The organism is Mesorhizobium sp. B4-1-3, assembly GCF_006439355.1.
Lineage (GTDB): Bacteria > Pseudomonadota > Alphaproteobacteria > Rhizobiales > Rhizobiaceae > Mesorhizobium.
On sequence record NZ_VFTG01000016.1, the window covers coordinates 1 to 57226 of the forward strand.

Sequence of the window (57226 nt, forward strand, 5' to 3'; positions counted from 1 at the left end):
GGATCGAGGAGGGGCCGGAGACAAGCCGTCCATGAGCGCGATCAGTACAGCGCGGTAGTCGTCGGCGGGCGCGCCGGCCTCGATGGCCAAAGCCGCCCGGTCGAAGGCGGCCGCCAGCAGGGCGGTCAGCGCCTCGGACGGCAATCTGGTTATCGCTTGCGCCCGCATCGCGGCGACCAGACCCTCGCGCAGCGAGCGGCTGCCATGGCGGTTGTCGATCTCGTCCATGGCGGCGCGGCCGAGCACGGCCGGCCCGTCGAGCAGCAGAAGCCGCGTGCGGCCGGGCGCCCGCATTGCCTTGAGATAGGCATCCGATCCGGCGATCAGCGCGTCGCGCGCGGACAGCGACGGCGGCGAGGCATGGTCGATCTCCGCCGCCACGGCCGCTGCTTCCTGTTCGACGACCGCCGCGAACAGCGCCTGCTTGTCGGCGAAATGATGGTAGAGCGCGCCACGCGTCACGCCGGCCTCGGCAACGATCTCCGGCGTACCGGTCTCGGCATAGGATTTTTCCGTGAACAGTTTTCGCGCCGCGCGGATCAGATCGGCGCGCGTCGCCTCGGTGCGGTCGCGATTGGAGCGGCGTCCGGACTCTTGTTGCATACATGCAGCCTGTATGTTATTTCCATTTACATACAGACTGTATGTTGGATGCGAGGAGAAGGAAAGATGAAGACGACAAGCTATTATCCGGTGCTGATGACGGACGATGTCGAAGGCACCGCGGCCTTTTACGTCGAGCATTTCCGCTTCAGCCCGCTCTTCGAGAGCGACTGGTATGTGCATCTCCAGTCAGCAGAGGACCGCCGCGTCAATCTAGGCATCGTCCAGGGCGACCATGAGACGATCCCGGAGGAGGGGCGCGGACGCACGTCCGGCCTGCTGATCAATTTCGAGGTCCGCGATCCAGACGCCGTCTATGAGCGTCTCGTCGCCGCCGGCCTGCCGATCCTGCGCAGCTTGCGCGATGAACCGTTCGGCCAGCGCCATTTCATCACCAGGGACCCCAATGGCGTACTGATCGACGTGATCAAGCCGATCCCGCCGAGCGAAGAGTTCTTGGCGCAATATGCCGACGGAGCGGCCGGAAGCTAGACTAGCCAGCAAGGCTTAGCTCGTCCGCGCCACCGGCGTCACCGTCACCTGGCTGACGCCGGTGCGGCGGACGACCGTGCACAGCGTCTCGCGGCCGATGCGCTCGGCATCGAGCATGCGCACGAGGTCGTCGACGCCGGTCACCGGACGGCCGTCTATGGCCGCGATGATGTCGCCTTCCTTCAGGCCGGCCTTGGCGGCGGGACCGTTCTTTTCGACGCTGCGCAGGCGCACCGCCGTGTTCGTGGTCACCTGCGACAGCAGCGCCGCGCGACGCGGCAGGTTGGTCGTGTCGGCGGAGACGCCGATGAAGGCGCGGCGCACGCGGCCGAACCGGATGATCTCGGAGATGACGAAATTGGCGGTGTTGGACGCGACCGCGAAGGCAATTCCTTGAGCACCGTGGATCATGGCGGTGTTGACGCCGATCACCTCGCCCGCCGACGACACCAGCGGTCCGCCCGAGTTGCCGGGATTGAGCGCGGCATCGGTCTGGATGACGTCGTCGATCAGCCGGCCGGTCGAGGCGCGCATCGAACGGCCGAGCGCGGAGACGACGCCGGCGGTGACGGTCCATTCGAAACCGAGCGGATTGCCGATCGCGATCGCGATCTGGCCGCGGCGCAGGCGCTTGGAATCGCCGAGCGGCGCGACATCGGCGAAACTGCCGTCGGCGCGCACCAGCGCGATGTCGGTATCCGGATCGCGGCCAAGCACGTGGCCTTCGCGCGAGGCGCCGTCGGGCATGGTCACACGCATGGCGCGGGCATCGCCGACGACATGGTAATTGGTGACGACCAACCCGTCCTGCGCGATCACGAAGCCCGAACCGTGACCGCCCGCGCCGATGCGCTCGATGCGGCACACGGCCGGACCGATGCGGTCGACGGCATCGGCAACGGATACCGAGTAAGCGTCGAGCAAAGTGTCGTCAGATGGAAGTTTTTCGGCTGCGAAGGCCATGGGCGTGTTCCCTCGTACATTGATGACTATATGTGCGGAGCGGCCGCAATTGCCGCGACCTGACCAGATGGCCAGTCGGGCCGGTGACTAGCCGTCAGGCGAGTATCCGCGGCTGCGCTGCCGAGCGATATCTGGGTCACCGAACCCAGGAGATCATTGATATGAGCGACTTTAACCTCAGTGCCTTTTCCGACGCGATCGCCGATGTTGCGGCCACCGCCGCCCCCGCGCTGGCGAGCTTCGTCACGCACCATCACCGCACCGCGAGCGCCTTCCACTGGCGCGATGGCTACTTCGTCACCGCCGAGGAAGCGGTCGAAGCCGGCGAGGAGATCGAACTGACGCTGGCCTCCGGCGAAAGCATGAAGGCAGAGCTTGTCGGCCGCGATCCGTCGACGGGCGTTGCCCTGCTGAAACCGGCTTCCGCCGCTGCCGGTTTGCCACAACTCGCCCAGGCCGGCGCCGTGCGGCCCGGCAATCTGGCGATCGCTGCCGGCAACAGCGATGGCGCCGCGCTCGCCGTGTTCGGCACGGTCGGCGAGGTCGGACCGGCCTGGCGCTCGATGCGCGGCGGCACGATCGACCGGCGCATCAACCTCGCCATCAACACCGGCGGCCGCTTCGAGGGCGGGCCGGTGCTCGACGCCAAGGGCGAGCTGATCGGCATGCTGTTGTTCGGGCCTCGCCGGCGGGCGCTGGTCATGCCTTACGAGACGATCGAGCGGGCGGTGGCGACGCTGCGCGAAAAGGGTCATGTCGCGCGCGGCTATCTCGGCGCCGGGCTGCACCCGATCCGCAATGGCGGCACCAAAGGCGCCATGGTGATGAGCCTCGACGACAACGGTCCGGCCAAGGCCGCCGGCCTGCATATCGGCGACATCGTCGTCGCCTGGAACGGCGAGGCCGTGCACGGGCCGCGCGAGCTGATCCGCAAGCTTGGGCCGGACAGTGCGGGTACCACCGTGACGCTCGGCATCTTGAGCGGCGGCGCTGAGCGCGACGTGTCGATCACCATCGGCGAGAAGCCGCTGAGCTGAGAGGATCGATGGCCAGCAGCGCGGCACAAACGATTGTGAGACCGGAGCCGGCAACTCACCGGCTCACGGTGCTGATCGCGCTCGGCGACGCTGGGCGCGCCGAGCAGTTGGCCGATGCGCTTGGCGCCAGCGACGATTTGTTGCCGTCGCTGGCCGGGAGCGGCACGGATCAAGTAGCCGATGTCGCGGTGACCGACGACACTGCCTTGGAGAGCCGAGTCATCGGCTCGACGATGCCCGTCGTCCTGCTTTCCCGACATGTCGGCCGCGAGAGGTTTCAAGGTAACGTGGTCGCCGTGCTGCCGCCGTCGGCCGATGGCTTGTTGATCGCCGCCGCGGCGCGGCTCGCGGCTTCCGGCTATCGCATCGACAGGGCAGGGCCGTCGGCGATCGCGCATGGCGATTTCCATGACGGCCTCGCCGAAGAGGATGTGCCGGATGACAACCAGGTCCGCCCTTCCTTGTCGCCGCGCGAGGCGGAGGTGCTGGCGCTGCTCGCCGAAGGTGCGCCGAACAAGGTGATCGCCCGGCGGCTCAACATTTCCGTGCACACCGCGAAGTTTCATGTCGCCGCCATCCTGGTCAAGCTCGGCGCCGCCAACCGCACCGATGCCATTGCGATTGCCATGCGGCAGGGGTTGGTCCTCGTCTAGAGGGGCAGATCTCAATGGCTCTTGTCCAGCGCCGCGGAGGTCCCGCACCCTACGCAGCGTAACCGTTTCGGCTACTTTGGGCCCTTGCACCGGGGCTGTCGGCCGCGCAAGTTGCCTCCACATCGAAGAGGGAGGCAAAGATGTCGCTCAAGGGAAAGACGCTGTTCATCTCGGGCGGATCGCGTGGCATCGGGCTGGCGATCGCGCTCAGGGCTGCGCGCGACGGCGCCAATGTGACCATCGCGGCCAAGACCGCCGAGCCGCATCCGAAGCTGCCGGGCACCATCTACACCGCGGCGCAAGACATCGAACGGGCCGGCGGCAAGGCGCTGCCGGTGCTCTGCGACATCCGCGACGAGGCCCAGGTTGCCGACGCGGTGGCAAAGACCGTCGAGACGTTCGGCGGCATCGACATCTGTGTCAACAATGCCAGCGCCATCCAGCTTACCGGCACGCTGGAGACCGACATGAAGCGCTACGACCTGATGCATCAGATCAACACGCGCGGCACATTCCTGGTCTCCAAAATGTGCATTCCACACTTGAAGTTGGCCAAGAACCCTCACATCCTGAATCTGGCGCCGCCGCTCGACATGAAGGCCAAATGGTTCAAGAACCACGTCGCCTACACGATGACGAAGTTCGGCATGTCGATGTGCACGCTGGGCATGAGCGCCGAGTTCGCCGGAGCCGGCATCGCCGTCAACTCGCTATGGCCGATCTCGACCATCGACACGGCCGCGGTGCGCAATCTTCTCGGCGGTGCCGCGGTGGCGGCGATGAGCCGCTCGCCCGACATCATGGCCGACGCCGCGCATGCGATCTTCCGGCGACCGTCGCGCGAGGCGACCGGCAATTTCTACATCGACGAAGAGGTGCTACGCGCCGAAGGCGTGACGGACTTTTCGGCCTACGCTCCGGGCGCAGCCGATCAGCTCGCGGGCGACTTCTTCGTTCCCGATGAAGTGTTTGCGAACTCGCAAACGAAGGTCAGAAGAATCTACTGAAGGGTGCAGGCACGTTAGAGCGTTTCACCGTTTCACGGAAACAGCGAAACGCTCTATCTCTTTGTTTTTACGCAATTCCGGACGGAAAACCGCTCACACTTTTCCTGGAATTGCTCTAGTCCGCCGCGGCCTTCTTGCCTTTCGCCAGCGCCATGACGCGGTCGATATAGGCCAGCATCAGCGCCGAAATCACGAACGCCAGATGCATGATGGTCAGCCACATCAGCTGCTCCGTCGTATAGGAAGCGTGATTGAGGAAGACCTGCAGGAGGTGGATCGAGGAGATCGCGACAATGGTCGAGGCGACCTTGACCTTCAGCGAGCCGACATCGATCGTTCCCAGCCAGTGGACCTCGCCGTCCTGCTCGTCGAAGCGGCTGACGAAGTTCTCGTAGCCCGAGATGATCACCATTACCACCAGCGAGGCGACAAGCGCCGCGTCGATCAGACCGAGCATCTTCAGGATCGTGTCGGTGTCGCCAAGCGTGAAGGCGCTGACCACAAACTCGTAAAGCTTCTTGCCGAAGGACAGGGCATATGTCGCGAGCGCCACGCCGAGCCCGAGATAGAAGGCGACCAGCAGCCAGCGCGAGGCGAGGATAACGGATTCGATGGCGAGTTCGAGACGCTTCATGAAGGCTTCCGGTCAAACTGCGATTGAGGGTATTTCGGCCAGACAGGGCCGGTTTTCAAGACAAAAAGCCCCGCCGGGGAGGGGACCCGGCGGGGCTCAGTCGTGTCCCGCTGGAGTCGGGACAGGGCAGGGAACGCCCTGCATAGAAACTGGGTGCCGCAATGTGGCAATTCAATGAGTTAGCCCCGATCGACAGGACAAATCTTCTCGAGCCAGGAAAGCAAAGGCCCGTCCGCCGCGGACGGGCCTTCACCTCAAGCGCTGATTCCAGAAATCCGATCAGGATCTTGAAATCCAACGCTCATTGCTGGTCACTGTTGCTCGCCACCGGCGCCACCAGCGAGGTGATGCGACGGATGGCGACACGCCGGTTCTCGCGGTTCGGACCGGGCGTGTTCACCTTGAGATACTCCTCGCCATAGCCCTGCGTGGTTAGGTTCTCGGCCGGGATGCCGAAGGCGTTGGTCAACGCCTCGGCGACCGCTTCGGCGCGGCGGTCCGACAGAGCTAGGTTCGCATCCGGCGTGCCGACGGCGTCGGTGTGGCCTTCGATCAGGAAGGTCTCGGCTGGGTTCTTCTTGAGCAATTTCTCCATGGCGCTGGCGACGCCATTGAGCTTCTGCACCTCGGTGTCGGAAATCGTGGCCGAGCCGAAGTCGAAGTTCAGCGTGTCGAGATCGATGCGCCGGGCGATATCGCGCACGCGGGCCGAGCGCTTGACCTCGTCGATCGAGTAGAGACGCTGCACCCTCTCCACAGGCGGCTGCTCGAGGAAGGTGTAGTAGTCGTCGTCGCTCTGGACATCCTCGGAATCGAGGATGTAGTCGCGCTGCGGTATGGTGAGCCGCATCGGCGGCAGATCGTCACCGGGATCGCGCCAATTCTCGTCGTCCTGGTACTGCCGCTCGTCGACATAGCTCAGCACATATTCGCGGCCGTCCGGCATGACGCGCGAACGCTGGATGACATCGCCGTAGCGGTTGCGGATGGTGACGACGCGGATGCCATTGCCGCGTTCGACCGTCTCGCGCGTGCGGCCGCCCGACAGATCCTCGTAGTAGACGTCCTTGGCGCCGCGGGTGATGCGGGGAGCCTCGTTGCTTTCGACGAAGGTCTGGTTGTTGAACTGGAGGATCACGCGGTCACCGAACTGTTTCACAACATCCGCGCCCTGGGGCCGGCGGCGTTCGCGCACCACCTGATCGGGCGTAAGCTCGATCCGCTTGCCCTTCTCCTGGTCCACCGGAACGATCTTCTCGGGCTTGATCGCCTGCTGTGCCGACCTGTCGTCGGCGGGCGGCGGACCCTGGTCGATCGGAGCCGGCCTCTGCGCCTGCTTGCCGCTTTGCTGCTGTCCGGCCTGATTGGCGTTCTGACCATTGCCGGCCTGGCCATTGTCAGTCTGAGCGCCACCGGTCTGGGCACCGCCGTTCTGGCCGTTGTCGTTGCGGCCCCGGTGCTTGCGCACGGCATCTTTCTGGCTGTCCAGGACTGGCGCCTCATTCGGATTGGCGGTTTGGCCCTGCGCGGTGTTGCCGCCATTGGCCGGCTGGTTGTTGTTCGCCGGCTGATTGCCATTGGCCGGCTGTTCGCCGGTTGCTGGTCGCTGCTCGCCGGTGGCGGGCTGGCGGCCGGTCTTGGTCTGCTCGCCGGTGGCAGGTTGCTCGCCGGTGGCGGGCTGTTCGCCATTCGCCGGCTGCTCGGCAGTCGGTTTCTTGCCGCGCTTCTTCTTGTCCTGGGTCTGTCCGCCCTGGGCCGGCTGCTCGCCATTCTGCAGCGGCTCGGCTTGCTGTGGTGCGGGTTCACCTGCCGGCGCGGTCTCGTTCTGCTGGTTCTGCCGCGGCTTCTTGCCTTGACTGCCGCCTTGCTGGTTGTCGTTGGCGGGAGCGGTCTGTTCGGTCGGGGCGACCTGCTCGCCCGCCTGGCCAGCGGGTTCTCTCTGCTGCTGGTCGTGCTTGCGCTTCTTGCGGCTCTGGTTTCCTTGCTGGTCGCCCTGCTGCTGGCCGCCCTGCTGCTCAGGCGCGACCTGCTGTCCAGCAGGCTGCTGATCGGACGGCGCCGTTTCGGTCTGCTGGTTGCGCTTTTTCTTGCGCGACTGCTGTTCGTCAGTTGTGGACTGAGCGCCCTGATTAGCGGGCGCCTCAGTCTGCTGTTGTTGGTCGCGCTTCTTGCGTGGCTTCACCGACTGTTCATCGGTTGCCGGCTGGCCACCCTGATCGGCGGGCGCTTCTGTTTGCTGCTGCTGGTCGCGCTTCTTGCGCGGCTTAAGCTGCTGCTTGGCGGGCGCGACTTCCCCGGACTGACCATTGTCCATCTGCTGCTGGTCTTGCCGCTTCTTGCGCGGCTTCTGCTCGGTCTCGGCGGGCGCGGCTTGTTCGGCCGCCGGCGCCGATTCGCTTTGCTGCTGCTGTTCGTGCTTCTTTTTCCGGGGCTGTTCGCCACCCTGTTGGCCCCCACCTTTTTGGCCTTGGGCGCATTCCTCAGCGGACTGGCCTTCAGCGCAGGCGGCCTGCGCAAGGATGAACGGTGTGCCGTGCAGGCTGCCGGAAGCGACACCCCCCTGCAGCGGGTACGCGCCCAACGGCGCGGATGCCATAAGCAGGCCGATTGCCGTGCCCGCCAGAATCCGTGGTTGGCGTTTCATATTAATTTTCTCCTACTGGGGTCCCATCCCTGCCCAAACTTTCGTCAACCGCAATTGGTTCCGCCAGGCATTGACGCCAACCAAGGATGCCTGGCCGGCCTTTTGAAGGCAATTTCGTGTTTTTCTAATGTTGATACTGGGCCACCCGTCACCGCGGCGCTTGACCGAAACGCCGCGGAGGGCCAAATCCAGCAAAATGACCGCGCCATTCTGGAAAACGAAGACGCTTGAGGCGATGACCCCGGCCGAATGGGAATCGCTATGCGACGGCTGTGGCAAATGCTGCCTGTCGAAGCTCGAGGACGAGGATACGGGCGAGATCTTCTGGACAAGCGTCGGCTGCAGGCTGTTCGATGCGCAGAACTGCCGTTGCTCCGACTATGCCAACCGCCTGGCGCGGGTGCCTGATTGCGTCGGCCTGACGCCGCAAAATGTGCGCACCATCACCTGGCTGCCAAAGACCTGCGCCTACCGGCTCATCGCCGAGGGCCATGATCTCTACTGGTGGCACAGGCTTGTTTCGGGAAGTGCCGAGACCGTGCACGAAGCCGGCATTTCGATCAAGGGCCGGGTGAAGGCCAAGGAAACCGATCTGGCCGAGCCGGACGACTACTTTGATTATATACTGGACGACGAACCGTAACCCGGTTCGCAACGGATATTGATGGCGAACGCTGAGGATCCGCGTTTAAGGACGACCATGATGGGGGCATTCACGTTCAGGCACCGCGAGAGACGAACCCCGGCGGGTTCGCGCTTGAGGGCGGACCTATCAGGTTCGCGTTTGCACCAAGGGTGACGAACCCGACGGGTTCCCGTTTATATGAACCGGACATGAATGGCCGGTTCGCGGAAAGTTCAGACACAAAAAGGCATTTTCCAATCATCGATTCTAAGGGCGAGAGCCCACAACAAGGAGAGAAGACGATGTTCAGCACGATCAAGACCGCAGCCCTTTCGGCTCTTGTCGGACTTGGCACTTTGGCCGCCATTCCGGCGCATGCGGATAGCCTCTATCTCGGTTTCGGGGACAGGCATGACCCGCGGTTCGGCATCTACGCCGGCGACGACGACGGCTATCGCCGCGACTGGCGCCGCGACCGCGACCGCGACCGCGACTGGCGTGGCTGCTCGCCGGACCGCGCCCTCGACAAGGCCGAGCACATGGGCCTGCATCGCGCCCGCATCGTCGACATCAGCCGCCGCACGGTGAAGGTGGCCGGCCGCCAGTATGGTGACCGCGTGGTGGTGGTGTTCGCCAACGAACGCGGCTGCCCGATCATCTATCGCTGAGATTAAAAGGACGATCCGCAGGATCGCCTGTGCGCCTGTGCGGACGATCCTCTTCGGGCATCGCCTATGAGATATGATCTTCTGCAAAGATCAATCTTGACTAGCGGAGCCCCTCAAGGTGAGGCGTGGCTCGAAAAAAGCCCCGGAGGACCGTTCCTCCGGGGCTTTTTGCGTACGGTGGCGCGCTCGCGGTGCGTCTGCGGCGCCGGCCGATCGTCACTTCAGCTCGAAGGTGACCGTGACCTGGACGTTGTAGGAATTCTCGCCGGCCTGGACCGGCACGGCCGAGCGGGCGGCGTCGAACGACTTGGCCGCCATCGGCATCGGCGCCGGCGCGATATTCTGGTCGGTGATCTCGATCACCTTGCCCAGGCTGACCCCGGCCGCTTCCGCAAGCGTCTTTGCCTTGGCCATGGCATCGGCGACGGCCTTCTTGCGCGCCTCGGTGATTGTCGCCTTCGGATCGTCATTGGTGAAGGCGATGCCGCCACCCTGATTGACGCCGAGCGACACCGCCTTGTCGAGAATCTCGCCCGTCTTGTCGACATTGCGCACGCGCACCGACAGCGTGTTGGTCACCTGATAGGCGACGAGCTGCGCCTCCTGGCTCCCGTCGGCCTTGTTGGTGTAGTTGTAGCGCGGGTTGATCTGGATGCCGGCGGTCTGCAGGTCGCGTTCGGCAACACCCGCGGATTTCATAGCTGCGATCACCGCCGCCATGGCGTCGTTGTTGGCATCGAGCGCTTCGCGCGCACTCTTGGCTTCGCGCATGACGCTGAGCGAAAGGATCGCCATGTCCGGCGCCACCGTCGCTTCGCCTCCGCCGGATACGATGATGCGGGGCGGTGGCTGAGTGTCTGCGGCGCTTGCCAGCGCCGGGAACGCGACCGCGGCAGCGAGCGCGATGGGCAAAAGATGTCTGGTCATGAAAACTCCTCGAAGTCTGCGATCCGACGCTCCGCGCCGCATCTGCCTCGACCCGCAAAGGCATCGATTCCCGCAGTGCGGCGCAAGGGCCGGACCTGTTTCGCGCCACATGGGCGCAGGCCGCTCTACGGCGCGAATATGGGCTGATTTTGGCGTTTTGCGCCAGCGCTTTCGAAAGCCTTGTGCGGCGACAAGAAAAACACTAAGCCAGCCCGCGTGGGGCCTGTAGCTCAATGGTTAGAGCCGGCGGCTCATAACCGCTTGGTTGGGGGTTCGAGTCCCTCCGGGCCCACCATTATCGTTATTTATCAATGGTTTATAGGCCGGTTCGCCACGAGGTTCGCCAATAGGTTCGCCAAGCATCGGCTTGCGCGTCACCAGACGCACGACTCGATCCATCCCCTGGACCGCCAGCCGAACCTGCGATGCCTCGCGCGAATAGAGCTCGGCATGATCGATGTCGTCGTGACCGAGCACATCCATGAGCTGCCTGGTCGAGGCTTCTGCTTCGGCCAGATAAACGCCAAGCGACTTTCTCAGCCCGTGCAGCGTCAGCCCTTTCGGAAGCCCGGCAAGCTTGCACCAGCGAGCCATGGTGCCGGTTAGGGATTTGGCGGAGAAGGGCTGGCCATAAGCCGTGACCAAGACGGTTTCGCCTCGCTTGTCAGTGGCATCGAGGATTTCGGCAAGCATCGGTGTAATCGGAACGAAAAGCCGCTTGCCCCCGGTCCTGGTCTTGTTCTTGGCCTGGGTGATGTCGAAGCCGTCGAACTGACGTTCCTCGCCATCGATCATGACCCTGCGTGTGACCCTCTGGTCCCATCGCAATTCGGCGACATCGCCGCGACGATTGCCCAGCCAAAGCGCGAGTCCATAGCAGGTGCGCGCAGCCGTCCCGAGCGGCCAGCGCTGTTCAAACTTCTGCATTGCTTCGCTTGGCCAAGCCTTCCAGCCTGTGTAGGCGGGACGCCATTCCACAGCTGCGGTGGGATCGATTTCGATCCAATCCAGGCGTATCGCGACATTGACGAGTTTGCGTATCCCGACCAGCAGGTGCTTAGCCTTGTGTGGTGTCGCGATGAAGCGTCCCAGAAGCTCCTCGACGTGCATTCGCCGCAGGTTCTTAACAGGCACATCGCGCCATGTAAGGGGATGGTCATCGACAACCCGCAGACCCAGAAATTCCTCGATCAGACGGCTGTTCTTGAATTTCGTACTCTCGTCATGGGCGAGCCACTTGACAGAAATCTTCAACCGTTGAAAGGCCGCTCCAAACGTGCCGGGCAGGGCAGATCCAGGCATTTGGACGACGGGGGCCTTGGGGACTTTCCGACCTTCGACCGCTGCTTGGTAGGCATTCTTGAAACCGGGCTGGTTTGGCGCCGGCAGACTAACAACACGCTCCTTCGTCCGATAGCGCCAGCGAACTTTGCCATGGCGATCGGTGTAGGAGGAGAGGCCGGGATATTTGTCGGTCATGGCAGAATGAATCTATTCCCTGCGATGATTCCCTTGCAACAGGAAGTCGACGATATTTTCTTCATCGTCTCCAGGTAGTTCGGTAAAGGCGGCTTCGAGTTTCAAGCGATCCCAAATCACGCGGCCGTCAACCTTCTTCGGCTTTGGCATGCGGTGGTCCGCGACCATTTGATCGAATTTGGTTACGCCAACGCCGACGTACCGGGCGGCTTCTTCCCGCGAGAGACCCCGAGGGGGATAGGAGAGGGCGTCGCTTTTCATGATCTCTCCGGCATATGTCCGCTCATTCCGTTCAGAGATAGGATCTAGATTGCATCGACCTCCGCCGGAAGGGCGCCGATCAAGCACTGCGGCAAATTGCGGTCTCTGCGTATAAATAGGATGGTTGCGGGAGTTCAGGGGGTCCGAGTCGGGGGAGCGCTACCGCCTTTCCCCCACTCCGAGAGCGCACGATAGTTTCTACAGTGTCGGGCATGATAACCTGCCTCGGTGCTGCAAAGACCAGTAGCGAGCGGTAGAGGCTGACATGAAAACTATCCACGACGCGAGCGGCAGTTCTGCACCCACATAGCGGTCGCTGCGGTAGGCTCTCCTAAAAGCGGTCATTGCTCGTGGCCTGGACCGCTAATCGCAAATCGATTTGCTCCGTCAGACTGCGCCGGCGAAGCGATTGATCCTGAAATCGTCGATTGGCGTTTCGCAGCGGCCTGCTGTCATTAGCTCGGCCATGGCCTCGCCCACGCCCGGGCCGAGCTGGAAGCCATGCCCGCAGAAACCGAAGGCATGGAACAGGCCCGGCGTGGTGGCCGACTGTCCCATGACCGGCAGCATGTCGGCCACATAGCCCTCGCATCCGGACCATGTGCGGATGACCGTGACTTTTCCGATTGCCGGCAGCAGCCGCGCGACGGCGCGCAACTGTAACGGCAGGCGCATGGGGTCGGCTTTTGCGTGACCGTGTTCGAGATCCACCGGCACCCTCTCGGCCGCGCCGCCGAAGACGATGTTGCCCCGCTCGACCTGCCGCAGATAGGCGCCATAGTCCTTGTCGCGTGTCCATATGCCGACCACCGGGAGGATCCGGTGCGGCAACGGCTCTGTCACACCCATCTGCGGGCCGCGCGCTTCCAGTGGAACTTCTTCTCCGAATTGCGCAGCGATGCGGGCGCCCCAGGCGCCGGTGGTGTTGAGCAGGCACTCGGCGGCGAACGCGCCTTTTGAGCTGACGATACGGAATCCGGCGTCGGTGTGGCTGATCGTATCGACCTTGGCATCGTCGACGATCTCTACCCCCAGCTTGTGGGCAGCCTGGGCAAAGGCCGTTGCGATGAGTCGCGGATTGCCGCTGCCGTCATGCGGCGAGAATGACGCAGAGATCGCCTCGGGGCCGAGGCCGCGAAACCGGGAGCGGATTTCGCGCGGTCCAAGTTCCTCCAGCTCGAGCCCCCAGCGTTGTGCCGCCCCGGCATAGGCCCGCATATCGGCAAGACTTGCCTCATCGAAGATCAGTCGGATGTGGCCGGTGGCGCGGAATTCGACGTCGCGGCCAAGCATCTTTTCGGCCTCGCCCCAGAGCTTGAGCGAGCGATGGGCAAGCGGCAACTGAGACAAATGGCGGCCCGTGCGCCGGATGTTGCCGAACGAAGCGACGGTCGCCCCGGTGCCGATCCGGTGGCGCTCTATCAGCCTCACGCGCGCGCCGCGCCTTGCGAGGAAATAGGCCGAAGCCGTCCCCATCAGGCCGCCGCCCAGCACGATCACATCCATGGCGGCTCCATGCAGGCAGGTTTCGATCCTCAAGCGATCTTGTCGGCGCCGATCCATTGCGTCAAAGATGGTTTTGGACGGACGTCATAAGCTCGACCTATGGAGTTGGAATTTGCGGGCCCGGCAGCTCGAAGTATTCATCGCCGTCATGCGCGCCGGCACGGTGACTGCGGCGGCGCGGATGCTGAACATCTCCCAGCCTGCGCTCAGCCAGATACTGCTCCACACCGAGGACGAGCTCGGCTTCGCGCTGTTCGAGCGGGTCAAGGGCCGGCTGCGGCCAATGCCTGAGGCGCTTGAGATCTTCGCCGATGCCGAGAAGCTGTCGGCGGGGCTGGACGGCTTGCGCCGTAAGACGACCGACCTGCGTCTCGGCCGAACCGGCCTGGTGCGGGTCGCCGCCTCGCCGCCGCCGGCCATGGCGATCTTGCCGCGCGCCTTCACCGCATTCCGGGCGCAGCATCCCGACATCTTGCTGCGTTCCAATAGCGCGCCGATCGCTGCGATCGTCGACATGCTTCGTGCCGGAGATGCAAGCCTGGGCGTCGCCATGGACGACCGGCTGCCCCCCGACATCGAGGCGGAGGTGATCGGCAGCGTCGGTTTCGCCTGCCTGCTGCCCGCCGGGCATCCGCTGCAGAGGAAAACCGAGCTGACGCTGGCTGACCTCGTCGGGGAGGAGCTGATATCCTACCGCGGAAACACCCGCCCCGCCGACGAACTGGCCCAAGCTGCCCGCACGCAAGGTGTGCCGCTATCGCCCTCGCTCGAGATCGATATTTCCATTTCCGCGGTCGGTTTCGTTCAGGCTGGTCTCGGCATCGGCCTGGTCGACGCACTGCTGCCGTGGCGTCAGTTCGCCGATCTTGCCGTCAGGCCGCTCGCGCACGGGCCGGAATTTCCGATCGCCCTGCTCACCTCGCGTACGCGGGCGCTTTCACGTGCCGACGAGATGATGCGCGAGCAGATCCGCGCGGCCTGTTCCGCCGTGCTGGGGGACGCCAAGAGGAGTGCATAAGCAAGACTTATAGTCTTGCTCCTCATCCATCTTGGACCCGGACCGTCCGGTCGTGCCAACTTTTGCAGGCAGAAGGAAGGGACGCATCATGGATGGAGCTATCGCGGCGGGTGAGGCGCAAAACGGAGCCGACTGGAAGGTCGGCGTCGACATCGGCGGGACGTTCATCGATTTCTGCGCGCTCGAGGCAAACTCCGGGCGCGTCGCGTCGCTGAAGGTGCTGACGACGCCGGATGATCCGGGCGCCGAGCTGATGATGGGCCTCACACTCCTGGCTGAGCGCGAGGGGTTCGATCCGTCCCGTATGACGCGCTTCGTGCACGGCACTACCGTCGGCATCAACACCATAATCCAGCGCAAGGGCGCGCGGCTGGCGCTGTTCACCAATGCCGGCTTCGAGGATGTCATTGAACTGGCGCGGCTTCGCATGCCGGAGATGTATTCGCTGTTCTGCTCGCGGCCGGACCCGCTGATCTCGCGCGACATGGTCTTTGGCATCCCTGCGCGCCTGCGCGCCGATGGAAGTGAGTGTCAGGCGCCGGACATGACAGCGGTGGAAAGCGCCGTGGCGATGGCGAAGGCCAATGGGGCGCAGGGGATCATCGTCTCCTTCCTGCATGCATGGCGAAACAGCGCGCAGGAGGCTTCCGTGAAGGCGGCGATCGCGCGTCTCGCGCCCGAGCTCTTCGTCTTCACCTCGGCCGAGGTCTGGCCGGTGATCCGAGAATATGAACGCAGCTCGACCGCCATTCTCAATGGCTATGTCCATCCGCGCGTCTCGGGCTATTTGACGGCACTGGAAGAGGGCCTGAGAAGCTGCGGTGTGCCGGCGCGCCCGATGCTGACGAAATCGAATGGCGGGTTGATGAACGCCGCCGAAGGCAAGCGCGCCTGTGTCAACATGCTCTTGTCTGGAACCGCCTCCGGCGTCATCGGCGCCTCTTGGCTGGCGCGCCAGGCCGGGCAAGACAAGGTGCTGACCCTCGACATCGGCGGGACCTCGGCCGATTTCGCCCTCATCATCGGCGGCGAGCCCCAGTTCGGCACCGGCGAAGTGATCGGCGAGTTCCCGCTCCACATCCCTTCCGTGGCGGTGAGTTCTATCGGCGTCGGCGGCGGCTCGATCGCCAGCGTCGACGCGCAAGGGGTGCTGCGGGTCGGGCCGGAGTCGGCCGGTTCGACACCTGGACCTGCATGCTATGGCCGGGGCGGCGAGCGGGCGACGGTGACGGACGCGATGGTGGTATGCGGTTGGCTTGGCCATACCGAGATGGCCTATGGCCAGCTCAGGATCCATAGGGAGCTGGCGCAGCGTGCGATCGGCGAGCTGGCCGCGCAGCTCGGCCGGACTGTCGAGCAGGCAGCGCAGGCGATCTTCGATATCGCGGTGTCGGAGATGTTCGTCGAAGTCGAGAAGCTCGCCTCGCGCGCCGGCGTCGACCTGCGCGATTTCACGCTGATGCCTTTCGGCGGCGGCGGCCCGATGCTCGGCGCCTTCCTTGCGCGCGAGCTCGGCATGAATCGGGTGATGGCGCCGCGGCGACCCGGCGTGGTGTCGGCGCTGGGCGGGTTGGTCGCTGACCTGCGCGGTGATTTCATCCGCACGATCTTCAGCTCGCTGTCGGCAGCGTCGCTCCCCGTCATCCGCGAGGCTTTTGAGGCGCTTGCGCAGGAGGGACGTGACTGGCTTGCGGCGCAGGGGCACGATGCGGCCGCCGAGCTCAATCTTTCCTGCGATATGCGCTATGTCGGGCAGAGCTACGAGATCGAAGTCGCGCTGTCGCCGCAATGGCTGGTCGATGGCGATGCGGCGACAATTGCGCAAGCCTTCCACCTCACCCATCAGCAGCTTTACGACTTCCACGATCCCGACGGCGCGATCGAGCTGGTGAACGTCCGGTTGTCGGCGATCGGCGCGGGGCCGAGCCTCTCCTTGCCGGAGATCGACGAGATCGATGTTCCAGCCAATCCAGCGCGCCGGCTCCCCGTCTATACGGGCCTCAGCATCGAGAGCGTCGACCTCCACGACCGGCGGACGCTGGTGCCCGGCAATACGTTCCACGGACCTGCCGTGGTCGTCCAGGAAGACACCACCTTTGCCATCCCTGCGGGAGCGAAGGCACGGGTCGACCGCCATCTCAATCTTTTGCTGACCTTTATGGAGTGAGCCATGTTCGACCGAACAAACCTGCAGGTTCTGGCGAACCACGCCCGCGCGGCCGCCGAGAATATGGCTCACACGCTGCACCGCACCGCGCACTCCGCCTTCGTCAAGGAGACGCAGGATTTCACCGTGATGCTGATGGACCGGTCGGGTGCGACCTTCGCTGTGCCGATGGAACTCGGCGCGACCTGGTATCCGGGGCTTTCCTATCACCGTGCCATTACAATGGTCGGCGACTACCGGCCGGGCGACGTTGCCTTTACCAACGATCCCTATTCCGGCCACGTCGCCACGCACGCGCCCGACACGCATCTGTGGAAGCCGGTCTTCATCGACGGCGAGATCGTCGCCTGGACTGGCGGCCACATCCACAACACCGACATGGGTGGCGCGGTGCCGGCCTCGCTCAGCCGGGCGCTGACCGAAATCCATCAGGAGGGCATCCGCTTTCCTCCGATGAAGCTGGTCCGGGAGGGCGTCTTCGATGAGATGATCCTGCGCATCATGAGCACCAATGTGCGCAAGCCTGAGCTCAACATCGGCGACATCAAGGCGCTGGTCGGAGCGCTCAACACCGGCGAGCGCAAGATCCAGGCGATGGTGAGGAAGTTCGGCAAGGCCGGTTTCATCGAAGGCGTTGCCGCTCTTCTCGACCAGGCGGAGGCGCAGGCGCGCGACGTGCTGCGCGCCATGCCCGACGGCACATGGGAATTCGTCGACTATGCCGACGAGGATTCGGTCGAAGCCAATCCCTGCCGGCTGAAGCTGACGCTGACGATCAAAGGCGACGAGGCGGTGCTCGACTTCACCGGCTCCGACCCGCAGCTCGGCTCGTCGCTCAATGTACCCTCGGGCGGCGACCCGCGTCACACCATGCTGCTGGTGGGCGTCTACTACGTGCTCTATACGCTCAACCCGAAGCTCCTGCTCAACACGGGGCTCACGCGGCCCTTCACTTGCATCACGCCGCAGGGTTCGGTGCTGAACCCGGTCCACCCCGCGGCCGTTGGCATGCGCTCGCTCACCTGCGCCCGGCTGCGCTCGGTCATTTTTGGCGCCTTCTCGCAGGCCGTGCCGGAGCGCCTGCCTGCGGCGCCGGCCGGCAACAACTGCATCGTCAACGTCATGACGGTCGATGAGCGCACCAGCCGCAGCGTGATCGCGGCGGTGAACCCCGTGGTGGGCGGCGGCGGGGCGATGCCGCATCGCGACGGCACCAACGGCTCTGGCGCGGATGCCGCCTATCTCAAGAACACGCCGATCGAGATCACCGAGACCGAGACGCCGGTCGAGTTCGTGAAATACGGGCTCGCCAAGGACAGCGGCGGCGCCGGCCGCTGGCGCGGCGGGCTCGCGACAGAGATGGCCTTCCGTGTCTTCGCCCCTGACTCCCGCATCACGGCGCGCAACCGCGACCGCAGCTTCTTCCGACCGTGGGGTGTGCTGGGCGGCAAGGCGGCTGGCCTGTCGGACATGGTCGTCAATCCGGGAACCGCGCACGAAAAGTGGCTGGGCAATATCGATACCGCGGTCCTGCATCCGGGCGACGTGCTGGAGATCCGCTCCGCCGGCGGCGGCGGGCGCGGCGATCCGCATCAGCGCGAACCCTGGCGGGTGGCACAGGATGTGCGGCGCGGCTATGTCTCGTCGGCCGCGGCCGAGCGCGACTATGGCGTGATCATTCATGACGGCGCGGTCGATGAACTGGCGACAGGGCAATTGCGGGCGCGGCATAGACCAGCCGCCAGTCATTTCCATTTCGGTCCCGAGCGCGACGGCTATGAAGCGCATTGGACGCCGGCGGCCTATGACCGGCTCCATGCCATATTGGACGCCCTGCCGATCCATTGGCGGTTTTTTGCCAAGACGGAGATCTTTCGGCGCATGGAGGGGCGCTCCGGGCCCGATGGCGTCCAGGCGGCCTTCGACGCGGCCTGCGAGCGGTTTCCCGAGTTGCCGCGTCCTCAACCAGTGCCACAGGCCGCGGAATGACCGCGAGCGGCCGCATCGTCCGGCTGGCCGAGCAACAGCGGGCAGAGGTGCATTTCTTTCTCGACGCTGAGATGCGCGGCGCGCTCGCCGGCGACACCGTGCTGACCGCCATGCTGGCGTCAGGACACGCCTTGCGGAACTCCGAGTTCGGATCGGAGGCGCGTGCCGGCTTCTGCCTGATGGGTGCCTGCCAGGATTGCTGGGTTTGGCAGGAGGAGGGACCGCGCCTGCGTGCGTGCACGACCCTGATCGCCGAAGGCATGCGTCTGCGCACTCAGCCACCGGAGAACTGGCCGTGAGCGCTGTTGCCTCGCCGCAGATCGTGATCGTGGGCGCAGGCCCTGCCGGTATCAGGGCTGCGGCGACGCTGGTCGATGCTGGCTTGCATCCGATCGTGATCGACGAGGGGCAGCGCGCAGGCGGCCAGATCTATCGCCGCCCGCCGCCCGGATTTACCCGCACGCCCGAGCAGCTCTATGGATCGGAGGCGGCCAAGGCCCGCGCGTTGCATTCGCTCTTCGACCGGCTGGTCGAAGGGCGGCGGCTCACCCATCGCGCAAGCAGCTCGGTCATCGCCGCGCATCAGGGAAGGCTGCACGTCATGGCAGAGCGCGGCGTGCAGGTGATCGGCTACGACCGCCTGATCCTGGCCACCGGCGCGTCCGACCGTGTCGCTCCCGTTCCAGGCTGGCAGAACGCCGGCGTCTACAGCCTGGGTGCTGCGCAGATCGCACTCAAGGCCCAGGGCGTGGCGCTCGGGCGACGGATCGTCCTCATCGGATCGGGGCCATTGCTGACACTGGTCGGCGCGCAACTCGTCACGGCCGGAGCGGACGTGGCGGCTGTGCTGGACACCTCTTCCTGGCGCCGGCAGATGCAAGGGTTCTGGGGACTAACAGCCCGGCCGGTCGTGGCGTCGCGAGGTTTGGTCATGCGGGCGCGACTTGGTCGCTGCTACCATGCGGGCGCGTCGCTCGAACATATCGAGGCCAACGGGTCGGGAGTGGTGGCGGTGCGCTGGCGCGACGCTGGCGGAAGGGAACGCCTCACGTCATGCGACATGGTGGGCATGGGCTGGCATTTACGGGCCGAGACGCATCTCGCCGACCTGGCCGGATGCACCTTCGCCTATGACGAACAGTGGCGGCAATGGCTGCCGAGGGCCGACCAGATGGGGCGCGCCGGAAAGGGAGTTTACCTCGCGGGCGACGGGGTTCGTCTTCTGGGGGCGGACGGGGCAGAAATTGCCGGGCGTCTCGCCGCGGCGGCGTGCCTGTCAGATCTCGGAATTTCCACGGCGTCCATCAACGCCGACCTGCGCAAGCTCAAGCGTCTCGAGCGGTTTGCGCGCGGTCTGGCGACCGCCTTTCCTTGGCCGAAGGAGATGGCACGCGCACTTCCCGACGAGGCGGTCGTGTGCCGTTGCGAGAACGTGACAGCAGGAAGCATTCGCGACAGCATCGAGCATGGCGGCGTTGAGGCCAACCGGGTGAAATCGCTGTCGCGCGTCGGAATGGGTCGCTGCCAGGGACGCTACTGCCTGCTGGCTGCCGTCGAACTCGTCGCGGCGAGCGCCGGTTGCGCGCCAAAGGACGTTGGCCGGTTTCGCGGCCAGGCGCCTGTGCGGCCGGCGCCGGTCGGCGCCTTTGTCGGGGAGGGCTGATGCGAGCGCGACAAGCGTGGCGAGCCTTAGAAGTCGGCGACCTTGCCCCAGGACGAAGCATCGAAGCGCCGCGGGTCGCAGGGTTTCGGATCCACGATCGGTTCCGAGCCGGTGACCAGATCGGCCAGCAGATGCCCCGCGCCGGGTCCAATGCCGAAGCCGTGTCCCGAAAATCCGGCGGCCAGGAAGAAGCCCGGAACGGTATCAATCTCGCCGATGGCGGGCACGCCGTCAGGTGTGCTGTCGATATAGCCGGCCCACGCTGCGCTGATCGTTGTCTGGCGCAGCGCCGGCAACAAGTCCAGCGCGCGGGCATGCGTCAGGCGGATGGTCGCCTGGTCCGGGACCGGATCGAGAATGCGCATGCGCTCCATCGGCGTCGGTTGGTCGAGCCGCCAAACCTTGAGCGTTTCGTGCCCAGAACGCACACCCTGCAGGCGGCCCGGCGCAAGGCTGCGCCACCGCTTCAGGAACATCGGTACGAAGTGGGACGAGAAGCGCAGCTGCTGGGGCGTGACATCAACGCGTCCGCGGCCGCTTATGGCGAGCGTATGGCCGCCGTCGCCACGGCGCGTGACCGAAATGCTAGCCGTGTGCAGCGCGTCCGGCAGGCCCTCCGCCCCGGGCGAGACGGAGAGGATCGAGGAGCGAATCGAGGCCTGCGGGAAGCGGAAGCCGAACTGACGGCAAAAGGAGGAGGCCCAGGCGCCGCCGGCCAGGACCGCCACCTTCGTGCGGATCGCCCCGCTTTCCGTGACGATCCCGCTCAATCGCCCGCCTTCGGTTTCGATGCCGCGCGCTGCGCAATTCTGGTGCACCGTGCTTCCGAGCTTCAGGATGGCGCGGGCGACCGCCGGCGCGCCGCGCGACGGATCGGCGGTGCCGTCGGTCGGCGAGAAGACGCCGCCCTTCCACCTCCGGCCAGTGGCATGGCCTCGCACGCTGGCCTCCGCGCTGTCGAGCATATGCGTCGTGACGCCTGCCGTCGTGGCGAAATCGCGCCAGCGCGCCCACCTGGCCAGTTCCGCCTCCTCATTGCTGAGGTAGAGCAGGCCACAGCGGCGAAAGCCGGTATCCTCCCCGGTGTCTGCCGCGAAACGCTCCCACAGATCGAGGCTGCGTGTCGCCATCGGCAGTTCACGGGCGTCGCGGTTCTGCTGGCGGCACCAGCCCCAGTTGCGGGAGGACTGCTCGGCGCCGATGCGCCCCTTTTCGACCAGCACGACCTTCATGCCGCGCCGCGCCAGGTAATAGGCCGCAAAGACGCCGACGATGCCGCCGCCAATGACCACCGCGTCCGCGGATTGCGGCAGTTCGCTCGAAGTCTGAATTTGCTGCAGCGGCGCGCGCATGATCCTCTCCGCCATGGGGCTTCAATCTACCGCGCTGCGCAGGCAGGGGCTGCTGCAGTTGCGGGCGAGGCAGAATTTTATTCCGGTAGTCCGGTGGAAATCGGGAGCCGATGCGTTGCAAAGCGGTGTCCAATCCGATGGACAGGTAGTGGGGCTGTGCTAGTGTCGCTGGGTATTGGCAGCGCGGCATTTTGTGCTGTGGCGTGCGTTCCGCGGAGACGGCCATGAAGCTGGATCGGATCGACATCAAGATCCTGCACGAACTGCAAAAGAACGGGCGCATAACCAATGTCGAACTGGCCGAGTTGGTGCATCTGTCGCCGAGCCCATGCCTTATGCGGGTGAAAAAGCTCCAGTCGGAAGGCTACATCGAGGGCTATTCCGCACAGGTCAATATCGGCAAGCTTGGTCAGACGCTGACGGTGTTCACCGAGATCACCCTCAAGAACCATCGCCAGGTCGACTTCGCCCGCTTTCTCGCCGTGGTGGAGAAGATCGATCAGGTCATAGAATGCCACCTTGTCTCGGGCGGCTACGATTACCTGATGAAATTCATGACCGCCGGCATCAGCGAGTATCAGACGATCATGGAACGGCTGACCGACATGGACATCGGCATCGACAAGTATTTCAGCTTCGTGGTGCTGAAGTCGCCGATCGTCAAGGCGCATATGCCGCTGCCCAGCCTGTTTCCGATGTAGTCGGCGATGGCCGCGCACTGGCTGCACACAGGCCCGCTACAGTATGCCCGGCCGCAATATAGGATGCAGCGCCTTCAATTCGGCTTGCATCTCAGCAATCATCCAGGCGAGGATGTCGGACACGATCGGTCGTAGCGGCCGTGAGCGTGGCGCAATCAACTGATGGGTCCGGCCGGTCTTGATCTGCCTCTCCGATGCCGGAACAAGCGTTCCCTGAAGCAATGCCCTTGAAACGTTGCTGAGCCAGCCGAGCGCCACGCCTTCGCCGTTCATTGCCGCCTGAAGGACGACCGCGTAGTCCGAGAACTCCAGCCACTTTGCCCGGCTGGTCTTGCGGTCCGCCACGCTGCCCCAGGCATCCTGCCACTGCTCCTTAGCATCGGTCAGATGAAGCAGGACATGACCTTCCCCGTTTCCGGCATGCACTAACTGGCCGTGGGTCGACAGATAGGATGGGCTGCACACCGGCACGAGGATTTCCGGACAGAATGGCCAGTGGTGATAATGCGTATCGTCGTCGGCCAGGATTCGCGTGGCAAGATCGACGTTCTCGGCCGGGCCTCGCAAGACGCCCGCGATCAGTTCGAACCTCAGGTCGACCTTGGGGAACCTCGTGTTGAACGCCCCCAACCTCGGAACGAACCAATAGGTTGCGAGAGAGCTCGAAAGCGAAAGTGTGACGACCGGCTTTGCGTCGCTGTTCTTCCTGATCGTGCCGATCACTCGCTCGATGCCATCAAATGCCTCGCTTACGGCCACATAGAGGGCGCGCGCCTCCGCGGTCGGGGCCAAACCCGCTGGACCTCGCGCGAAAAGGCCGACGCCAAGATGGGCCTCCAGCTGGGCGATGCTGCGGCTGATCGACGGCTGCGTGACGTTGAACTCGCGGGCGGCCGCCGTGAAACTGCCCGTCCGGACGGCAGCTTCGAAGACAAGCAGTCCGCGTGCGGAGGGAACAAGTTTTGCAAAACCGGCCATACGTGCAGCGTATAGATGCCCAAAGAATTTTCAAGCTTACTGCCGCGCTGCAAATGGCGAACTATAACCCTCGCGAATGGGCGGGAGCAGACATGAGCTTAGCGGGACCTCAAGCAGGCACGGCATCCAGCGATCCCTTGCTTCAGCCCTTTCGGCTGAAGGGCCTGATGCTGCGCAACCGCATCGTCAGCACCAGCCATGCCTCGATGCTCGACGAAGGCGGCCTGCCGCTCGAACGCTATCAGCGTTACCATGAGGAGAAAGCGCACGGCGGCCTTGCGATGACGATGGTGGGCGGCTCGGCGATGACGTCGCCGGATTCGAGCTGGGGAGGCGGCCAGCTGGATCTTTCGGGCGATCGCATCGTGCCCCATCTTCAGTCGCTGTCGCGGCGGATTCATAGCCACGGCGCTGCCGTGATGTGCCAGGTCTCGCATCTTGGCCGGCGCGCCACCGCCTATGCCGGAAATTGGCTGCCGCCGGTGGCGCCGTCACGCGTGCGCGAGACGCGAAACCGCAATTTTCCCAAGGAGATGGATGCCGCGGACATCGACAGGATCGTCAAGGACTACGCCAGCGCCGCGAGGCGCTGCGTCGACGGCGGTCTGGATGGCGTCGAGACCGTTACCGGCGGCCATCTGATCGGCCAATTCCTGTCACGCCGAACCAACAGACGCACGGATGCCTTTGGCGGCTCGCTGGAAAACCGGGCGCGCTTCGGCCTGTTGGTCCACGAGGCGATCCGCCGCGCCACTGGCGACGACTTCGCCGTCGGCATCCGCTTCGTTATCGACGAGGCGGCGGATGACGGATCGGATTTCGATGAATGCCTTGCCTTCGCCCGCCTGTTCGAGCGGGAAGGCCATATCGATTTCTTCAACTGCATCTTCGGCCGCATGGACACCGACCTCTCCCTGGCCGAGCAGAACATGCCTGGCATGTTCACCAAGAGCGCGCCGTTTCTGCCGCTGGTGGGAGAGTTCAAGCGGCAAACCAGACTGCCCGTCATCCATGCAGCCGCCATCAGGGATGTAGCCACCGCCAGGCATGCGATCCGCGAAAACCTTGTCGATCTGGTCGGCATGACGCGGGCGCACATCGCGGACCCAAATATCGTCAACAAGGTGATGCGGGGAGAGGAAGAGCGCATTCGCCCGTGCGTCGGCGCATCCTACTGCCTGTACAAGAAGGTGCAGTGTATCCATAACCCGGCCAGCGGCCACGAAACGATCGTCGGGCATGTCATTGACCGGGCCGAAACATTGAAGCGGGTGGTCGTGGTCGGCGGCGGTCCTGGCGGGATGGAGGCGGCAAGGATTGCAGCCGAGCGTGGGCACAAGGTGACCCTGCTCGAGGCCGGAGCGCGGCTTGGCGGGCAAGTGCTCGTTGCAGCCTCTGCCCATCACCGCAAGGACCTCATCGGCATCGTCGACTGGCGTGTCGACGAGCTGGCTCGCCTTGGGGTCGCAGTCCGTCTCAACACCTATGCGGATGCCGAGCTCGTCCTTGCCGAAAGGCCGGACGCCGTCGTCGTTGCCACCGGCGGCATTCCCGACATGCAATGGCTGGACGGCGCTGAACACTGCGACAGCGTATGGGACGTTCTGACCGGAGTCGTGCCAGCCAAGGACGATGTGCTGATCTACGACGAGACCGGACGTCAGGCCGCCATCTCCTGTGCCCTCCATTTGGCACGTCTGGGGCGCGTGGTCAGCCTGGCCATGGCGGATGACACCCTGGCGATCGAGACGCCTTATCCGGACAGAGTGAGTTTTCGCAAACTTGCCTCAGAGCTCGGCGTCCGCGTTGCCGGCGATCTGCGCCTGGTCAAGGTCGCGCGCCAAGGCGACGGGATCGCCGCCATGTTCCGGCACGAACTCACCGGCGCGGAAACGGAAATGAGCGCGGCGCAACTCGTTGTCGAGCGCGGCACGGTGCCCATGGACGACACCTATCAGGAATTGCGCGTCCGCTCCGCCAACGACGGCGTCACCGACGTCGCGCTCATGACCGGAGCAAGCACAAAGAAAGGCCATAGCGCCCAAGCCGTCGGAGCGTTCGTCTTGCATCGCATTGGCGACGCGGTTGCCAGCCGGGATATCTACTCGTCGATCTATGAGGCCTACCGGATCTGTTCGCAATTGTAGTGTCCGGAGAGGCGCTCATCGAGCGGCTCGCCGACATGAATATCGGCGTTGAGAATTGTTTCAGCTTCGCGGTGCTGAAGTCTCCCATCATCAAGGCGCTTATGCCGTTGCCCAGCCCTTTCTTCGATGTGAGGCTCGGCCCTTTGCTAGCGGTGGCCGTATTGGCTGACCAGTTCGGGGTCGCGGACGAGCCCGTCAAGCCAGGTCGGGTCGAGCTTCGGCACGGAGGAGAACAGAAGCTTGGAATAGGGGTGGGTGGGCGCCTTCAGCTTGTCGGGCGTAATCTGCTCCACCCGCTCGCCATTGTACATCACCATGATCTCGTCGCAGATCGCCTCGACGACGGAGAGGTCGTGGCTGATGAAGATATAGGAAAGGCCAAGCTCGCGCTGCAGCTCCTTGAGCAGTTCGATCACCGCGGCTGCCACCACCGTGTCGAGCGCCGAGGTGATTTCATCGCAGATGATGAGCTTGGGATCGGCCGCCAGAGCGCGCGCAAAGTTCACCCGCTGCTTCTGGCCGCCCGAGAGTTCCGAGGGACGACGATAGCGCAGCGCTCTCGGCAGCCGCACCATGTCGAGCAGTTCATCGACCCGCTTCGAGCGCGCCTGCCTGTTCATCGCGTGGTAGAAGGCCAGCGGGCGGGAGATGATGTCTTCGATCGGCTTGGCGGGATTGAGCGCGGTATCGGCATACTGGAACACGATCTGCATCTCGCGCAGTTGGTCTTGGCTGCGTTTGCTTGCGGCACGCTCCAGTTGCCTGCCGTCGAAGATGATATCGCCGGCCGCTGCCGGATGAATGCCGGCGATGACGCGCGCGAGCGTCGATTTTCCGCAACCGGACTCGCCGATGATGCCGAGGTTGCGGCCCTTCTCGACGACCAGGCTGACGGCATTGACGGCCCGGATAAGTGGCAGTCCATCGTCTCGCACCGCGCCATAGCCGGCCGTCACATTGTCGATGCGCAGCAACGGCTTCGCCCCGGCATCTGCATCCGCGTGCGCTTGCCGCCGCTTCGGCTCGAAGGCCGCGAGCAATTCGCGCGTGTAGGGGTGGCGCGCCGCAGAAAGGATTTCGGTGGTGCTGCCGGCCTCCTGCACTTCGCCGCCCTTCAGCACCACGATGTGATCGGCGATCTGGGCGACGACGGCGAGGTCGTGTGAAACATACACGCCTGCTATCCCGCCAGCCCGCATCACCGACTTGAACGCCTTCAGCACGTCGATCTGCGTCGTCACGTCCAGCGCCGTCGTCGGCTCGTCGAAGATGACCAGCTTGGGATCGCCGATAAGCGCCATGGCCGCCGATAGCCGCTGCAATTGCCCACCTGAAACCTGGTGCGGATAACGGGCGCCGATCCCTTCCGGATCCGGCAACGACAAGGCCCTGAACAGCTCGACAGCGCGCTTTCGCGCCTTCTGGGGGGGCATCAGCCTGTGGATGCGCGTAACCTCGATCACCTGCTCCATGATGGTCGCCGAGGGATTGAACGAGGCCGCAGCACTTTGTGGAACATAGGCAATGTCGGTGCCGCGCAGCTTGGCTCGCTGCTTTTCGGAAAGTGCGGCCATGTTCTTGCCGTTCACATTGATGTCGCCGCCGGTTATCCGGCAGCCGGGCCGTGCGTGCCCCATGAGCGAGAGCGCCACCGTCGTCTTGCCGGAGCCGCTCTCGCCGATCAACGCGACGATCTCGCCGTCGGCGATGTCGAGGCTGACGCCCTTGATGATTTCGACGATCCGTCCGGAATCGGTCTTCGCCTCGATCCTCAGGTTCCTCACCTCGACGAGATTGGTCATGCGTCCCTGTCCCTGATCTTCTGCGGCAGGTTGTCGATCAGCAGGTTGACGCTGATGGTGAGGCTGGCGATCGCCAGCGAAGGCACGATGACTGCCGGCGCTGCGAACGGCAGGCCGCCGATATTCTCGCGCACCAGCGCGCCCCAGTCGGCCAGAGGCGGTTGCAGCCCGAGCCCGAGGAAGGACAGGCCGGAAAGCAGGAGCACGATGAAGACGAAGCGCAGGCCGAAATCCGCGAGCACCGGGCGGATGATGTTGGGAAGGACCTCCGAGCCGATGAGGTAGGCGGTGCTTTCGCCGCGCACGCGGGCGACAGTCATGAAATCCATGGTGTTGATGTTGACGGCAAGCGCGCGGGCAAAACGATACGCGCCAGGGATATAGATCACCGCAAGCGTCAGGATCAGCACCGGGATCGACGAGCCGACCGCGGCAACGACGACGAGCCCGAACAGCTTGCTGGGGATGGAGTTCATGGCGTCGAGGAAGCGGCTGAGGCAGGTGTCGAACCAGCCGCCGGTGACGGCCGCGACCATGCCGAGCACGACACCTGAAAAGCAGGCGATGCAGACGGCGGCAAGCGATATGCCGACGGTGTAGCGCGCGCCCATCAGCACCCGCGAGAGCATGTCGCGGCCGAGATAGTCCGAGCCCAGCAACAGGCCTTGGCGCATTGGGCCGAAATAGTCGTCATCGACGATGTCGCCGATCGGATGCGGGATGATGTAGGGCGCGAAGATGGCGACCAGCGTCCACGCCAGAATAACCAGCGAAGCCACAACGCCGACAAGATTGTAGCTGTGGCCGAGCAGGGATCGTCGGGAGGCTGCAGCGCGTGCCATCGTCATCTCAGCCTCGGGTTGGACATGATGGCCACGATGTCCGCGGCCGTGATGAGCAGCAGATAGCCGAGGCAGAAGATCATCGCGCAGCTCTGGATCAGCGGCAGGTCGCGTGTCGCGACGGCATCGACCATCAGCTTCGCGATGCCGGGATAGTTGAAGATTGTCTCAACGATGATGACGCCGCCGACCAGATAGGACAGCGACAGCGCGACCGCGTTGACGATCGGGCCGAGCGCATTGGGAAGCGCGTGCCTCAGCACCATGCGGCCGCGCGAGGCGCCCTTGAGCAGCGCCATCTCGGCGTAGGGCGTGGAGAGCGTTTCGATTACCGCGGCCCGCGTCATGCGGACCATCTGGGCGGAGATGACGAAAGTGAGCGTGATCACCGGCATCGCATAGATGCGCACCAGATCGGTCAGCGAATGCGCCTCGTTGACCGAGGACAGCGCCGGCAGCCATTTGAGATAGACCGCGAAAAGCAGCACCGCCAGCGTCGCGACCATGAACTCCGGCACCGAGATCACGCCGATCGAAAGCACGGTGACGGCGCGGTCATAGATTGAGCCGCGCAGCATCGCGGCGGTGATGCCTAGCGTCAGCGCCAGCGGCACCGACAGCAGCGTGGTGATGGCGGCGAGCTTCATCGTGTTCACCAGACGTCCGCCGATCAGCGCTGCGACAGGCATTTGGTTGGCATAGGACGTGCCGAGGTCGCCATGCAGCAGACCGAGAAGCCAGCGCAGGAAGCGCAGAATCGCCGGATCGTTGAGGTGCATGGCCTCGCGCAGCCCGGCGACCGCCTCCGGCGTCGCCGCCTGGCCGAGCAGGATCGACGCGGTGTCGCCAGGCAGCATGCTGGTGGCGAAAAACACGGCGAAGAGGACGATCAGAAGCGTGACGAGCGCGATCCCCAGCCGCTTCACCACGAGGTTCAAAACCCCAGACGTCATGGAGGCTCCTGCGGTTGCGTTCGGCCGAAATATTGCTCGATGCGGTGCCGGGGGGCCGGCTGGCCGGCCCTCCGGCAGGCGCCTCTCAGGCTTCGAGCCAGAGATACTCGGCCATTGCGTAGCCCATCATGCCACCAAGCGGGTTCGCTTCCAAACCCTTCACCTTGCTGGAGAGGGCATCGACGTTCGAGATATAGGCCGGGATGATGGTGCCCGCCTCTTCGGACACCATGGTCTGCATCTGGTCGTAGATCTCCTTGCGCTTGGCCTGGTCGAGGGAGCCGCGCGCCTCGACAAGCATCTTGTCGAACTTCTCCGACTTGTACTGGCTTTCATTCCAGGGCGCGTTGGATGCGTATAGCAGCGAAAACAGGATGTCCGGGGTCGGGCGCGGATTGATATTGCCGAAATGGACCGGCGCCTTGAGCCAGTAATTGTCCCAGTACCCGTCGGAGGGGACGCGCTGGACGTCGAGCTTCATGCCGATATCCGCCCCGGCCGCCTGGATGATCACGGCCATGTCGATCGAGGAGGTGGCAGCGTCGGAGGCAATCACCGGGATGGACTGGCCGAGCACGCCTGCCTTCTGGAAGTGGAACTTCGCCTTGTCCGGATCGAAAGCCTTCGGCTTGAGGTCGGCGTTGTGGAAGATGTTCGCCGGCGAGACCGGCTGGTCGTTGCCGATCTCTCCAAGGCCGCGCAATGCCGATTTGACGATCTGCTCGCGGTTGACGAGATATTTCATGCCGGCCACGAAGTCGGCCTTGTTGCCGGGGGCCATGTCGAGCCGGATGTTGAGGTCGGTGTAATTGCCCGAGGTCGTTTTCGACAGCTCGAAACCCTGCTGGCCGCCGATGAGCTTCATCGCGCGCGGATTGATCGAGGCGGCGAAGCCGATATCGCCCGACAGAAGCGCGTTGACGCGCGCGCTGTCGTCGCTGATGGCGATGAATTCGAAGGAGTCGAGATAAGGCTTGCCCGACTTCCAGTAGTTCTTGTTCTTGGTGACCACCGAGCGCACGCCCGGCTCGAAGGTCTCCAGCACGAAAGCGCCCGTGCCGTTGCCCTTGGAAAAGTCAGTGGTGCCGTCCTTTACGATCATGAAATGATGGAGCGCCAGGATGGTCGGCAGGTCGGCATTGGGGTCGGTGAGCGTGATTTCGACGGTCGACTTGTCGACAGACTTGAAGCCCGTCATCTGCGCGGCGATCTTGGCGACCTTGGAGCCGACTGCCTTGTCGAGGTGACGCTTCAGCGAGAAGACGACGTCGTCGGCGGTGAGGTCCTTGCCGTCATGGAAGGTGACGCCCTTGCGCAGCTTCACCGTCCAGGTCTTGGCGTCCTTGCTGTCGATGCTTTCGGCCAACTCCATCTGCGTCTTGCCATCCTTGTCGAGGAAGGTCAGGCGGTTATAGAGCGAGCAGCAGCGGACATAGTCGGTGGAGAGCGAGGCCTTGGCCGGATCGAGCGTATCGGCCGTCGAAGACGACCAGCCGGCAGCCTTGAGGTTGCCGCCCGAGACTGGCGTGGCGGCGACGGCATTGGTGGCTCGGCCGAGCACAGCGCTGCCCGCGGCCAAGGCGGCGCCGCCTGCCAGCAGCATCTTGAGGAGTTCGCGGCGGCTCGCGCCTCGCCTGATGGCGTTTTCGACCATCGCATCGTCTGCTCCGGTCCAGTTGGTGATCTTGTCGCTCATGTCATTCCCCTTTCTGTTGTTTGGCCGGGATGCGCGTCTTGATGCGGCTTTCCGGATTTTGAGCTCAGGTTGGTTCCTTCAGGCTTTCCCGCACGGCCGCCGCAAAGTCGGCCATTGAGGTGAAGTGGTAGTCGGGCACGGTGAAGTGCTTGGGCTCTATCGTGCCGCCATAGCCCTTCTGGCCGTGGCGGCGCTCGATCCAGCAGTTGCTCATGCCGAGCGTCCGGGATATGCCGATGTCGTGATGCTGGCTTTGCGCAACGTGCAGGATGTCGTCCTTGCTGTCGCCGCGGGACGACACGTAGTCGAAGACCTTCTGGAAGAAGGCAGGGTCCGGCTTCTCGGTGCCGGTATCGTCTGCGGTGAAGGTGGCGAAGAAAGGCGATCCGAGCTGCTTCTCGAAATGGTCGAGAGCCCAGCGCCGGGCATTGGTCATGGCAATCAGCTTATGGGACTTCGCAAGGTCTGCCAGCGCCGCCCCGCTGTCGGAGAAGCCCTGCCAGCCGCTCGCTGAATCCCGCAGGCGGGCGCCGTATTTCTCCTCTGCCGGCAGGCCGAGCCGCGGCGCGATGACCATGTAGACACGCGCCAGATCGTCGGGAAAAAGCCTCGCATCGGGCATGTAGCGGGCCTGCCGGTAAAGGGCGAGCGCTTCTTCGCCGTCGATGGAAACACCGGCCTCCGCGGCGATCTCGGCCAGGCAGGTCGTGATGCCGCCTTCGAAGTCGATCAGCGTACCGACCACGTCGAAGGTCATGTACTTGAAATCGTTAAGGCCCCTGGCCAAGACTGGCTCTCCTTTGCGCGCGGCCGAATTACTCATGCTGAACAGAACAACATTCGGTGCTCTCCGGGGCGTCGGCCTTGTTGGAAAGCCTGGAAATTCGAGCTTTCTGGCCCTTTCGTAAAAAGCAGTCTGGCACTTCCCCCGCGCTGGATTCGCCGAAAAGGCGCGAGGTAGCGGCACAAAATTGCGAAATCGTCTGCCCCAGCGATATTTCGAGACACGACATATTCATCTCTCGTCATGCCAGCGCCTGGCGGACGTCCGGATCCTCGAGCGTCTGGTCGAGGGTCCGGCGCGTGCGCTCGACGATCGCGTCGATGTCGTCGTCGGTGCAGCAGAGCGGAGGGGCATAGCCGAGAACACCGTGCGCGAAGGCACGGATGATGAGGCCATTGTCCCAGGCCCTGTCGAAGACGCGTCGCGCCGGCATGGCCGAGGCTGGAAGCGGCGTTTTCTTCTTTTTGTCGACCACCAGCTCGATCGCGGCAAGCATGCCGCGACCGCGGACCTCGCCGACCAGCGGATGGTCGCTCAATCCTGACAGCCCCGCCATCAGGCGGGCGCCGGCCTTGATGCCGTTCTCAAGAATTCCGTTTTCATAGAGCTTCAGCACTTCGAGTGCGACGGCTGCGCTGACCGGATGGGCGGAATAGGTGTAGCCATGGCCCACCGCAGAAGCACCCGCGCCATCGGCAATGACGTTGTAGACATGGTCAGCCATGAACACGGCGCCCATCGGGATATAGCCCGAGGTCAAGCCTTTCGCGGTCGTCATGAAGTCGGGAACGATATCCTCCTGCGTGCAGGCAAACAGGGGGCCGGTGCGGCCGAAACCAGTGATCACCTCGTCGGCGATGAACAGGATGCCGTACTCACGGCAGAACTCGCGGATCGCTTTGATCCAGCCCTTCGGCGGCACGATGACGCCGCCCGAGCCCTGGATCGGCTCGGCATAGAAGGCGGCGACCCGCTCCGGCCCGATCGCCTCGATCCTGCCCTTCAGCGCCGCAAGCGATGCGGCGATGATGGCGTTCGGGTCATCGCCAACCGGATTGCGGTAAGGATAGGGCGAGGGGATCTTGTGCTGCGATTCCAAGGGAATGCCGAAGCCGGCATGAAAGGCGGGCAGGGCGGTCAGGCCTGCGCCGACTACCGACGATCCGTGATAACCTTGCTCTATGGAAATGAACTGGTCGCGCTGCGGCTCGCCCTTGGCATTCCAGTAGTAGCGGACGAAACGGATCGTGCTGTCGACCGCGTCCGAGCCGCCAAGCGTGAAATAGACGTGGTTGAGGTCGCCGGGCGCGCGTTCGGCCAATTCCGAGGCGAGCCGGATGGCGGGCTCCGAGCCGAGATCGAAATAGGCGGTGGCGTAGGGCAACTCGCGCATCTGCCGGGCCGCCGCCTCGACGATGCTGTCGTGACCATAGCCGGCATTGACGCACCACAGGCCGGCGAAACCGTCGAGAAGCTGCCGGCCGGACGCGTCGGTCACTGTAGCGCCCTTCGCCGATTTCAGCACGCGCACGCCGAGCGCCTCATGGGCGCGATAGGAGGTGACCGGATGGATGAGATGGGCGCGGTCGAGTTCTAGCAGGGAATTGGCGAGCATTTGTGTCCTCCGGACTATCCCAACGCCTGGTTGGCGAGGGCGTAAACTCTTGGCCTGGCCTGTTCCGGCCCATTCCTGGCGGGGCGGTCCATGGCAACGCCGCCGCCGACATGGGCAAGGCCGATTTCTCCGAGCCAGCCGGCAATGCCGGTCCTGCTTTCGGTATCGACGCGCAGGAAGGCGCCAGGGCGCGACGCGGCGAAAAAGCTGATCAGGGCCTTTGCGTCGTCTGCATTTCCTGCAATGACGGGGCCAATCACCTCGCCGCGTCCGAACGGGCGGATTGCGGCATAGGCCACGATGATGCCTCTGCGGCGGAGGACTGCGAATTCACCCCGCTCGGCCAGCGCGTCGATCAACGCTTCACGATCAGCGCCGTAAGCGTCGCGATCCAGGGTCTTGATGTCGGCCAGATCATCGGCGCCTGCAGCTTCCACGCCTTTCGGCAAGGCTAACTCGACGACCTCGCCTTGATGCTGCCGGATTGTGCCGGCGGGCACGAAGCCCAGCTTCTCATAGAGAGGCATGCCGTCGGCTGTCGCGACAAGTCGCAGTGGACGATCGCCGGCGAGGACAAAGGCTTGTTCCATGAGCCGGCGCCCGAGCCCTTTGCCGCGCGCGTTCCTGCCGACGATCACCATGTTGATCATGGCGCAATCGCCGCCATAGGGCGTTACCAGGATGGTCCCGGTGACCCGACCTTGGTCGTCGAGCGCGACCGCACCGCTGGAGAGCTGCAGCGCCATCTGCCAGTCCTGCGGGCGATGCGGCCAGTTCTCCTGGCGAGAAAGCGCAACTGCACCCTCGATATGATCTGGCCCAAAGTCCTGGAGTTCGATCTCGCCTTGCTGCATGAGGCACCTTTCCATCTGGCCCCGAGTCTCGGCCATCGGCGGGCTGCAGATCGTCTGAAGGTTTCGACTTCGGCAGTATCATTCGCCTTTGCGCAGGGGGTGCACCGCATCTTGTGCTGGCGCTGGCCGCGGGCGGAAACTCGGAAGCCGCGGACGACCCTCTCGAGCGACCCAAGATGCTACAGCGTGCCAAACCGGCCGGCGGATACGCAACTTTCTGCTTTCGCGGGGCCGATTTCGGTCAAGTGACCGGCCGCCGGCCCGCATATGATGACGAAATCCCAAAGCGGGGTGCGTTTCCACCGGAGATCAACGGACATGGCTTCCTTCAGGCCCAAATACATCACCTTCGACTGCTACGGCACGTTGACTTTTTTCCAGATGGCGGAGGCGGCACGCGATCTCTATGGCAGCCGGCTGGACGAGCCGCGCATGCAGGAGTTCATCAAGAACTTCGCGGCTTACCGGCTCGATGAGATTCTGGGCGACTGGAAGCCCTATGCCGAGGTCATCCACAACGCGCTGGAGCGCGCCTGCAAGCGCAACGGCGTCGCCTTCAGCCCCGATGATGCCAAAATGGTCTATGAGCGCGTGCCGACCTGGGGGGCGCACGCCGACGTTCCGGCCGGGCTTGCCAAGGTCGCCAAGGAAATTCCGCTGGTCATCCTCTCCAACGCCATGAACGCGCAGATCATGTCCAACGTGGAAAAGCTCGGCGCACCGTTCCATGCCGTCTATACGGCCGAGCAGGCGCAGGCCTATAAGCCTCGCTTCAAGGCCTTCGAATACATGCTCGACAGGCTTGGCTGCGGCCCGGAAGATATCCTTCACTGTTCGTCTTCCTTCCGCTACGACCTGATGTCGGCCCATGATCTCGGCATCAAGCACAAGGTTTGGGTCAACCGCGGCCACGAGCCGGCCAATCCCTATTACGGCTATGTGGAGATATCCGATATTTCCGGGCTGCCGGGTGTGGTCGGGCTCTGAAACAGGCGGGTTACCGATGAAGTTCGTCTCCTACTGGCACGACACCGCCCCCGTCTTTTCCGGGGGGGCGCAAGGCCCGGTCGAGGGGCACTATGATGCGGCGATCGTCGGCGGCGGCTTCACGGGTCTCGCCGCCGCGCGCCAATTGGCGAAGGCCGGCGCCAAGGTCGTGGTGCTGGAGGCGGAGCGGGTTGGCTGGGGCGCATCCGGGCGCAATGGCGGGCATCTGAACAACGGCCTCGCGCACAGCTATCTTTCGGCCAAGGCGGAGCTTGGCAAGGAACGCGCGATCGCGCTCTACCGCGCGCTGGACGATTCCATCGACACCGTCGCGGCGCTGATCGCCGAGGAAGGCATCGACTGCAACTTCCGTCGCGCCGGTAAGCTGAAGCTCGCCTCCAAGCCGCAGCATTTCGAAGCGATCGCCCGCAACTTCGAAGCCGTCCATGCGGAAGTGGACCCGGATACGGCGCTGCTGTCGTCGACCGACCTTACATCCGAGGTCGGCTCGCCCTTTCATGGCGCAATGCTCTCGAAGAAAAGCGCCATGATGCATATGGGCCGCTATGTGGCTGGGCTGGCGACAGCGGCGGTCCGCCATGGCGCCATTATCCATGAGAATGCAACCGTGACGGATCACAGGCAGTCCGGCGCGCTGCATCAGCTGACCACTGCCCGCGGCCGCATCAGCGCCGACAATCTGCTGGTGGCCACCGGCGCCTATACCACGCCGAATTTCGACTATTTCCGCCGCAGGCTTATCTCCGTTGGTAGCTTCATCATCGCCACGCGGCCGCTGAGCGATGCCGAGATCGCCTCGACGATGCCGGGCAACCGGACATGCGTGACCTCGATGAATATCGGCAACTACTTCCGGCTTTCGCCGGACAAGCGCCTGATCTTCGGCGGCCGCGCCCGCTTCTCGGCAACATCGGACCAGCGCTCCGATGCCAGAAGCGGCCAGATATTGTGGGCAAGCCTCGCGGCGATCTTCCCGCAGCTCGCCAAGGTCGAGATAGACTATTGCTGGGGCGGGCTGGTCGACATGACCAAGGACCGCTTCCCGCGGGCCGGCTACCATGATGGGGTCTGGTACGCGATGGGCTATTCGGGGCACGGCGCGCAGCTCTCCACGCAGCTCGGCATGATCATCGCGGACGCGATGCTCGGCCGCGAGGATCGCAATCCGCTGAAGGGCCTCCCATGGCCGTCCATCCCCGGCTATTCCGGCAAGCCCTGGTTCCTGCCGATGGTCGGCCTCTACTACAAGGCGCTCGACCGGATCCAGTGATCGGGGCTGGGGTTAGCCCAGCCCACCCATATGGAAGCTCTTCATCTCCAGATATTCCTCGATGCCGGCCTGCGCGCCCTCGCGCCCGAGGCCGGACTGCTTGACGCCGCCGAATGGAGCGACCTCCATCGAGACGGAGCCGGTGTTGAGTCCCACCATGCCGAACTCCAGCGCCTCGCCGACGCGCCAGGCGCGCTTCAGGTTCTCGGTGTAGAAGTAGGAGGCAAGTCCGTAAGGGGTGCAGTTGGCGAGCGCGATCGCCTCCTCTTCGGTCTCGAACCGGAAGAGCGGCGCTACCGGACCAAAGGTTTCTTCACCGGCGAGCTGCATCTGCGCCGTTGCGCCGGTCAGCACCAGCGGCGCGACATATTGCGGGCCCGGCGGTAGCGCCGGCTTCTCGGTTGCGATCGCAGCACCCTTGGCGAGCGCGTCCTCGACATGCCGGTTGATCTTCTCGACCGCGGCCATGTTGATCATCGGTCCGATCGCGACGCCGGGCTGCGTGCCCGGTCCCACAGTCAGCGCATTGACGCGCTCGCTGAGCTTGGCGGCGAAGTCTTCGTAGACCGCGGCCTGAACGAGGATGCGGTTGGCGCACACGCAGGTCTGGCCGCCGTTGCGGAATTTCGAAGCGAGCGCGCCTTCGACGGCGAGGTCGAGATCGGCGTCGTCAAAGACTATGAAGGGCGCGTTGCCGCCGAGCTCGAGGCTGAGCCTTTTCACGCTGTCGGCCGCGCCGCGCATCAGCAGCGAGCCGACCCTTGTCGAACCGGTGAAGGAAATCTTGCGCACCGTCTCGTTCGCCATGATCTCGTTGCCGATCTCGGCCGGCATGCCGGTGACGATGTTGATGACGCCGGCGGGGATACCCGCGCGTTCGGCAAGCACGCCGAGCGCCAGCGCCGAATAGGGCGTGAATTCGGACGGCTTGATAACCACGGTGCAGCCGGCGGCCAGCGCCGGCGCGACCTTGCGGGTGATCATCGCATTGGGAAAATTCCATGGCGTGATGATGCCGCAGACGCCGACGGGTTCCTTCAGGACGACGATGCGGCGGTCTGAGGTCGGCGCGGGAATGGTGTGGCCGTTGATGCGGCGCGCCTCCTCGGCGAACCATTTGACGAAGGAGGCGCCGTAACGGATCTCGCCTTTGGCCTCGTCCAGCGGCTTGCCCTGTTCGGTCGTCAGGATCAGCGCGAGATCATCCAGATGCGCAAGCATCAGGTCATGCCACGCCTCGAGCAGGGCGGCGCGTTCGGCATTGGTCTTCTGCCTCCAACCCCGGTAGGCTGAAGCCGCGGCCTGTATGGCCGCGCGGGTCTCCGGTCCAGCCATGTCGGGCACTGTTCCGACCGATAGCTGTGTTGCCGGGTCGATGACATCGACGGCCTTACCGGAGCCGCCAACAAGCCATTCGCCATCGATCAGGCCGGCCTCGCGGAAGAGGGTTTTGTCCTTCAGGTTTTTCATCGGAAACGACCGTGCATTTCAGCTGAGCGCCGCGACGACAGCGGCTGTGATGGCGTCTGTCTTGTCCTTGCCGGCAGTGGTTCCGATGCCGCGCGCAGTCGTCGCTTCGACCGCTTTCATGATGCGCACGGCCCCATCCTTCTCGCCGAGGTGATCGAGCATCATCGCGCCGGACCAGATGGTGGCGATCGGATTGGCGATGCCAAGATGGGCGATGTCCGGCGCCGAGCCATGCACCGGCTCGAACATCGACGGCGCCGAGCGGTCGGGGTTGATGTTGGCGGAGGCCGCGTAGCCGAGCCCGCCCTGGATCGCCGCGCCGATATCGGTCAGGATGTCGCCGAAGAGATTGGAAGCGACGATCACGTCGAGACTCTCCGGCGCCATGATCATGCGCGCGGCGAGCGCGTCGACATGATAGCTGGTGACGGCGACATCCGGATATTCCGCCGCCAGCTTGCGGGTGATCTCGTCCCAGAAGACCATTGAGTATTTCTGCGCATTGGACTTGGTGACGGAGGCGAGCTTGCCTTGCCGCGACCGCGCCTGCTCGAAGCCGAAACGCAGGATGCGCTCGACGCCGGCGCGGGTGAAGATCGAGGTCTCCACCGCGACTTCGTCAGCCGTGCCCTGGTGCACGCGTCCGCCGGCGCCGGAATATTCGCCTTCGGTGTTCTCGCGGATGCAAAGGATGTCGAAACTTTCCGCCCGCAGCGGTCCCGTGACGCCCGGCAACAGGCGGTGCGGCCGAATATTGGCATATTGCACGAAGGCCTTGCGGATCGGCAGCAGCAGGCCGTGGAGCGAAACGGAATCCGGCACTTCGGCCGGCCAGCCGACGGCGCCCAGAAGGATGGCGTCGAAGCCGCGCAACGCGTTGATGCCGTCCTCGGGCATCATGCGGCCGGTCTCCTTGTAGAATTTGCAAGACCAGGGGAACTCGGTCTCAGCTAACGCAAACCCCGATTGATTGGCCACCCTTTCCAGTACCGCCCAAGCAGCGGCGGTGACGTCGGGGCCGATGCCGTCACCGGGGATCAGGGCAATAGAGTAGGTTTTCATCGACATCTCTTCACAGGCTGATCAGGACGCTCTTGGTCCTGCGATTGGCGAGGTAGGCTTCGCGGCCGAGGTCCTTGCCGATGCCCGAGCGCTTGTAGCCGCCGGTGGGCAGGATGTGGTCGCGCGAGCGGCTATAGCGATTGACCCAGACGGTTCCGGCCTCAAGCTTGCGCGCGAGACGGATTGTGCGAGATAGATCGGCAGTGAACAAGCCGGAGGCCAGCCCGTAGGTCGGATGGCTGGACAGCGCCAGCGCCTCCTCCTCGGTCTCGAAAGTCTGGACGGTCAGGACCGGTCCGAAGATTTCTTCGATGATCGCCGGATTTCCTGAACGACATTGGCGATCAGCGTCGGTTGGTAGAAATAGCCGGAATGCTCCATGGCGCCGCCGCCGGTCAGGCATTCGCCGCCGGCGGCGACGGCGGCCTGCACGATCCCGTCGACCCGCGCCCGCTGCCGTTCCGAGATGATCGGCGAATACTGCGTCGCCTCGTCCCAGGTTGCGCCGGGCCGCACTGCCTTCATCCGCTGCAGGATGGCCGCCGTCAGTCGGTCGGTCACGCTTCTCTCGACGATCAGGCGCGTGGCGGCCACGCAGGCCTGGCCGGCATTGAAGGTGACGCTGCCGGCGATCGCCGCCGCCGCCTTCTCGAGGTCGGCATCGGCAAAGACGATCTGCGGGCTCTTGCCGCCGAGCTCCAGCGTCATCGGCTTGACGCCGGTGCGGGCGACGTTCTCCATGATCGCCGAGCCTGCGCGGGTCGAACCGGTGAAACTCACCTTGGCAATATCGGGATGGCCGGTCAGCGCGCCGCCGGTGGTCGGTCCATCGCCGAGCACCACGTTGATGAGGCCCGCCGGCAGACCTGCTCTGACGGCAAGCTGCGCCATATAGAGAGTCGAGAAGGGCGTCATTTCCGACGGCTTCAGCACGACTGCATTGCCCGCGGCCAGCGCCGGGCCGAGTTTCCAGCCGGCCATCGAGATCGGAAAGTTCCACGGCGTGATCGCGCCGACCACGCCGTAGGGCTCACTTATGATCATGCCCAGGCTTGCGTCGTCGGTCGGCACCAGCTCGCTGCCTTCCTTGTCGGCGAACTCGGCAAAGAAGCGGATCTGCTCGGCGGTAACCGCAATGTCGCCGGCGACGAGCTGGCCGACAGGCCGGGTCGAACACAGCGCCTCGATCCTGGCGAGCGTTTCGGCTTCCGCTTCGATAAGGTCGGCCCAGGCCTGCAGCGCCTTGGTGCGTTCGCGCGGCCGAACACCGCCCCAGTTGCTGGCTTTCAGCGCCGCCTTCGCACTTTCCACCGCACGGTCGACCATGTCCGCGCCGGCCGCGGGGCAGGCGGCATAGGACTTGCCATCGGAGGGTCGGCGCATCTCGATCGCACCCTCGGCCGAAATCAGCTCGCCGCCGATGAAATGGCCGACGGGCAGAGGAATTGTATCGGGATCGAAGCTCAGGCTCATGGGCAAACCACTTGGCGGCATCGGCCTGAGCCTAGCCCGTGCGGGCGCGCAGCATTTACTGTTCGGTGACCCGCAGCCGACGAATGTTGCGTGCTCGGGACAAGAGACGGCAAAATCTTCCGCGGAATCATCGCGCGGGCGGATACTCGCTAGCCCACCGTCACGTAAATCTTCCGCACGGTCTCGAGTGTTCTCCAAATGCCGGTGAAGCCCGGCTTCATCACGAAGCTATCGCCGGCCCGATAGGTGACCGCATCGCCGCCGTCAGGCGTGATTTCGACCATACCGGAGAGGATGTGACAGAACTCGAAGGTGTCGCCCTTGATCGAGCGCGTCTCGCCCGGTGTCGCCTCCCACAAGCCGGTGTGGACGAGGTCGTCCTTGGCGACATCCTGCGCCCAGGTCTTGAAGGCTGGGTCGCCGGCAATCAGCCGCTCGGGCAGCGCCTTGGATTCGCGCGGCGGGAAAACCGGGTTGGTATCGACGGTCTTGAGCAGAGACAAGGTATGATCCTCCAATTGACGTTTTAATAGCCGCGCAAGCGGTCGACGAGCCCGATGGGATCGAGACCGGCGCGGTGGCGCCTGATGTTGTCGATGACGGCGCGCGCGGCGGTCACGGGCTGGGTGACGCTGGCGACATGCGGGGTCAGGATGATCTTCGGATGCGACCAGAACGGATGGCCAGCGGGCAGCGGTTCGGGATCCGTTACGTCGATCATCGCCGACGACAGATGACCGCTATCCAGCGCGGCGAGAAGCCCTTCGTGGTGGAGCTGCGGTCCGCGCCCGGTGTGGACGAGAGCCGCGCCCTTGGGCAATCTCGCGAACAGATCGGCATTGAGGAAACCTCGCGTCTCGTCGGTCAGTGGCAGGAGGCAGACCAGTATGTCGCTCGCCGCCAGCATCTGCTTCAGCCCGAGTTCGCCATGATGGCAGGCCACACCTTCGATCTGCTTTGGCGAGCGACTCCAGCCGGCGAGCTGGAAGCCGAAGGGTTTGAGCCGGTCGAGGACGGCTTGGCCGAGCTGCCCCAGGCCGAGCACGCCGATCCGGCGCGACGCGGCCGGGAGCTGCGGAATGTCGTGCCATTCTCCCGCGCGCTGCTGCCCAAGATAGGCCGGCAGGTTGCGGTGAAGCGCGAGCACGGAGAGCGTCACATACTCCTGCATCATGCGCACGATGCCTTCCTCGATCATGCGCACGACCTTCACGTTCGCGGCCACCACATCGAAGCGGAACTGATCGACGCCGGCGCCGAGGGAAAACAGGATTTCGAGGTTCCGGTAACGGGCGAGGTCCTGAGGAACTGTCCAGGTGATCAGATAGCGCACGGCGTCGGGATCGACCGTCGCCGGGTCCATCGCGAAGGGCACCTCGGGCAATTCTCTAGCGAATGCCTCGGCAAATACCGCGCCGCGCCGCGCATCGGAATTGAACAGGAAGGTCATTCCGGCTGCTCCTTCACGCCGCGCATCGTGTGCCCAGCGCCTCGATCATCCGCTGGCAGACGGCGAGCTCGCTCTGGAGGATATATTCATCCGGCTTGTGAGCGCGGCCGATATCGCCGGGGCCGCAGATGATCGCGTCTAGCCCCGCGGCCTGGTAGAGCCCGGCCTCTGTGCCGTAGCTGACGGCGGCCAAGGGCACTGCGCCGGTCAGTTCCCCCAGCAGAACCGACAGAGCCGAGTCTGGCGGCAGAGACAGCGCCGGATAGGCGCTTACCGGCGTCCACTCGACAGCATAGCCTCGAGCGGCAAGTGCTTCAGCCTGCGCCTTGACCGGGGCGAGCAAGCCAGCCGGGTCGATCTCCGGTATTGCTCGCGCCTCCAGCTCGATCGTGCAGCTGTCGGGGATGATGTTGACGGACTGGCCGCCCGCGATCACACCCGCTTGCAGCGAGGAATAGGCCGGCTCAAAGTTCGCGTCGGACGGGCCTTGCCTCAGCCGCTCCGCTTCTCTTACCGCGGCGCTCAGTACATCGGACATCGCATGGATGGCGTTGAGCCCAAGATCCGGCCGCGAGGAATGGCCGGACCGCCCGCCTATCGTCACGCGGGCAGCCGCCTTGCCCTTGTGGCCGCGCACGGCGCGCATGCCGCTCGGCTCGCCGACGATGACGCCGAGCGGCTTGGCGCAAAACTCGGACAGGCGGGCGATCAGATGCGGCACGCCCCGGCATCCGATCTCCTCATCATAGGAGAAAGCGATATGTATCGGCCTGGCAAGGCGCAGTTTCGCGAGCGCGGAAGCGGCTGCGAGCACGGCCGCAAGAAACCCTTTCATGTCGGTGGTGCCGCGTCCGTAGAGCCGCTCGCCTTCGCGGCGCAAGGCGAACGGGTCCGAACGCCATTGCGGCTCGCAAGCGGGGACAACGTCCATGTGGCCGGAAAGAATATAGCCCGGGACATCCGTGGGACCGATCGTGGCGAAAAGATTGGAACGGTCGCCTTCCGGACCGGGAACCAGCCTGACCTTTGCTCCGTATTGTCCGAGATAGGTCTCGATCCAACTGGCGATGTCATTGTTTGGCCTGCCGGCGACGGAGGGAAAGGCGACGAGACGATCGAGGATGTCAAAGACGTCCATTCCTGCCCTCAAATCAGTTCGGATTCACCGGACTGGGCGCCGGTCATAACGGAAGAATTGCCGCCGACGATGGGCGCTTTGTTTCGCGATTGCGTGCCGAAAGCGGAAGTGTTTCAGTCGAATCTTGCGTTGGCGCGCGGCATTCGAGCAAATCGTATCGATCTGTTTGTTTAGCGTGGGCAGGGCAGGGGTGTATGTCACCCGTTACGCAATCTTTCAGAGGCAAGGAATTGAAGCCGTCCGAAAGCTTGAAAATCGATGCCTTCTCGGTGCGGATCGCCGACGTCAAAGGTGTTGAACTGGACCGATTGCATGCGCTCTCACTGTCTGTGGGCTGGCCGCATCGTGCAGAAGACTGGCACTTCCTGCGCGAAGTGGGGCAAGGCTTGGTGGCTCTCGATGAGATCGGGCGGGTTCTCGGCTCCGCGATGTGGTTCGGGCACGGCGAGAGCTTCGCGACCGTCGGCATGGTCATCACCTCGCCACGGCTTCAGACGCTTGGGGCCGCGCAGTGGCTGATGAAGCGGGTTTTCGATAATCTTGCCGGGCACGACCTTCGCCTCAATGCAACCCGCGCCGCACGCCGCCTGTATCTCTCGCTCGACTTCCAGCCGGAGAAGACCGTCTACCAATGCCAGGGAATCGCCCGCGTCCCAACGGCAGGCAGTCCCACGGAGGCGGGCAGCGACGTCCGGACTTTGGACGCAAGCGATATTCCGGCAGCGGTCGCTCTCGACGCGGCGGGGTTTGGAGTGAGGCGGACAGCGCTTATCGAAAGGCTCTTCGCACACTCGAACGGATATGGTCTTTTCAAAAATGACAAGCTGAACGCTTTCGCGCTCTGCCGGCCATTCGGGCGAGGCCATGTCATAGGACCGGTCGTGGCCGAAAAAGATGCTGATGCGGTTGCGATCGTCCGGCGGCATGTAGCCGATCATTCTGGGTCTTTCCTCAGGGTTGACACTCACATGCACAACGGCGAGTTCGCTGCCTTCCTGTCGCACGCCGGAATGCCGGTTTTCGACACGGTGCTGACCATGTCGCTGGGGAAACGCCTCGCCGATTTTTACGAAGGCCGATCGGCTGGGCCGAAGACCTATGCTCTGGCAAGCCAAACCTTGGGGTAGTTGGTGCTCGTCCATACATCCCATCTTTGCAACCGAGAGGCGTCGCGTCATTTCCGGGGTTTCGCCGAGTTTCGTGAACGATCTGATGAAGCTGCGCGCCGAGAGGGGTTTGCTTGAGCCGCTCCGGCAAGGCCATGGCACTGGCGGCGGCACGCTGGCCGCTCATGTCGACTTCGTGCGCCAGTGGACGGCCGATGACGGCAATCTGATGCTCGACCAGCTGTGCGGTGCGATCGCTTAAGGCAGGCCTGTTGTCCGGTCGCCGGCCCGGCGAGGCTGCGGCTAGTCGGACGCGCTGCCGAGCAAGGCCGCCTGAACAGCCTCGAAGAAGCGACGGACCTCAGCGCGCGCATCGTTGGCGTTCTGGCCGCGTTCGGTTGCGACCGAAAGCAGATGCGTAGCAGTTTCCCGCCAGAGCGTAGCCGCCTCGGCACTCGGTAGGCGAGCAATTGCGCTCGCCACGATTCGAATGGCGGGAAGCTCTCGACTAATTGGGAAGGCATGCACCGACATGGACCGGATGACCCGCAAATGTTCCGTGCCGACCCTATCGGTGGAAAGGAAATAGAAGCTTAAGGGAGCCAAGCTCTTCGCCAAGACCGCGTCGCCAATTTTGACGCTGCCCTTCGCCACGGTTTCAGCCTGAAGCGACTCGCTGCGGCGTCAAGATAGGCGGAGGCTAATATGCGCCGGCTGCTTATGCCAAAATGAGTACGCGCGGCGCAAATTTCCTGGAGGTACGGATTGGCAAAGAGCATCTGCCGGATACGGCGACCGACGACGACCCGGCCGCGATATACGATCTAGCAGACCAAGCCATGGAAGCTCCGGACCGAGACGGCGTCGCGGCAAGGGAGATGTACGAGGAAGCCGGCAGCGTCTTCGCAGCGATTGCGGCGGCGATGCAGCACCGCGAGGCTTGCTGGATACAGATCTCTTGGCCGGCCGGTTGCCCCGAGAAGCAAACGCCTCCAAGGTGCGAAGCCACGATCTGGTTGGGCGTTTCGGCAGCGATTGGGAAATCCTGCTCAACGAAGCCCATTTTATGAAAGAACTTGAAGGCCGTTTGGAGGAGCTGAAACAACAATAGGTGCTGCGCCGGCGGGATTGACGGCTGGGAAACTTAGGAACGGGCGATTTTCGTCGAAAGTTCCTCCACGCGATATCGCGGGATCATCGTATCCCGCTCGCGTAATCGCCCGGCGTCCGAAGCCGCAAAGTCTCGACGACTGGTCGACCATACCGTCGGTCGCGTGCTCGATCTCTTCGATCTCGAGACCGGCATCGTGCGGCGCTGGCAGGGAACCGGGGCGGCGGAATAGGATGGTTTCGCGCGTATTTCGGCGCCGCCGGCGGCGGCCAGAGGATTTCGACGGCGGATGCCAGCTGGTCGAGGGCTTCGACCTCATGCTTGCTAAAGCCATGTCGCCCAAACTGTGCAGCGGCTTTGGGGAAACGACATGCGCAAAAAAGCGCATCGCCTGGATCCAGTTCAATGCAACATGATTTGGGAAAGCATTTGCATGGTTATGATTACTGACCCGCGTCGAAGACTCTGTGTTCCCAAATATGACGCCTCCTCGACATCGGGTCTGGATCGGCGGCGCGACGACATCCCGATGGCAGCGCCGCCGGTCGCTTCGAGACAAAGTTGGGCCCGGCAAGGGGACGGCTCCAGACCGGTCGGGCAAAGTCCAACTTTATGCCAACGGGCAACGAGCATAGGTCGCGTCGCAACACTGGAATGAACCTGTGAGCCACTATTCTCGCGTGTACGGCACGCCCAGCCTCGCTGGAGCGCTGGCGCGCGAGCGTCGGATCATCAGCGCGACGATCGCCGCAACATAGGGCATCATCAACATGAACTGGTAGGGAATGGCGATGCCGACACCCTGAATTTGCAGTTGCAGCGCGTCGAGAAAGGAGAACACCAGTGCTGCCACCAAAATCGGGTAGGGCCGCCACAGGCCAGCGATGACGATGATGATGGCCAGCCACCCGCGGCCGTTGGTCATGTCCGGCACGAAACGCGCCGCCTGGCCGACGGAGAGAAATGCTCCAGCAAGGCCTGCCATCAGGCCGCCAAAGACCACCGCTGCATATTGCACCGGCGCCACCCTCACCCCCTTAACATCGAGGGCCTTGGGATTGTCGCCGGCGCAACGGACGATCAGCCCATAGCGGGTCCGGAACAGGAAGAGCCACACCGCGGGAACCATCAGAAAGGCAATGTAGGTCAGCATTCGCTGGTCGAACAGGATGGGGCCAAGCACCGGGATATTGCTCAGCCCCGGCACCGGCACGTCGGCAAAGAAAGGAATGGTCGGTGTCTTGCCGTCGCCAGCGAAAGCGGAGCGCAACCAGTAGGTGGAAAGGCCGGCACCGAGCAGGTTGACGGCAAGACCGGTGACGATCTGCTCTATCTTGAGCGTGATTACCAGCACTGCAAAGACGAGGGCCATCAGCGCACCGGTGAGGCCGGCTGCAAGGACGCCCAGCCACAGCGATCCGCTTTCATAGGCGGCAAGATAACTTGTGAAGGCTCCCATCAGCATCATGCCCTCGAGGCCCATATTGTAGACGCCGCTGCGCTCGGCGACCAGTTCGCCAAGTGAGGCGAGCAGGAGAGGGGTGCTGATGCGGATGGTGGCCGCGGCCACGCTCGTCAGAACTGCAGCCTGAAAGAGAGCGTCAAGCACGAGCGACCCTCCGCAGACGGAAATTGCACGCCGCCCAGCCGGCGAGGAAGAACAGAAGCAGGATCGCCTGGATAGCGTAGATCAGCGCCGAGGGTACGCTCGTCTTGATCTGCATGAGCGTGGCGCCGTTTAGCAACGCCCCGAACAGAACCGAGGCGACGACGACGCCAACCGGATGCAGCTGGCCGAGGATGGCGACGATGATGCCGCTGTAGCCGTAGCCTGTTATGGCGCCGGCCTTCAGGCGGTAGTGCACGCCGTAGACTTCCGTGATTCCCGCGAGCCCTGCAAGCGCGCCGGAAACCAGGAGCACCACCAGGATCAGCCTCCGGGTGTTGGTGCCTTGCACCTCGAGCGCCCGGATGTTGGAGCCGGCTGCCTTGATCTCATAGCCCAGCGGAGTGCGCGTCAACAGCATTTGAACCAAGCCGGCCGTCACGATTGCCAGCAGGAAGCCGAAATGCAGCCGCGAGCCGGAAAACAGCAGCGGAAGCGCCGAGTCCGGATCGACCTTCGGCGTCTGTTCGAAGAAGCCGCCCGCCTCGCTCCATGGGCCACGCAGCAGCAGCAGCGAAAGCACATAGACGATGATGTAGTTGAGCATGACGGTCGAGATCACCTCGTCGACCGAGAAGCGGGTCTTCAGCACGCCCGCAAGGCCGGCATAAAGTGCGCCGCCGACAATGCCACCGGCTATGACCACGGGAATTTGGACGAAGGGCGGGAAACCGGTGAGATTGTGCTGCAGCCAATAGGCGAACATGGCGCCGGCAAAAACCTGGCCTTCGGCGCCAATGTTCCAGATGCGCGCGCGGAAGGCGACACAGGCGGCAAGGCCGGTAAAGATCAAAGGCGTGGCCTTGACCAGCGTCTCGCCGGCAGCGCGCAACGAGCCAAAGCTGCCTTGCAGGAGAGCCGCGAAGGCCGCCCTGGGACTGGCCCCCGCGGCGATGAAAAGCAGGCTGCACACCAAAGCCGCCGCTGCCGCCGCTACGGCAAGCGCAACGATGCGCGCGGCGGGCCTTGGGTCCAGCCGGCGCTCGAAGCGCCACTCCACGAGGTTGAAATCGGTCATGCCGCAGCCTCGCTCCGGTGGCCGGCCATCAGGCTGCCGATTTCGTCATAGGTGGCTTTTTTCGTGTCGAGCACCGCAAGGATACGGCCGCGAAACATCACGCCTATACGACGGCTGAGCGCGAAAAGATCATCCAGTTCCTCGCTCGCGAGCAGGATGGCGCAGCCTTCGTCGCGCTTGCGAAGGAGTTGCCGATGGACGAACTCGATGGCGCCGATGTCGAGCCCGCGCGTCGGCTGGTTGCACAGCAGAAGCCGGGTCGCCTTGGCGAACTCGCGGGCGAGGATGACCTTCTGCGCGTTTCCGCCAGACAATTTGCGAGAGGGTGCCGACGGGCCGGTTGCGGCAATCGAATAGGCGCTGATCGCCGTGCGGGCGTTCGCGTCGAGCGCCGCGGCATCGATGAATGGCCCCTTGCGCCAGCGGGCTTGCCATTGCTGGCCGAGGACGAGGTTCTCACCGATATCGAGATCGGCAACGAGCCCGTCGCGGAAGCGGTCGCTAGGCACGTAGCCAACGCCCTTGGCCGCGATCGTCGCGGGCGAGTACGCTTGCAGCGTTTCGCCGTCGAGCAAGATCTTACCGCCATCCGGGTGAGCCAGGCCGGCGAGGCACTCGAACAGCTCGTCCTGGCCATTGCCGGAAACGCCGGCAATGCCGACGATCTCTCCGGCTGCGATGTCGAGAGACGCGTTGTCCAGCACGGGCCTTCGATCGCGCAGCTGCGTGAGCCCGCGCACCGAAAGCACCGTCTCTCCGTGCGCTTTAGCATCTCCGGCGCGCGTCGGTGCCGCAACGGAACGGCCGACCATCATAGTGGTGAGTTGGTCGCGGCTAACTTGCGAGGTCACGACCGTTCCGACCAGCCTGCCCTTGCGCAGCACGCTGACCTGGTCGGATTGCATCACCTCCGCCATCTTGTGGCTGATCAGCACGATCGACAGATCTTCGCCGGTGAGCCGACGCACGATCGCAAACAGGCGGCGCGATTCCTCAGGCGTCAGCACCGCCGTCGGTTCGTCAAGGATCAGCAATCTGGCGCCGGTGTAGAGCGCCTTGACGATCTCGACCCATTGCTGCTCGCCCACGGAAAGGTCGCCGACGAACTGGTGTGGATTGAGCGAGATGCCATAGGTGGAGCAGATCGCCTCGATTCTGGAGAGAGCCTCGGCCCGGCCCAGCCGCCAGCCGGAGCCCGTGCCGACCGCCACATTTTCCACCACCGTGAAACCGGGAACGAGAACGAAGTGCTGGTGCACCATGCCGATGCCGGCGCGGATGGCTTCGCCTGGTGAGCGTAGCTGGACGGTCTTGCCGTCCACCCGAATTTCGCCTGCGTCGGGTTGGTAGAGCCCGTAGAGGCAGGACGACAGTGTCGACTTGCCGGCACCATTTTCTCCTAACAGGCAATGCAATTCGCCGGGCATGACATCGAGCGAGATGTCGTCATTGGCGACAAGCGCGGCGAAACGCTTCGTCAGGTGCCGGACCGAAAGGCGCGGTATCTTGCTCATCTCGGATCGACCCGGCTTGACACTCCTCCTGTCAGTCCGATTTGGGTTCGTTCAGATTGAGCTCGATTTTCTTCCCGCCGCCCTGGATGGCCTTGGCCGTTTCAGCTGCCAGCGCCTTGACGTCTTCTGGCATCTTGGCCTCCCAGGCGGGATTGAGGACGAGGTCGCCCGAACCCTGCTGCCAGGTGAACCACCTTGGTTCCTTCGGGGCGTCGAATTTGGCGTTCGCGCTCTTTGCCTTCCACCATTCGTCGATGATCCAGTTGATGTGCGGATCCCATTTGACGATGGTGGAGGCGACGATCGACTTCGGTGCTACTTTCGACATGTCGACATAATTGCCGAAGCAGCCTATGCCGCGCTCCTCGCAAACCTCGAAGGCGCCCGACATCTGGTAGACCATGTCCGCGCCGGCGGCGATCTGCGCCGACGTCGCCTCGTTCGATTTGGCTGGATCGAACCAGGACTGGATGAAGGTGATCTTCTGCTTCACCTTGGGGTTCGCATCCTTGGCGCCGGCGAAGAAGGCGTTGATCTGATCGTTGGTGTCTTCGGCCGGGAATGTGGAGATGGCGCCGACGACGTTCGACTTCGTGAGTTTGCCGGCCAATTGCCCCATGACGTAAGCCGGCTCGTGTGCGTGGACGAATATCCAATAGGCATTGCCGCCGAGGCCGCGATTGCCCGAACCGCTCATGACGAACATCGTGTTGGGGAATTCGTCCTTCAGCTTCTCGATCGCGTCGACATAGGCAGTGTCGCCGAACAGGATGTCGTAGTCGCCGGTCTCCGCATATGTGCGAAAAACCTGCTCGGCATTATCGGAAACGTTCTCTGTGTAGTTGACCTCGATGTCGAGACCGTGCGGCTTGGCGGCGATGATGCGGTCCATGGAACTCACGAAGGAAGATTCCCACGGCGCTTCCTTGCCCGCCGACAGAATGCCGGCGATCCTGAGCTTGGTCGGCTCTTCGGCCTGTGCGCTGCCGCCCGCCAGCCACGTCGCGGCCACGAGCGAAACAGCCACGACAAGGTTCTTCAGCATGGTTCCCTCCCTTTTCTAGCGTTCCCGGTTATGAAGCTTGGCTCAACGGATCTACCACCGTCAGGTTTATGCAGTCGATCAGGCCGAGATCGGTTATCGCAAAGTCGGGAATCGCCGTGATCTGCAGCACGAACATGTACATGAAAGGCCATGGTAGCCCACAGCCGAGCGCGCGCGCGGCCTCATCGAGTTCCTGCTCTTTCTTGGCCATCTCCGCCGGGTCGATGTCCGAGACGATGCCGCCGATCGGCAGCGGCAGGAACGACACGATCCGGCCGCCGTCCGCCACCGCCTGGCCGCCATTGTTCTTGATGATGTGGTCGATCGCCAACGACATGTCGTCTGGATTGGTGCCCACGCAAACGATGTTGTTGTCATCGGGCGCCGTCGAAGTGGCGAGCGCGCCCGAGCGCAGTCCGAAGCCGGAGGCGAAGGCGACCGGCCGGTTGGACGTGCGGCCGTAACGCTCGACGACGGTGAGATACTGCACGTCCTGTGACGGATCGGCCTCTATATAGCCGTCGCGAACCGGCAACAGGACATCGCGCCGCGTGCGCACGAAAATCTTGTCGGGCGTGACAGCGATCGTCAGCACGGCGGCCTTGTCGCCTGCTGCGGGCGCGCGCACCAAAAGGTCTTCCCGCGAAACGGGCGCCACCTTGAATGTGTCGGTGACAAGCGCGCTGCGGGCAGGTGGCGCAAGATCGTCAACGAGCTTGCCGTCGCGGGCGGCGAGCTTTCCCTTCGAAATCACCGCCGAGACCCGGAAATCCGCGATATCCTTGATCAGCAGGATATCGGCGGCGAGCCCTGGCGAGATCGAGCCGACCTTCTGACCGATGCGCAGCGCCTCGGCGCCGTTGATGGTCGCCATCTGGATCGCGGTCAGCGGCGGAACTCCCATTGCGACCGCCATCCGGATCATGTTGTCGAGATGGCCGCGGGCCAGGATATCGGAGGCGACCACATCATCGGTGCAGAAGCTGATCCGGCTCGTCGCGGCTATTCCCATCTCCGTGACGATGCGCAGGTTCTCTTCGAGAAAATGCGAAATGGAGGATTCGCGAATGACGACATGCATTCCCTTACGCAGCTTCTCCAGCATCTCGTCCGCCGTGTAGCTCTCGTGGTCGGCGCGCACGCCGGCCTGCAGGTAGCTGTTCAACCGATTGCCGCGGCACATCGGCGAGCAGCCGAGGATCGGCAGACGGCTCTTTTCGGCGATCTCGATCGCCTGCAGGACATGCTCGTCCATCGTGTCGACGAATTCGCGCACCGTCTCCCATATGCCGACGCATTCCGGCCATGAATGGGTAGCGCGGTGATCGTCCGGTCCGAAATAGTAGCCGACATTGGAGCGCGGCAGCGTATAGGGCGTCTTGCATGGCGCGCCCCAGAAGATCTTGAGAGGGGTTCCCTTGGCTTCGTCGAGGAATTCGCGGGCGCCTTCCAGGCCGGACACCACGAGGATCTGGTCCAACCCTGACACGATCGAAGTGGTGCCGAGCGGCACGACCGCCTTGGCGAAGCTGGTGACCGACATCTTGGAGCATTCAACGTGGAGGTGGCCGTCGATCAAGCCAGGACAGAGGAAATGGCCGGTAGCATCGATCATCTTGGTCTCGGGGCCGCGATATTCCGAGACGTCTCCGACAGCGACGATGCGGTCCTTGTAGATGGCGACGTCGGCCGGATAGATCTCACCCGAAGCGACATTGACCAGCTTGCCGCCACTGACGATGAGCGTCGATTTATGCTCGGCGCGGCCGGCGCGGATAAATTCGCGTATGTCGGACAAGTTCATCTCCGCTCGTGTCGTCCCGCACGGCTTGGGACCAGGCTTGTCAGAGCAAAATCCCACCTTGCGCGCTCCGATCCTGTCGTATTAGGCTCGTCCATGCAAACGGCAGTTTCCGGCCAATTTTGAACGTTCCGTTCAAATTCTTGGACGATCGATGGATTTTGAAGCGATCGACTATTTTATCAAAGTGGCGGAGGCGCAGTCGCTTTCGCATGCCGCGAAACTATATGGGCTGCCCAAGTCGAGCCTCAGCCATAAAGTGCGCGCATTGGAAGATTCGCTTGGTGTCGCGCTCTTTGTGCGCGACGGCCGGGAACTGCATTTGAGCGATGCGGGAGCCGAGTTCCTCGACCATGCGCAACGCATCAAGGAAAGCTGCGAAGGAGCCAAGGCGGCGATCTCAGAGGCGGGTCACGATATCGCCGGCACCCTGACGATCGGCTCGACCGGCGAGTTCGGCACTTCCTTCACCTCCGAACTGCTGTTCGCCTTTCGCCAGCAGTATCCGCAGGTGCATGTCGATGTCATCTTCCTTTCGCTCGGCTATTTCCTGGCGCCGGAGAAGCACCAGCCCTTTGACGGCATATTCCATTGGGGCGAGCCGGCGAATTCGGACTATATCGCGCGCAAGCTCGGAGAAGCCTCGTTCTGCCTTTACGCCAGCCCGCGCTACCTCGAGCAATTCGGCGAACCATCCGACCCCGCGGACCTGGCGGGCCACCGGGCCGTCGCCTTCCGCCGGCCGAGCGGCGTGCAATCCTGGCACATCGAGCGCGGCGGCGAAACGGTCGACTTCACGCCCACCGCGCAGTGCATGGCGAACGATTATTGGATGCTGAAATATTTCGCCGTGGCCGGCGAGGGCATCGTCTATCTGCCAGCCTTCTTCACCGAGATCGAGTGCATGAACGGCGATCTGGTGCCGGTACTGCCGGAATGGCGTTCGCCACTGGTTTCGATCAACCTTCTCTACATGCGACGCCGTTACGTGTCGCGCAAGTTCGCCGCCTTCCTCGATTTTTGCCTGGATTATTACCGCCAGCGCGCCGCTTACAGTTCGCCGAGATATTGCGTCGAGGTCGTGCGCCCCTTTGCAGGCGCGCGCTCCGGAGGAGAAAACAACAGATGATCAAAAGCTGGTTCGAATGCGCGCCGCGGCTGGTGGATGTCGCCATGGGGCGCACGCCGGCCGACACGGTGATCCGCAACGTGCGCTGGGTAAATGTCCATTCGGGCGAAATCATCCCCCGAACGGATATTGCGATTGCCTCCGGCCGCTTCGCCTTCGTCGGCCCGAATGCAGACCATGCGGTCGGTCCTGCGACGCAGGTTATCGACGGCGAGGGCCGCTACGCGCTGCCTGGCCTTTGCGACGCGCATATGCATGTCGAGAGCGGCATGGTGACCGTTACCGAGTTCGCGCGCGCGGTCATCCCGCACGGCACCACCTCGATGTTCATCGACCCGCACGAGATCGCCAACGTCCTCGGCATAGCGGGCGTCAAGCTGATGCACGACGAGGCGGCCGGACTGCCGATCAATGTGTTCGTGCAGATGCCGAGTTGCGTGCCGAGCGCGCCGGGCCTCGAGAACGCCGGTGCCAGCCTCGGTCCTGCCGATGTGCGCGAGGCAATGGCGTGGCCCAACATCGTCGGCCTTGGCGAGATGATGAACTTTCCGGGGGTGGTCGCCGGAGATGGCGACATGCTGGCCGAGATCGGCGCCACGCAGGCAGCAGGCAAGACAGTGGGTGGACACTATGCCTCGAAGGATCTCGGCCTGCCCTTCCATGCCTATGTCGCTGCCGGTCCGTCGGACGACCACGAAGGCACCAACCTGGCCGACTGCATTGCACGGGTGCGTCAGGGCATGCGCGCCATGTTGCGACTCGGCTCCGCCTGGTACGACGTCGCGGCGCAGATCAAGGCGGTGACCGAACTCGGCCTCGAGGCGCGCAATTTCGTGCTGTGCACCGACGACAGCCATTCCGGCACATTGGTCAATGAAGGCCATATGAACCGTGTCGTGCGCCATGCCATCGCACAGGGACTGAAGCCGGTCACCGCGATTCAGATGGCGACCCTGAACACGGCCCAGCATTTCGGCATGGAGCGGGAACTAGGCTCGATAACGCCAGGGCGGCGCGCCGACCTCGTCTTGACCTCGGATCTCACGGAACTCCCTGTCGAAACCGTCATCGCGCGCGGCCGGGTGATGTCGAGTGACGGAAAGCTCGTCGCAGACATCACGCCCTATGACTATCCGGCATCGGCCAAGTACACGGTTCGTCTGGGCAGGACGCTTTCGGCGGCCGACTTCGACATCGTGGCGCCGGAGGGCGCGATCCAGGTCACGGCGCGGGTCATCGGTGTGATCGAGAACCAGGCGCCGACCCGTGCCCTGGAGGCTTCGCTCGGCGTTTCGAATGGAATCGTCCAGATGGACCGGGCCGGCGACGTGTGCCAGATCGCGCTGGTGGAACGGCATCGCGGCACGGGCAAGGTCGTCAACGCCTTCGTTTCCGGCTTCGGCTACGACAGACCTTGCGCCATCGCCAGCACCGTCGCCCATGACAGTCATCACATGATCGTGGTGGGCACCGACAAGGGCGATATGGCGCTGGCGGCGAACCGGCTTGGCGAGATCGGCGGAGGCGTCGTGGTGTTCAGCGAAGGGCGCGAACTTGCGCTGGTCAGGTTGCCGAGCGCTGGACTGATGTCCGACCAGCGCGCCGAAATCGTGGCTGAAAAAGCCAACGGCCTGGTCGCGGCGATGCTGGCCTGTGGGTGCACCCTCAACAACGCCTATATGCAGCATTCCCTGCTGGCGCTGGTCGTCATCCCGGAATTGCGCATTTCCGATGTCGGGCTGATCGATGTGGTGAAATTCCAGCCGACTGAAGCGCTGGTCGCTAAGACCGTGGATCTTCGGTAATCCGATTGACAACGTGGTGACGCTCGAAACCGTAGCCATCGTTGTGAGCTTTCGATCGGCTGCAGCATCACGCGGATGGGGAACGTCCAGGTCGTAACCGAGAGCGGCATGATATGGCCCGCTTCCCGGCATGGTCATTGGCATCGGGGTGTTCGCAAGTTCGGCTCCCTGCGCAAACAAGCCTGCCTCTCCCGCCCGGACTAAGCCTGCCGCTCAGCCCTGGCCGGCAAGCGCCGAGAGGCTGCCTAACAGCTTCGTCCGGTGCTTGCCGATCATCAGCACGCTGCTGTCGGGCGCGAGCAGCGCCGAGAAGGGCAGCATCGCCGCGCCGATCGGCGACGCCTCGGGGCCGAACTGTCCAGACACGATTTCCGGCGCGACGATGCCGATGGCGCTGACCCGGTTGAAGTGGTTCTGCACCTTCGCCAGCAGCTCGAGATGGATCGAGCGGGGCAGGATCGAGTCCAGCACGATCGCCTCGATGTCGATGACCGAGGTGATGGCGATGATCGCCTCCACCAGCGCGTTGGCGCAGTCCTCGATCCATTCGAACAGCGGCTCGCGCGCGCCGGGCGGCATGGGGTCGAGCTCGCGCACGCGCGAGATCTCGATGCCGCGCGACTTCAGGTGATTGACCAGCACATAGATCGAGGCGCGATGCAGCAGGCTCTGGTAACGCGCGGGCTTGGCCGCCACCGAATCCAGGCTTGACGGCGAAACCGGCAGCGGGCCCAACGCGGCGCTGTTGCCATGCGGGCCGGTATGCACCTTGCCGCTCTGCACCAGGCCGCCGCCGACGAAGGTGTCGATCGAGATGTGCATGAAATCGTGGAAGCGAGCGCCGGCGCCCTGCACGAGCTCAGCCAACGCCGCCGAAGTGGCGTCGTTCTCGATGAACACCGGAACCTTCCCCGGCGTCGCGAAGAAGGTCATGAGGTCGATCGCTTCCCAGCGATCGCCGAGGTCGTCCGGAAAACCCAGCTCCTCACTCCAGCCGCCGAGGAAATAGGGTGAGGCGATGCCGACGCCGACGATCGAGGCATCGTCGAGGCCGTCGACCAGCACTTCGAAATTCGCAAGCGAGGTGTTGCCGGCTCGGCGCACCAAATCCGGATCCGGATGGCGGTATTCATGCGATGCGCGCGCCCGTACTTCGCCGGCAAAATCGACCAGCACCGCTTCCAGCGCGCGCCGGCCGATCTTGATGCCGACGCTGTAGATGCGCTCCGGCGCCAGCCGGTAGAGGATCGAAGGCGATCCGCGCTGTCCGAACCTTTTTCCTACTTGCTTTATGAAACCAGCCTGCTCCAACCCGTCGACGATGTCGGCGACGGCGGCGGGCGTGAGGTGGGCGGCGCGCGCCAGATCGGACTTGGACGCCTCCTTCAGGCGGCGGATGGCATCGAGCACGAAACGTTCATTATAGTGCCGAACCTTGACCGAATTGCTGCCTTTTCCGGACAAACCCCATTCTCCTAAGTCTTGCCGCGAGCGCGGCCGGCTCCATCCGTATCACGGGTCATAAGGCTGCCGGATCACGGGTGAGCACGGCGCGACACTGCGCGTTGCGCCCAAGGAAGTCAATTTTCCAGTTGCGGGTTTGGCCTATTTAATATAGCAAATTGAAAAAATAAGTAAGACCAGGGAGGAAACGTGCTGCAGCAAGGCGCGCTTGGCGAAGCCGTCGCGACGGCGGCAGGGGCAATTGCTCCGGTGGCGCTCGTCGGCGCCACCAAGGCGTTTAGCGGCACCATTGCGCTGAAGGACGTCTCCTTCGAATTACGCTCGGGCGAGGTGCTGGCGTTGCTCGGCGAGAACGGCGCCGGCAAGAGCACCTGCGTGAAGCTGCTCGCCGGCGTGTATTCACCGACGGACGGCCATGTCGAGGTCGACGGCAAACCCGCCAGCTTCCATTCGCCGCACGACGCTCAGGCTGCCGGCATTGCGGTCATGCACCAGCATCCCGGCCTGTTTCCCGACCTGTCGGTCGCGGAGAATATCTACCTCGGTCACATGCCGCGCGAGCGTTTCGGCGGCATCGACAACGCCGCCATGCTTGCCGGGGCGCGAAAGGTGCTGGCGACCGTTGGCCTTGCCGTT

General features: G+C 63.9%; 51 protein-coding genes, 1 tRNA gene and 2 pseudogenes (1 of these 54 cut by a window edge). 24 read left to right on the forward strand and 30 right to left on the reverse strand.

The window, feature by feature from the left end:
* A partial coding sequence (locus FJW06_RS19430) for a TetR/AcrR family transcriptional regulator (RefSeq protein WP_140753829.1) occupies positions 1-603 on the reverse strand: 603 nt, incomplete at its 3' end.
* Between the two features lie 66 nt (positions 604-669).
* Between FJW06_RS19430 and FJW06_RS19435 the strand changes: the two genes are divergently transcribed.
* On the forward strand, positions 670-1095 hold the full coding sequence (locus FJW06_RS19435) for a VOC family protein (RefSeq protein WP_140753830.1): 426 nt from the start codon (positions 670-672) through the stop codon (positions 1093-1095).
* Between the two features lie 15 nt (positions 1096-1110).
* On the opposite strand, the gene FJW06_RS19440 is transcribed toward FJW06_RS19435, so the two are convergent.
* Positions 1111-2058, reverse strand: a complete 948-nt coding sequence (locus tag FJW06_RS19440) for a trypsin-like peptidase domain-containing protein (RefSeq protein ID WP_140753831.1) — start codon at positions 2056-2058, stop codon at positions 1111-1113.
* Between the two features lie 161 nt (positions 2059-2219).
* Between FJW06_RS19440 and FJW06_RS19445 the strand changes: the two genes are divergently transcribed.
* From FJW06_RS19445 to FJW06_RS19455, 3 genes are all read left to right on the forward strand, one after another.
* Positions 2220-3095 carry a S1C family serine protease gene (locus FJW06_RS19445; protein ID WP_140753832.1) on the forward strand — a complete coding sequence of 292 codons (876 nt, stop codon included), beginning with the start codon at positions 2220-2222 and terminating at the stop codon, positions 3093-3095.
* Positions 3096-3103: 8 nt separating this feature from the next.
* Positions 3104-3748: a helix-turn-helix transcriptional regulator gene (locus FJW06_RS19450; protein WP_140753833.1), complete on the forward strand. Its 645-nt coding sequence runs from the start codon at positions 3104-3106 to the stop codon at positions 3746-3748.
* 140 nt (positions 3749-3888) lie between these two features.
* Complete coding sequence (locus tag FJW06_RS19455; protein WP_140753834.1) at positions 3889-4755, forward strand: NAD(P)-dependent oxidoreductase; 867 nt, start codon at positions 3889-3891, stop codon at positions 4753-4755.
* Positions 4756-4870: 115 nt separating this feature from the next.
* Here the strand turns inward: FJW06_RS19455 and FJW06_RS19460 are convergent, their stop codons facing one another.
* Positions 4871-5389: a TIGR00645 family protein gene (locus FJW06_RS19460; RefSeq protein ID WP_140753835.1), complete on the reverse strand. Its 519-nt coding sequence runs from the start codon at positions 5387-5389 to the stop codon at positions 4871-4873.
* 301 nt (positions 5390-5690) lie between these two features.
* Complete coding sequence (locus tag FJW06_RS30635) at positions 5691-6857, reverse strand: OmpA family protein (RefSeq protein WP_246674703.1); 1167 nt, start codon at positions 6855-6857, stop codon at positions 5691-5693.
* On the opposite strand from FJW06_RS30635, the gene FJW06_RS30640 reads away from it, so the two are divergent.
* From FJW06_RS30640 to FJW06_RS19475, 3 genes are all read left to right on the forward strand, one after another.
* Positions 6846-8264 (forward strand): hypothetical protein, encoded by a 1419-nt coding sequence (locus FJW06_RS30640; RefSeq protein ID WP_246674705.1) that lies wholly within the window; start codon positions 6846-6848, stop codon positions 8262-8264. The genes FJW06_RS30635 and FJW06_RS30640 overlap by 12 nt on opposite strands.
* The gene (locus FJW06_RS19470; RefSeq protein WP_140753837.1) at positions 8230-8676 is read left to right on the forward strand and encodes a YcgN family cysteine cluster protein; all 447 of its coding nucleotides are present in this window, start codon (positions 8230-8232) and stop codon (positions 8674-8676) included. The genes FJW06_RS30640 and FJW06_RS19470 overlap by 35 nt, the downstream gene beginning before the upstream one ends.
* A 284-nt stretch (positions 8677-8960) precedes the next feature.
* A complete protein-coding gene (locus FJW06_RS19475) occupies positions 8961-9326 on the forward strand; it encodes a hypothetical protein (protein WP_140753838.1) in 366 nt (121 codons plus the stop codon).
* Between the two features lie 216 nt (positions 9327-9542).
* Here FJW06_RS19475 and FJW06_RS19480 read toward each other — a convergent pair whose 3' ends face one another.
* Positions 9543-10253: an SIMPL domain-containing protein gene (locus FJW06_RS19480; RefSeq protein WP_140753839.1), complete on the reverse strand. Its 711-nt coding sequence runs from the start codon at positions 10251-10253 to the stop codon at positions 9543-9545.
* Positions 10254-10472: 219 nt separating this feature from the next.
* Here FJW06_RS19480 and FJW06_RS19485 point away from each other — a divergent pair.
* Positions 10473-10548: transfer RNA gene (locus tag FJW06_RS19485), tRNA-Ile, on the forward strand.
* A gap of 191 nt (positions 10549-10739) precedes the next feature.
* Here the strand turns inward: FJW06_RS19485 and FJW06_RS30965 are convergent.
* From FJW06_RS30965 to FJW06_RS19500, 3 genes and pseudogenes are all read right to left on the reverse strand, one after another.
* Positions 10740-11732 (reverse strand): annotated as a pseudogene (locus FJW06_RS30965) (tyrosine-type recombinase/integrase); the annotation flags it as partial.
* Positions 11733-11744: 12 nt separating this feature from the next.
* Complete coding sequence (locus tag FJW06_RS19495) at positions 11745-11993, reverse strand: hypothetical protein (protein ID WP_140753840.1); 249 nt, start codon at positions 11991-11993, stop codon at positions 11745-11747.
* Between the two features lie 387 nt (positions 11994-12380).
* Positions 12381-13499 (reverse strand): FAD-binding oxidoreductase, encoded by a 1119-nt coding sequence (locus tag FJW06_RS19500; RefSeq protein WP_140753841.1) that lies wholly within the window; start codon positions 13497-13499, stop codon positions 12381-12383.
* A 112-nt stretch (positions 13500-13611) separates the two neighbouring features.
* On the opposite strand from FJW06_RS19500, the gene FJW06_RS19505 reads away from it, so the two are divergent.
* The 5 genes from FJW06_RS19505 (at position 13612) to FJW06_RS19525 (ending at position 20336) form a co-directional block, all read left to right on the forward strand.
* Positions 13612-14517 (forward strand): LysR family transcriptional regulator, encoded by a 906-nt coding sequence (locus FJW06_RS19505; protein WP_140753842.1) that lies wholly within the window; start codon positions 13612-13614, stop codon positions 14515-14517.
* A gap of 88 nt (positions 14518-14605) precedes the next feature.
* Complete coding sequence (locus FJW06_RS19510) at positions 14606-16684, forward strand: hydantoinase/oxoprolinase family protein (RefSeq protein WP_140753843.1); 2079 nt, start codon at positions 14606-14608, stop codon at positions 16682-16684.
* A gap of 3 nt (positions 16685-16687) precedes the next feature.
* Positions 16688-18673, forward strand: coding sequence for a hydantoinase B/oxoprolinase family protein (locus FJW06_RS19515; protein WP_140753844.1), 1986 nt, complete (start codon positions 16688-16690; stop codon positions 18671-18673).
* Positions 18670-18972 carry a (2Fe-2S)-binding protein gene (locus FJW06_RS19520; RefSeq protein ID WP_140753845.1) on the forward strand — a complete coding sequence of 101 codons (303 nt, stop codon included), beginning with the start codon at positions 18670-18672 and terminating at the stop codon, positions 18970-18972. The genes FJW06_RS19515 and FJW06_RS19520 overlap by 4 nt, the downstream gene beginning before the upstream one ends.
* Complete coding sequence (locus FJW06_RS19525) at positions 18969-20336, forward strand: FAD/NAD(P)-binding oxidoreductase (RefSeq protein ID WP_140753846.1); 1368 nt, start codon at positions 18969-18971, stop codon at positions 20334-20336. Before FJW06_RS19520 ends, FJW06_RS19525 begins: the two co-directional genes overlap by 4 nt.
* Before the next feature lie 26 nt (positions 20337-20362).
* Here FJW06_RS19525 and FJW06_RS19530 read toward each other — a convergent pair whose 3' ends face one another.
* Positions 20363-21688, reverse strand: a complete 1326-nt coding sequence (locus FJW06_RS19530; RefSeq protein ID WP_140753847.1) for an FAD-binding oxidoreductase — start codon at positions 21686-21688, stop codon at positions 20363-20365.
* A gap of 224 nt (positions 21689-21912) precedes the next feature.
* Here FJW06_RS19530 and FJW06_RS19535 point away from each other — a divergent pair, with 224 nt between their 5' ends.
* Entirely contained in the window at positions 21913-22389 is a 477-nt protein-coding gene (locus tag FJW06_RS19535; RefSeq protein WP_140541160.1) for an Lrp/AsnC family transcriptional regulator, read from the forward strand.
* A 36-nt stretch (positions 22390-22425) separates the two neighbouring features.
* On the opposite strand, the gene FJW06_RS19540 is transcribed toward FJW06_RS19535, so the two are convergent.
* Entirely contained in the window at positions 22426-23367 is a 942-nt protein-coding gene (locus FJW06_RS19540; protein ID WP_140753848.1) for a LysR substrate-binding domain-containing protein, read from the reverse strand.
* A gap of 92 nt (positions 23368-23459) precedes the next feature.
* On the opposite strand from FJW06_RS19540, the gene FJW06_RS19545 reads away from it, so the two are divergent.
* Positions 23460-25514, forward strand: a complete 2055-nt coding sequence (locus FJW06_RS19545; RefSeq protein ID WP_140753849.1) for an NADH:flavin oxidoreductase — start codon at positions 23460-23462, stop codon at positions 25512-25514.
* 146 nt (positions 25515-25660) lie between these two features.
* Here FJW06_RS19545 and FJW06_RS19555 read toward each other — a convergent pair whose 3' ends face one another.
* From FJW06_RS19555 to FJW06_RS19585, 7 genes are all read right to left on the reverse strand, one after another.
* Positions 25661-27316 carry an ABC transporter ATP-binding protein gene (locus tag FJW06_RS19555; protein WP_140753850.1) on the reverse strand — a complete coding sequence of 552 codons (1656 nt, stop codon included), beginning with the start codon at positions 27314-27316 and terminating at the stop codon, positions 25661-25663.
* Positions 27313-28164, reverse strand: coding sequence for an ABC transporter permease (locus tag FJW06_RS19560; protein WP_140753851.1), 852 nt, complete (start codon positions 28162-28164; stop codon positions 27313-27315). Before FJW06_RS19560 ends, FJW06_RS19555 begins: the two co-directional genes overlap by 4 nt.
* Positions 28161-29111 carry an ABC transporter permease gene (locus FJW06_RS19565; RefSeq protein WP_140753852.1) on the reverse strand — a complete coding sequence of 317 codons (951 nt, stop codon included), beginning with the start codon at positions 29109-29111 and terminating at the stop codon, positions 28161-28163. Before FJW06_RS19565 ends, FJW06_RS19560 begins: the two co-directional genes overlap by 4 nt.
* An 85-nt stretch (positions 29112-29196) precedes the next feature.
* On the reverse strand, positions 29197-30807 hold the full coding sequence (locus FJW06_RS19570) for an ABC transporter substrate-binding protein (RefSeq protein ID WP_140753853.1): 1611 nt from the start codon (positions 30805-30807) through the stop codon (positions 29197-29199).
* Positions 30808-30871: 64 nt separating this feature from the next.
* Positions 30872-31594 (reverse strand): HAD-IA family hydrolase, encoded by a 723-nt coding sequence (locus tag FJW06_RS19575; RefSeq protein WP_140753854.1) that lies wholly within the window; start codon positions 31592-31594, stop codon positions 30872-30874.
* A gap of 238 nt (positions 31595-31832) precedes the next feature.
* Positions 31833-33206: an aspartate aminotransferase family protein gene (locus tag FJW06_RS19580; RefSeq protein ID WP_140753855.1), complete on the reverse strand. Its 1374-nt coding sequence runs from the start codon at positions 33204-33206 to the stop codon at positions 31833-31835.
* A gap of 14 nt (positions 33207-33220) precedes the next feature.
* Positions 33221-34060 carry a GNAT family N-acetyltransferase gene (locus FJW06_RS19585; RefSeq protein ID WP_140753856.1) on the reverse strand — a complete coding sequence of 280 codons (840 nt, stop codon included), beginning with the start codon at positions 34058-34060 and terminating at the stop codon, positions 33221-33223.
* A 318-nt stretch (positions 34061-34378) separates the two neighbouring features.
* On the opposite strand from FJW06_RS19585, the gene FJW06_RS19590 reads away from it, so the two are divergent.
* Together FJW06_RS19590 and FJW06_RS19595 are read left to right on the forward strand one after the other, a co-directional pair.
* Positions 34379-35047, forward strand: a complete 669-nt coding sequence (locus tag FJW06_RS19590; RefSeq protein WP_140753857.1) for a haloacid dehalogenase type II — start codon at positions 34379-34381, stop codon at positions 35045-35047.
* A gap of 16 nt (positions 35048-35063) precedes the next feature.
* Positions 35064-36338 (forward strand): FAD-binding oxidoreductase, encoded by a 1275-nt coding sequence (locus tag FJW06_RS19595; RefSeq protein ID WP_140753858.1) that lies wholly within the window; start codon positions 35064-35066, stop codon positions 36336-36338.
* Positions 36339-36350: 12 nt separating this feature from the next.
* Here the strand turns inward: FJW06_RS19595 and FJW06_RS19600 are convergent, their stop codons facing one another.
* The 6 genes and pseudogenes from FJW06_RS19600 to argE form a co-directional block, all read right to left on the reverse strand.
* On the reverse strand, positions 36351-37808 hold the full coding sequence (locus FJW06_RS19600) for an NAD-dependent succinate-semialdehyde dehydrogenase (RefSeq protein WP_140753859.1): 1458 nt from the start codon (positions 37806-37808) through the stop codon (positions 36351-36353).
* 18 nt (positions 37809-37826) lie between these two features.
* The gene (locus tag FJW06_RS19605; protein ID WP_140753860.1) at positions 37827-38870 is read right to left on the reverse strand and encodes a tartrate dehydrogenase; all 1044 of its coding nucleotides are present in this window, start codon (positions 38868-38870) and stop codon (positions 37827-37829) included.
* 10 nt (positions 38871-38880) lie between these two features.
* Positions 38881-40343 (reverse strand): annotated as a pseudogene (locus FJW06_RS19610) (aldehyde dehydrogenase family protein).
* A 149-nt stretch (positions 40344-40492) separates the two neighbouring features.
* Complete coding sequence (locus tag FJW06_RS19615) at positions 40493-40846, reverse strand: cupin domain-containing protein (RefSeq protein ID WP_140753861.1); 354 nt, start codon at positions 40844-40846, stop codon at positions 40493-40495.
* Between the two features lie 23 nt (positions 40847-40869).
* The gene (locus FJW06_RS19620; RefSeq protein WP_140753862.1) at positions 40870-41793 is read right to left on the reverse strand and encodes a glyoxylate/hydroxypyruvate reductase A; all 924 of its coding nucleotides are present in this window, start codon (positions 41791-41793) and stop codon (positions 40870-40872) included.
* 13 nt (positions 41794-41806) lie between these two features.
* On the reverse strand, positions 41807-42931 hold the full coding sequence (gene argE, locus FJW06_RS19625; protein ID WP_140753863.1) for an acetylornithine deacetylase: 1125 nt from the start codon (positions 42929-42931) through the stop codon (positions 41807-41809).
* Positions 42932-43125: 194 nt separating this feature from the next.
* Between argE and FJW06_RS19630 the strand changes: the two genes are divergently transcribed.
* Together FJW06_RS19630 and FJW06_RS30215 are read left to right on the forward strand one after the other, a co-directional pair.
* Positions 43126-44058, forward strand: a complete 933-nt coding sequence (locus FJW06_RS19630; protein ID WP_140753864.1) for a GNAT family N-acetyltransferase — start codon at positions 43126-43128, stop codon at positions 44056-44058.
* Positions 44059-44131: 73 nt separating this feature from the next.
* Positions 44132-44299, forward strand: coding sequence for a hypothetical protein (locus FJW06_RS30215; protein ID WP_181178446.1), 168 nt, complete (start codon positions 44132-44134; stop codon positions 44297-44299).
* 41 nt (positions 44300-44340) lie between these two features.
* Here FJW06_RS30215 and FJW06_RS19635 read toward each other — a convergent pair whose 3' ends face one another.
* Positions 44341-44691 carry a DUF6074 family protein gene (locus FJW06_RS19635; RefSeq protein WP_246674707.1) on the reverse strand — a complete coding sequence of 117 codons (351 nt, stop codon included), beginning with the start codon at positions 44689-44691 and terminating at the stop codon, positions 44341-44343.
* 286 nt (positions 44692-44977) lie between these two features.
* Here FJW06_RS19635 and FJW06_RS30650 point away from each other — a divergent pair, with 286 nt between their 5' ends.
* Positions 44978-45148 carry a hypothetical protein gene (locus tag FJW06_RS30650; RefSeq protein WP_246674709.1) on the forward strand — a complete coding sequence of 57 codons (171 nt, stop codon included), beginning with the start codon at positions 44978-44980 and terminating at the stop codon, positions 45146-45148.
* A 233-nt stretch (positions 45149-45381) separates the two neighbouring features.
* A complete protein-coding gene (locus tag FJW06_RS19650; protein ID WP_140753866.1) occupies positions 45382-45564 on the forward strand; it encodes a hypothetical protein in 183 nt (60 codons plus the stop codon).
* A gap of 254 nt (positions 45565-45818) precedes the next feature.
* On the opposite strand, the gene FJW06_RS19655 is transcribed toward FJW06_RS19650, so the two are convergent.
* The 5 genes from FJW06_RS19655 to FJW06_RS19675 are packed head-to-tail and all read right to left on the reverse strand — an operon-like array spanning position 45819 to position 52189.
* The gene (locus FJW06_RS19655) at positions 45819-46757 is read right to left on the reverse strand and encodes an ABC transporter permease (protein WP_140753867.1); all 939 of its coding nucleotides are present in this window, start codon (positions 46755-46757) and stop codon (positions 45819-45821) included.
* Positions 46750-47832 (reverse strand): ABC transporter permease, encoded by a 1083-nt coding sequence (locus tag FJW06_RS19660; RefSeq protein WP_140753868.1) that lies wholly within the window; start codon positions 47830-47832, stop codon positions 46750-46752. Before FJW06_RS19660 ends, FJW06_RS19655 begins: the two co-directional genes overlap by 8 nt.
* A complete protein-coding gene (locus FJW06_RS19665) occupies positions 47829-49346 on the reverse strand; it encodes an ABC transporter ATP-binding protein (RefSeq protein ID WP_140753869.1) in 1518 nt (505 codons plus the stop codon). Before FJW06_RS19665 ends, FJW06_RS19660 begins: the two co-directional genes overlap by 4 nt.
* A 31-nt stretch (positions 49347-49377) precedes the next feature.
* The gene (locus FJW06_RS19670) at positions 49378-50391 is read right to left on the reverse strand and encodes a BMP family protein (protein WP_140753870.1); all 1014 of its coding nucleotides are present in this window, start codon (positions 50389-50391) and stop codon (positions 49378-49380) included.
* Positions 50392-50419: 28 nt separating this feature from the next.
* Complete coding sequence (locus FJW06_RS19675) at positions 50420-52189, reverse strand: adenine deaminase (RefSeq protein WP_140753871.1); 1770 nt, start codon at positions 52187-52189, stop codon at positions 50420-50422.
* 157 nt (positions 52190-52346) lie between these two features.
* On the opposite strand from FJW06_RS19675, the gene FJW06_RS19680 reads away from it, so the two are divergent.
* Together FJW06_RS19680 and ade are read left to right on the forward strand one after the other, a co-directional pair.
* Entirely contained in the window at positions 52347-53321 is a 975-nt protein-coding gene (locus FJW06_RS19680; RefSeq protein WP_140753872.1) for a LysR family transcriptional regulator, read from the forward strand.
* On the forward strand, positions 53318-55126 hold the full coding sequence (gene ade / locus FJW06_RS19685; protein WP_140753873.1) for an adenine deaminase: 1809 nt from the start codon (positions 53318-53320) through the stop codon (positions 55124-55126). The genes FJW06_RS19680 and ade overlap by 4 nt, the downstream gene beginning before the upstream one ends.
* Before the next feature lie 213 nt (positions 55127-55339).
* On the opposite strand, the gene FJW06_RS19690 is transcribed toward ade, so the two are convergent.
* Positions 55340-56590, reverse strand: a complete 1251-nt coding sequence (locus FJW06_RS19690) for an ROK family transcriptional regulator (protein WP_140753874.1) — start codon at positions 56588-56590, stop codon at positions 55340-55342.
* A 189-nt stretch (positions 56591-56779) separates the two neighbouring features.
* Between FJW06_RS19690 and FJW06_RS19695 the strand changes: the two genes are divergently transcribed.
* On the forward strand, positions 56780-57226 hold the 5' portion of the coding sequence (locus tag FJW06_RS19695) for an ATP-binding cassette domain-containing protein (protein WP_140753875.1). It continues 2118 nt past the right edge of the window; 447 of the gene's 2565 nt are visible here — the first part of the coding sequence; its start codon is at positions 56780-56782; its stop codon lies beyond the right edge, outside the window.

Excerpts from the sequence above, each read along its gene's own strand:
- FJW06_RS19435 (WP_140753830.1), top strand. The coding sequence starts at position 670 with ATGAAGACGACAAGCTATTATCCGGTGCTGATGACGGACGATGTCGAA.
- FJW06_RS19440 (WP_140753831.1), bottom strand. The coding sequence starts at position 2,058 with ATGGCCTTCGCAGCCGAAAAACTTCCATCTGACGACACTTTGCTCGAC.
- FJW06_RS19445 (WP_140753832.1), top strand. The coding sequence starts at position 2,220 with ATGAGCGACTTTAACCTCAGTGCCTTTTCCGACGCGATCGCCGATGTT.
- FJW06_RS19450 (WP_140753833.1), top strand. The coding sequence starts at position 3,104 with ATGGCCAGCAGCGCGGCACAAACGATTGTGAGACCGGAGCCGGCAACT.
- FJW06_RS19455 (WP_140753834.1), top strand. The coding sequence starts at position 3,889 with ATGTCGCTCAAGGGAAAGACGCTGTTCATCTCGGGCGGATCGCGTGGC.
- FJW06_RS19460 (WP_140753835.1), bottom strand. The coding sequence starts at position 5,389 with ATGAAGCGTCTCGAACTCGCCATCGAATCCGTTATCCTCGCCTCGCGC.
- FJW06_RS19470 (WP_140753837.1), top strand. The coding sequence starts at position 8,230 with ATGACCGCGCCATTCTGGAAAACGAAGACGCTTGAGGCGATGACCCCG.
- FJW06_RS19475 (WP_140753838.1), top strand. The coding sequence starts at position 8,961 with ATGTTCAGCACGATCAAGACCGCAGCCCTTTCGGCTCTTGTCGGACTT.
- FJW06_RS19480 (WP_140753839.1), bottom strand. The coding sequence starts at position 10,253 with ATGACCAGACATCTTTTGCCCATCGCGCTCGCTGCCGCGGTCGCGTTC.
- FJW06_RS19495 (WP_140753840.1), bottom strand. The coding sequence starts at position 11,993 with ATGAAAAGCGACGCCCTCTCCTATCCCCCTCGGGGTCTCTCGCGGGAA.
- FJW06_RS19500 (WP_140753841.1), bottom strand. The coding sequence starts at position 13,499 with ATGGATGTGATCGTGCTGGGCGGCGGCCTGATGGGGACGGCTTCGGCC.
- FJW06_RS19510 (WP_140753843.1), top strand. The coding sequence starts at position 14,606 with ATGGATGGAGCTATCGCGGCGGGTGAGGCGCAAAACGGAGCCGACTGG.
- FJW06_RS19515 (WP_140753844.1), top strand. The coding sequence starts at position 16,688 with ATGTTCGACCGAACAAACCTGCAGGTTCTGGCGAACCACGCCCGCGCG.
- FJW06_RS19520 (WP_140753845.1), top strand. The coding sequence starts at position 18,670 with ATGACCGCGAGCGGCCGCATCGTCCGGCTGGCCGAGCAACAGCGGGCA.
- FJW06_RS19530 (WP_140753847.1), bottom strand. The coding sequence starts at position 21,688 with ATGCGCGCGCCGCTGCAGCAAATTCAGACTTCGAGCGAACTGCCGCAA.
- FJW06_RS19535 (WP_140541160.1), top strand. The coding sequence starts at position 21,913 with ATGAAGCTGGATCGGATCGACATCAAGATCCTGCACGAACTGCAAAAG.
- FJW06_RS19540 (WP_140753848.1), bottom strand. The coding sequence starts at position 23,367 with ATGGCCGGTTTTGCAAAACTTGTTCCCTCCGCACGCGGACTGCTTGTC.
- FJW06_RS19545 (WP_140753849.1), top strand. The coding sequence starts at position 23,460 with ATGAGCTTAGCGGGACCTCAAGCAGGCACGGCATCCAGCGATCCCTTG.
- FJW06_RS19555 (WP_140753850.1), bottom strand. The coding sequence starts at position 27,316 with ATGACCAATCTCGTCGAGGTGAGGAACCTGAGGATCGAGGCGAAGACC.
- FJW06_RS19560 (WP_140753851.1), bottom strand. The coding sequence starts at position 28,164 with ATGACGATGGCACGCGCTGCAGCCTCCCGACGATCCCTGCTCGGCCAC.
- FJW06_RS19565 (WP_140753852.1), bottom strand. The coding sequence starts at position 29,111 with ATGACGTCTGGGGTTTTGAACCTCGTGGTGAAGCGGCTGGGGATCGCG.
- FJW06_RS19570 (WP_140753853.1), bottom strand. The coding sequence starts at position 30,807 with ATGAGCGACAAGATCACCAACTGGACCGGAGCAGACGATGCGATGGTC.
- FJW06_RS19580 (WP_140753855.1), bottom strand. The coding sequence starts at position 33,206 with ATGCTCGCCAATTCCCTGCTAGAACTCGACCGCGCCCATCTCATCCAT.
- FJW06_RS19585 (WP_140753856.1), bottom strand. The coding sequence starts at position 34,060 with ATGCAGCAAGGCGAGATCGAACTCCAGGACTTTGGGCCAGATCATATC.
- FJW06_RS19590 (WP_140753857.1), top strand. The coding sequence starts at position 34,379 with ATGGCTTCCTTCAGGCCCAAATACATCACCTTCGACTGCTACGGCACG.
- FJW06_RS19595 (WP_140753858.1), top strand. The coding sequence starts at position 35,064 with ATGAAGTTCGTCTCCTACTGGCACGACACCGCCCCCGTCTTTTCCGGG.
- FJW06_RS19600 (WP_140753859.1), bottom strand. The coding sequence starts at position 37,808 with ATGAAAAACCTGAAGGACAAAACCCTCTTCCGCGAGGCCGGCCTGATC.
- FJW06_RS19605 (WP_140753860.1), bottom strand. The coding sequence starts at position 38,870 with ATGAAAACCTACTCTATTGCCCTGATCCCCGGTGACGGCATCGGCCCC.
- FJW06_RS19620 (WP_140753862.1), bottom strand. The coding sequence starts at position 41,793 with ATGACCTTCCTGTTCAATTCCGATGCGCGGCGCGGCGCGGTATTTGCC.
- argE (WP_140753863.1), bottom strand. The coding sequence starts at position 42,931 with ATGGACGTCTTTGACATCCTCGATCGTCTCGTCGCCTTTCCCTCCGTC.
- FJW06_RS19630 (WP_140753864.1), top strand. The coding sequence starts at position 43,126 with ATGTCACCCGTTACGCAATCTTTCAGAGGCAAGGAATTGAAGCCGTCC.
- FJW06_RS19650 (WP_140753866.1), top strand. The coding sequence starts at position 45,382 with ATGGTTTCGCGCGTATTTCGGCGCCGCCGGCGGCGGCCAGAGGATTTC.
- FJW06_RS19660 (WP_140753868.1), bottom strand. The coding sequence starts at position 47,832 with ATGACCGATTTCAACCTCGTGGAGTGGCGCTTCGAGCGCCGGCTGGAC.
- FJW06_RS19665 (WP_140753869.1), bottom strand. The coding sequence starts at position 49,346 with ATGAGCAAGATACCGCGCCTTTCGGTCCGGCACCTGACGAAGCGTTTC.
- FJW06_RS19670 (WP_140753870.1), bottom strand. The coding sequence starts at position 50,391 with ATGCTGAAGAACCTTGTCGTGGCTGTTTCGCTCGTGGCCGCGACGTGG.
- FJW06_RS19680 (WP_140753872.1), top strand. The coding sequence starts at position 52,347 with ATGGATTTTGAAGCGATCGACTATTTTATCAAAGTGGCGGAGGCGCAG.
- ade (WP_140753873.1), top strand. The coding sequence starts at position 53,318 with ATGATCAAAAGCTGGTTCGAATGCGCGCCGCGGCTGGTGGATGTCGCC.